Source organism: Enterococcus sp. FR204, assembly GCF_031143325.1.
Taxonomy (GTDB): domain Bacteria; phylum Bacillota; class Bacilli; order Lactobacillales; family Enterococcaceae; genus Enterococcus_B; species Enterococcus_B faecium.
The window spans coordinates 1-57,671 of record NZ_JAKZIW010000011.1; the positions used below are offsets into that span (position 1 = coordinate 1).

The window sequence follows — 57,671 nt, forward strand, 5'->3', positions numbered from 1 at the left end:
GGTAACTCTATTCTACAGAAGAGACTTCCTTTTTTCTATTTACACAAAATATTTTACACTCTCGTTTTTATGTTAAACAAAGGATAAAACACAATATAAAAACAGTTGTTTCTTTATTTAAGAATTAAAAAATACAGACTCCGTTCAAATAAATGAACCTAGCCTGCATTATGTGATTGACTCTACTTTTTAATTCATTGAGATGAATAACCCGTTTTTATAAATGCCCAAAAGTAATCGGTGCCGAAGCCATTCCTCGACCTAATTCTTTTTCAAATTTTCCTATTGTTGATATCTCCATATAAAACGGTGATACTGGTTTAGACAATTCTCCCCTGATTGCTAACGGACGTAAACTACGTTCCAAATTATTTATGACTTTAGGATAATACTGACCTTTTTCTAAGCATGTCTTTGCGTCTATCAAAAGTATACGTTCCTTTTCTTTGATCTCTGGATTTAAAACGAGATCATATAATTTTAGTACCATGTTTTCTATTTCTTCACTTTTAGACATCACAATTTCCTCCCAAAAATATATTTCTTCCCACTACATTCTATAAACAAAGTATACGCTACATCTAGATTTTTTTAAATCATTACTGATTTGTTAAAACCTTTCAATACACTGTTATGGCAACGATTTTTATTTTAAAAACATTCTAAATTAAATCAGTAAAAATTTTTATTCTAAGATTTTTATTAGAATTACGCCTAATTTGTGTCTCTCAGGGCAATTCTAAGAACGTTTCAAGAGATAGCGACACTATCGTTATCGAAAAAGGCGAAAACCTATCTCATTTTCTGCTAATGTAAGTTGGTTTAGCTTTTGTTAATATGAATTTATGAAAATGGAGGTAATTAAATATGATTTTTCCTAAAGTTAATGACGCAAGCGTGAATAAAGGATCCTTTTTCCATATCTATGAAAACGAAGATTTTGAACTGTATAATATCCTTTCACAAAAAGAGGTCATCGAAAACCAAATAATCTGCCATCCAATTATTTACAAATCTATTTTCAAGCATGCATTTTTTGCTTCCAATGATTTTCAAAGAATGGAGATTACCGACTGTATATTCGAAAACTGTGATTTTTCAGGCTGTATATTGACAAAAAGCATGTTGCATCGCGTGAAATTTGTCAATTGTAAATTAACAGGTACTAAATTGATGGAAAGTTATATTGGGAACACGTTATTCGAGAATTGTAAAATGGACTATGTAAATTTATCTGGTTCAAACATAAAAGAAAGTAACTTTGAGCACTCTGTCTTATCAAGCGCAGATTTTGTAGACTGTTCCCTCACTAAAACAATGTTTTATACTAATGATCTAGAAAATGCTAGCTTTTTTGATACTGATTTAAAAAATATTGATTTAAGTAACAACTCCTTTGAAATGATTGAAGTACGCCCGGAACATCTAAAAAATTGTACGCTTAATCAGTTGCAAGCACTTGGTTTTGCTAGAAAATTTTTACAAATAAAAGTAGTATAATCAAAATGAATATATAAAATAAATTTTTAGCAATACAAATATTCATAAAAAAACATTGCCTATTTTAACTCTTCATGTATACTGACTCTATCTTCAAAAACTGAATAGTAGGAGTTATTATCATGAATAACATTTTAGGAAAAAAAATAGAACTAAAAAAAGGGATATTGGGCACTATTGTCGTTGTACTCGGTTTGTTAAGGTTGCTATTTGCGCCATCCATCATTAGCATTTTTTCTTTAACTATCACTGGATTTATAGCATTTATACTTGTTTTTGGTAAAAAAGATACGAAAAATATGTTCTCGAAACCTGTCGCTCCTGTCAAAAATATAGCCAAATATTTTTTTATCAATGTAGTAATCTGTGCCGCAGTCTCGGTATTTTTGCAACAAATTTTGAAATGGGGTTTAACAGGCAATCCAATAAATGAGGCTTTCAGCCCGTTATTATTTATTATTTTGCCTATCATGATACTTGGAGAAGAATTGTTCTCAGTGTATTTTCTCGCTATTTTTTCTAGTAAGTTCAGCATTCCTGTCGCTAGTTTCTTGTCAGCAATCATCTTTGGATTTATCCATTACAGTACTTATGATAATGGAAATATTTTACACACTGTAGCACACATCCTTTTGATACAAGGGGTGGCAAGATTGTTATTCAACCAAGCTGCCATTAAAAGCAACTCGATCATTACAAGTTGGGCAGTTCATGTGATATTTGATTTCACAGCTATATTGCTAGTCGTTTTATTCTCCTAAATTTTTATAGAAATAATACATGCTCTATTGCTAAGAAAGCATACTTTATTTCCTTTAAACAAAAAGACAGATGTATCAATGGATTAAAAATCCTTGATACATCTGTCTTCTCTTTTAATGCCAGCTATAGGGATCGAACCTACGACCTACGCGTTACGAGTGCGTTGCTCTACCAACTGAGCTAAGCTGGCCTTATCCAAAAGAAATTATATACTCTATTTGGCTGATTGTAAAGAGTCCGATGGAAAATTAGTTTAATTTCATGATATTTTTCATAAAACGTGGTATAATTGATGTGAAAGGCAGGTTTTATGAAAATGGCAACTTTTGGAAAATTTGATACAACTATCGTACCATCGGAAATTGGTGAAAAATTCAAGATCAATACTCACGTAATGTTCACAATTCACGGCAAGTCGCAAACTGGAACGATTTCAAAGCAATTGAAAAATTCCGCTGTTGTTGAGATTGATGAAACTGCAGAAAATGCGAACTTGATGACGCAAAGTAAGGGTGTAGTAATCGTTAACTACAAAGAACTAAAAAAGATTTGAATTTGACCATCTCTGCATTTTTGGGATGGTTTTTTTATATGCAAACGAAAGCTGTGAAAAAGCTGTTCTGCATCAAACATTAAAAATGACCAAAAAAGGATGTGACAAAAGCTGTGTCACACCCTTTTTCGTATTTACTTATTTTGTACCAAACAAACGGTCACCCGCATCCCCTAGTCCAGGAACGATATAACCATGTTCATTCAATTTTTCATCTAGAGAAGCTGTATAGATGTCAATATCAGGATGCGCTTCTTGCAAAGCTTTTACTCCCTCAGGTGCTGCTACCAAACAAACAAATTTGATGTTCGACGCGCCACGTTCTTTCAATGCATCGATTGCCATGATTGCTGATCCGCCTGTTGCCAACATTGGATCTACTACAAACAACTGACGTGCATCAATGTCTTCTGGAAGTTTGACGAAATATTCATGTGGTTCCAATGTTTCTTCATCTCGATAAAGACCGATATGTCCCACTTTAGCAGCTGGAATCAATTCCAAGATACCGTCAACCATTCCAATACCTGCGCGCAAGATTGGAATAATCGCTACTTTTTTACCAGACAACGTTTTTTGTGTTGTTTCAGTGATCGGTGTTTCGATCACGATGTCTTCCAATGGCATATCCCGTGATACTTCATATGCCATCAACATAGCGATTTCATCGACTACTTCACGAAAAACCTTTGTTCCGCAGTTTTTGTCCCGAATAATAGTTAGTTTGTGTTGAATCAATGGATGATCGATCACTTGAAATTTGCCCATTTTTTAAGCTCTCCTTTGTTCTGTCGTTTCTTTTTAATTGTAAAACAAAATCAAGTGATTGACTAGTCAAACTCGCCATTTTTCCTAAGAAAATCCGTTTTTGAAAAGAAGTTTTCCTGCGGACAAGCAAAGCTTATTCTTTTTTCTTGATCCAAGAAGTAGATAATGCCATTGCTGCACGCGTTGCCTTTGTCTGATCCATAGCATTTACCATGACAAAATCATGGATGATTCCTTGGAAGCGTACTTGTGTAACAGGAACCCCTGCATCACGAAGTTTGCGCGCATAAGCCTCACCTTCATCTCTTAATACATCCGCTTCTCCCGTTAAAATCATTGCTGGAGGAAGATCATTTAGTTCATTTATATTTGCTCTCAAAGGCGAAGCTGTGATTTCAGCACGCTCTTCTTCATTCGTCGTATATTGGTCCCAAAACCACATCATTCCTTCTCTTGTCAAAAAATAGTTTTCTCCGAATTCATGATAGGAATCTGTATCAAAATCAGCGTTTGTGACTGGATAATACAGCAATTGCTTGGATATTGGGAGGCCCTTTCGTTCTTTTGTTAAGATCGTCATGACTGTAGCCATGTTACCACCTACTGAATCTCCTGCAACGATTAGATTCTCGAGATCCAGATTTTTTGACTTGGCTAATTTATTCAGCTGTTGCAACACAGCATAATTTTGTTCAATTGCTGTTGGATATTTTGCTTCTGGTGATCGACTATATTCTGGATAGACAACGACGGAATTCGTACGAACCGCAAGTTCTCTGATCAATTTATCATGGGTTTGAGCACTGCCAAAAACCCAGCCTGCTCCATGAATATAAAAAATAACTGGTAATTTATTCATATTCCCTTCTGGTCGTACGAGACGAATATTGAGTTTTCCCCATTCGCCAGTATCCACCATCAAGTCTTCAATATCGACGGAATATTTGTTCACAGGTGATTCTTGTACTTCTTCTAGTAAAGCTCTTCCTTCTTCCGGTGCTAGTTCATAGATACGCGGATGAGGCGCATTTGCATCACTGAATGCTACTGCTTCCTTTTCTAACGAGATACGATCAGTCATGACTTTTCCTCCCTGAGATTTAGTGTGAAGACTAAAATTACACCTCATATACTAGAGAGCATCACCGATATTGTCAAAGAATCCGTTTTCCCAAAAAATAAACAGAAAAAAACAGAAAAGCCCAACATTGAACTTTTCTGTTTACTAATGGAATTTAAATTTTTATTTTTTATGCAACGGAAATTTTTCAGTTAATTCGCGTACACCTGTTTTGACTTCGTCTAGTTGAGCGTTATCATCTTTTGCTTGTAATGCTTTGACAACTAGTTCAGCCACTTTTACAGCATCTTCTTCTTTGAACCCGCGAGTAGTGATTGCTGGCGTGCCGATTCGAATACCGCTTGTTTTGAATGGACTTAGTGTTTCAAAAGGAATCGAGTTTTTATTTACCGTGATATTCACACTGTCCAAAATGCTCTCTGCTTCTTTTCCATTTATACCTAACTCGCGAACATCGATCAACATCAGATGATTATCTGTCGCCCCTGAAATGACTCTGGTTCCAATTGCTTGATTGAACACTTTGACCATTGCTTTTGCATTGGCGATGATTTGTTCACTATATTCTTTAAATGCAGGATCTAATGCTTCTTTGAATGCTACTGCTTTACCTGCAATCACATGCTCTAGAGGGCCGCCTTGAATACCAGGAAATACCGCACTATTTATTTTTTTTGCTAATGCTTCATCGTTTGTCAAAATCATGCCGCCTCGAGGGCCACGCAATGTTTTATGAGTGGTAGTCGTTGTGATATCTGCATAAGGAACTGGATTAGGATGAAGTCCTGCTGCTACTAATCCTGCGATATGTGCCATATCTACCATCAGTTTTGCGCCTACTTCATCTGCGATTTCTCTGAATTTCGCAAAGTCGATCGTTCGTCCGTAAGCACTGGCACCTGCTACGATCAATTTTGGTTGATGTTTTCTAGCTAAAATACGTACCACATTATAATCAATAACTTCTGTTGTCGGATCAACACCGTAAGCAACAAAGTGATAGGTTTTGCCACTGAAGTTGACTGGTGATCCATGTGTTAGATGTCCGCCTGCGGAAAGATCCATTCCTAAGATCGTGTCCCCTGGTTCTACCAAAGCGAGATAAGCAGCCGTGTTGGCTTGAGAGCCGGAGTGAGGCTGGACGTTCGCAAATTTCGCTCCGAATAATTCTTTTGCACGGTCAATCGCTAAATTTTCAACGATATCGACAAATTCACACCCACCATAATAGCGATGCCCTGGATAACCTTCTGCGTATTTATTTGTCAAGATACTTCCTTGTGCAGCCATCACTGCTTCGGAGACAAAGTTTTCAGAGGCAATCAGCTCCAAATTATGTTCTTGTCTTTCTTCTTCTTTGGCGATCGCAGCCCAAAGAACAGGATCAAACGTTTTGTAATCTACCACAAACAACAGCTCCTTTTTATTTTCCTACAATTTTATTTTTCCCATCAAAAACAAATTGCCAAATATTCGTATCTCTTCTATTACGATTAGTTACGCTTAGTTTTTCGTTCACTGATAGAAGATTTACTTGATAGCATTGTATCATACTAAAAGAATGCGACAATAACCAATTGATCATTTTTCAAAATAATTTTGTCCTGCTGCTTTTTTCAAGCGATTCATATAAGCATTCCCCAATCCAGTTTCTGGATATACTTGTACAAAAATCAAATCTAATCCAAGTGTTGGTTCATCTAATCCTCTTAGACCTGCAAACAATCCTTTAGCCGCCGCTTCTACTGAGTTGTCGTTATACATATAAACAGCTGCAGTATCTGTCCGCACTTGATCCGCAAATTCGGGGCTTGCTATGACACCTGCACGGATCTTCTTATTTTTTGCCCATTGAACTGCAGTTGACCAATCGCCATCTCTGACCATCAGAACACGTGTATCGGGTGAGTAGTGTTTGTATTTCATCCCAGGCGCTTTTGGTGTTTCATTTTCTTTTACAAGATGCTGATCAATAGCAACAGGAGATTCGATGACTGCTTCGATTTGTTCTTTCGTTACTGCACCTGGTCGTAAAATCATAGGCATGGCTGTTGGATCACTTAAATCAAGAACAGTGGATTCTACACCAATTCGCGTAGCTCCATCATCAATAATCCCGGTAATTTTTCCTTGTAGATCATGATATACATGATCTGCAGTCGTTGGACTTGGTTTTCCCGACGTATTTGCACTTGGACCGACAAGCGGAACACCGGAAAGTTCGATTACTTCTAGTGTTTTTTTGTTATCCGGCATACGAAATGCAGCTGTGGATAATCCTCCCGTCACAACTGAGGGCAAAGTGTCTTTTTTGATCTTAAATATCAAAGTTAGTGGTCCAGGCCAGAAGTTCTTCACAATCTTCTCTGCTGCCGGATGAAAGTTGTCCACATACTCTTTTACTTGTTCAAAAGAGGCGACATGGACGATTAATGGATTATCTTGCGGTCTCCCTTTTACAGAAAACACTTTCTTGACAGCGTTTGGTAAAAGAGCGTTGGCGCCCAATCCGTATACTGTTTCGGTAGGAAAAGCAACAAGTTCTCCTTCTTTCAGTGCTTCGGCTGCCTCTTGCAATTCTGTTTCATCATATCGTTTCGTTTCCACAGTTTATCCACAACCCCTTTTTCATACATTCTTATTTTGTCTGAGTTTATCCTCAAGTTTTCCACTGTTTGTGGATAATCTATTTGTCAATAGTGGATAAACTTGTTGATAAACCAAAAAGTCGTTTACATCCTTGTCAAATAAGTGTTTTTTTATAATAAAAAAACAAATAAAAAATTTTTCATCCACAACTTCAACCATAAACTTGGATCATTCGTTCATTGCCAAAAAGATCCTTTTTTATCGCCACTTTTTTATCTGGAAATGCTTGCTGAAATATTTTTTTTACTGCTTCACCTTGGCGAAATCCGATTTCTAAAAAAATCTTTCCATTTGATTTTAGTACGCTTGGTGCTTCAACTGCTATTTTTTCATAAATAGCTAATCCATCGTTCTCAGCAAAAAGGGCTATTTTAGGTTCGAATGACCGGGCACTTTCATCCATCAGTTCCCATTCATTCCGACTGATGTACGGCGGATTAGAAATAATCACATCAAATTGCTGATCCATTACTGGTCCTAATGTATCTCCATGATAAAAACTGATTTTCGTTCCTTCTTTCTGAGCATTTTCTTTCGCTACTTCTAATGCTTCTTCTGAAAGATCCACAGCAGATACATGCCAATTTCTTCTTGCTGCTTTCAAACTAATAGCAATTGCTCCAGTCCCTGTCCCAATATCTATCACTTCTAACGGTACATCAGGCGTCTCGTCTAAACACCATTCGACTAACTCCTCTGTTTCTGGTCGAGGGATCAGTGTTGCTTCAGTTACCTTTAACCGATGATCATAAAAATCTGCATATCCTAGCAAATACTGAGGTGGATGATCTGCAAGCAGAAGTCGCAGATCGGTTTCGATCAACCGCTGTTCTTCTTCTGAAATCTCTTCGTTCATATGAAGGAGCCAATCAAGTTTTTTCCATTGTTTTCGTTCCAAAAATAAAAATTGGATACTATATGCTTCTTTCCCATGATCCTCTAAAAAAGAAGAAGCCCGTGACAGGACTTCTCGATAGGTCATTTTACCCATTTTGCATAGCTTCCAGTTTTGATGTTTGATCATACATGATCAATGCATCAACGATCTCATCTAATTTCCCTGCTAAAATCTGATCTAATTTTTGGATAGTTAATCCGATACGATGATCAGTCACACGATTTTGCGGGAAATTATACGTCCGGATCCGTTCTGAACGATCCCCAGTTCCGACTGCTGATTTTCGATTGGCATCATACTCGCTTTGTGCTTCTTGCTGGATCTTATCGTACACACGAGCACGCAAGATTTTCATTGCTTTTTCACGGTTCTTGATTTGAGAACGTTCATCTTGCATAGCAACAACGATCCCTGTTGGTAAGTGAGTCAAACGTACAGCAGATGCTGTTTTATTGACGTGCTGTCCGCCAGCACCTGAAGCATGATAGATATCTGTACGGATATCTTTGTCTTCAATATCGATCTCTACTTCTTCAGCTTCTGGCATCACGACAACTGTTGCGGTGGAAGTATGGATACGCCCTTGCGATTCAGTTGAAGGAACACGCTGGACGCGGTGCGCACCACTTTCATATTTTAATTTCGAATATACGTTGTCTCCGGTGATCATCATGATCACTTCTTTATATCCACCGATTCCGGTAACGTTAGCTTCCATCACTTCTGTTTTCCAGCCTTGTGCTTCAGCATACTTTTGGTACATATTGAAAAGATCGCCAGCGAATAATGCTGCTTCGTCTCCGCCTGCTGCTCCACGGATTTCCATGATGATATTTTTATCGTCATTTGGATCTTTTGGTAAAAGCAAGATCTTGATTTTTTCTTCTAAGACTTCTTTTTCTTTTTTTAATTCAGATAATTCTTCTTTTGCTAGTTCAGCCATTTCATCATCCAGTTTTTCACCAAGCAGTTCTTCTGTATCGGTGATTCCTTGTACTACTTCTTTATAACGACGATAAACTTCGACTGTTTCGCGCGTGTTTGCTTCTTCTTTTGAAAGCTGCATAAAACGCTTTGTATCAGAAATCACTTCTGGGTCACTTAAAAGTTCTCCAAGCTCTTCATAACGGTCTTCAATTGCTTGTAATTGATCGTACATGCTTATTCTCCTTCTGTAATCATTGATGGGTGAAAGTAATGTTTTCGACAAACGGGGTAATAAGCTTCATTTCCGCCAATTTGCACTTGATCGCCTTCATAAACAGGGTTTCCATCAATATAATGTAAATTCATGATTGCTTTTTTGTGGCAGAACCAACAGATTGTTTTCATTTCTTCGATTTTGTCTGCATAAAGCAATAAATATTTTGATCCTTCAAATAACTCGTTTCGAAAATCATTTTTCAAACCAAATGCCATAACCGGAATATCCAATTCGTCCACAATTCTCGTAAAAGCAATGACATGTTTCTTTTTTAAGAATTGCGCTTCATCGATCAGCACACAATAGGGTTTGCTTTCCATTTTCTGAATTACGTCAAATACGTCTGTTTCTTCAAATATCGGCATCGCATTACGTTTCAGTCCGATTCGGCTTGAAACAACGCCTAAACCATCTCTTGTATCAATACCGCTTGTCATTAAGACAACTGGCTTATTTTGTTCTTCATAATTATGTGCGACTTTTAGGATCTCGATCGTCTTGCCGCTATTCATTGCGCCATACTTAAAAAATAGTTGTGCCATGCTCTTTTTCACCTTCCAGTTTGTTCCTATGGTATTATACTTGATTTTCAGCATTTTTTACAGTGAGAATTTTCATCAAGCACAGATTAGTATTAAATCTATTGCTCACTTTTGTTCCAATTTTTTGACAAGAACTAAACATGGGTTCTATTCATCCCATAAATTTGGAAAAACTTCCAACCTTGAAAATCCTAATGATTCGTAGAAACAAATAGTTTGATCATATATAGAGTAGTGCCCCTCGTCTACAGTCTTCACTTGCAAATATTTGTAATGTTTTGCTGCGTAACCTTCTGCTTCTTTAAAAGGTTTTGTTCCTAATCCTTGGTGATGATAGTCTTTTTTTATTCCCATACAATAGATTTCGGCAGTATCTTCACTTGTCTGTGAAAGAGTGATAAAGCCTAAATATTCTTCTTTTCTTTTTTCACACCATAAAGGTAGTTTACTTGATTCCTCGATATATTTTTCCGTTGATTCAGGAAGCCCAAACCACTCAGGCAAGTCTAGTAATATTTCTCGGACACACTTTCCTTTTTCCTCTCTATCTTTTACAAACGATATCGGCATATTCTTTCTAGATTCTCCCTTTTTGAATTGAGTATAGCATGCTTTCTTTCTTTTCACGTGCTATAATAAGTTAAAATTTCAAAGTTTTACGTAAGGAGCTATTTGATGACAAAAAATATTTTTGATTCCATCGCTAACAATTATGATTCCCCTGACCGTCAAGCATTAGCCAAGATTATTCGCGAAGAACTAACTACCTATCTACCGCGCGACAGCCACCAAAAAGTCCTGCTGGATTACGGAGGCGGAACTGGGCTTGTTAGTTTACCGCTTGCGGAAAGATTCGAAGAACTGATCATTGCCGATGCTTCGGAAACTATGCTGAAAATGGCAGAAGAAAAGATCCAAGCAGCAGATCTGAAAAATGTCCGAACGATCCACGCTGATGCTTCTGTCGAATTTCCTGCTGTCCAAGCTAATCTCATCCTTCTATCACTTGTACTTTTACACATTCCTGATACGGAGAATATTCTTACAAAACTTTATGAAATTTTAGCTCCTGGCGGTCAATTGATCATCGTAGACTTTGACAAGAATGAACAAATTAGTCATCCGAAAGTCCATAATGGCTTTAGCCAAGAAGAATTGAATAATCGATTGGAAAAAACGGGCTTTGTCTCTGCTACTAGTCATACCTTCCATCGTGGGGAAAAGCTATTTATGAACAAAAACGCTTCGCTTTTCTTATCCATCAGCCAAAAAGCTTAAAATGAGATTGCAAAAAAAGTGAGCAACTCCAAGAAATAAGAAGGAATTTTCGGAAAAAGAAGCTGTGACAAAAAACATGTCACAGCTTCTTTTTATTTTTTTATCACATGATTTTGATTTCTGAAAGAGGCCAATAACGGAAAACAACTTTTCCTTGGATCATATCTTTGTCGACTAACCCAAACATTCGGCTGTCTTTTGAAATCAAGCGGTTATCGCCTAGAACAAGATACTTTCCTTTTGGCACAGTATATTCAAAGTCACTCGTAAAGGTGGATGAACTTTCTGCTTGTGCTTGGAATCCTGAGCTATAAGCATATTCTCCTTGTAACTTATCTTCTGAAAATTCTTTTTTGAACTCATCCAGATAAGGTTCATCATACTTTTTGCCATTAATGGTCAACTGGTCATTTTCCATCTTGACTGTATCTCCAGGCATACCGATGATCCGTTTAACAATCATCCGTTCTTCATCCCCCGGTTCCTTTGTAGTAATAATATCCATTCGTTCATAGTTTGAGATCTTAGATGAAATCAATCGTTGTCCATCACTTAATGTAGGGTCCATCGAATGCCCGTTTACAGTAACTGGTGTAAACACGTACACTCTAGCTAATAAAATAGCCGCTAATACAAGGATCAAAATCCCCCAATTTTTCAAAAATTCTTTCACAGCTTACCTCCTACTTGTATTTTCCTCGTTATTTATTACGTTTTTTCACAATACTTCGTTGTACTTTCTTTATTCTACAATGTTTATAAATGAAAGGAAAGAATAAGTGATGTGTTCGTCTTATCTTTCTCGTTATATAAAAAAGGAACGTGACAAAAGACGTGTCACATCCCCCTTATTCCGAATAAACGTTTTTATCGCAACCACTGATACACGGCGTTTCATCACATTATGAATGTCTTCTTCTTTGGCTACGACTATAAACCACTGGTTCTTCCTGCGACTGTGCCTTTTTTGCAATCAATTTCAGACGATAAGGCTCATGATAGCGTAACCCGTCTTTGACAAAATCACCGCCGACGATGAACAATCCTACAGGTTCCAATGTGTCTTCTGTTGAGTCAAGTCGAATGGTCCCTACTTTTTCCATGTCCGAGTAGCTTCGTCCAATATTTAGAACATACTCTTTCTCTCCTGTTTTCTTGACATAGTAATAAGGATACAATGTATTTCTGTCGACCAGAAATCCATCCATGCGACCGAGTTCATTTGTTTTGATCTCACCATTTCCAATCAAATACCGCATATTCTCGGCTAATTTCAATTGATAATCTTCGTCATAAGAAACCATGACCTCTTGTGTATTCACTTTATCGATCGAATTTCCATTATCTATCGATTCTTCTGTCTGGATGTTGAACGCTTCATCAGGTAAATACTTCACAAAAAGCTGAGTGACATCGGCTTTCGTGTTTTTATCTAAAAAGTAATAAAATACATTTAAAACAGTAAAATAAACAAGCACTAGAAATGCAAGTCCATATAAGAAAAATTGAAGATAGTTTTGGTTTTGCCAAAGTCCATAAACAATTCTCAATAAATAAAGCGTGGGAATCACACTTAAAATCGTATATCCACGGTTAAGATATTTAGGACTGATGTCTAAATAGCCAAGGAATTTATGCACCCCGTTGATAAGGTCTAGTAAAAATGTCATTGAGAATCACCTGCTTGCTGGTTATACGTTTGTGTATTTCCTGAATCTTGGTTTTGCTGTGCTGTACGTGCTGCATCATCATTTTGCGTGTTATCATCTACAGTCGTACTGCTTGGTATCGTTTCGGAGCTAGCACTTGTATCCGGACTTGTACTTGGATTGGTTGAATCCGATGGAGTGCCATCTGGTACCGTATTACTTGTTTCGCTTGAGCTGTCAGTTGTATATGTCTCATCATACGACGAACTAGTTGTTGTATCGTCCCATGTACTTGTCGTAGTGGTTTCATTCAAACTTTCCGTTGTTGTTGGTTCAGATGTCGAGACTGAAGTAGTTGGTGTTGTTTCTTCTACAGTACTAGAACTTGAACTTGGTGCACGGTAGCTGGAACTATTCACAATACCTGTAGTAGTCGCGACAATCGTCGAGATTGTTAATACAGCGATTGGCTTCAAAATAGGTGCTACTTTTCGCATCTTATCTCTTCCTTCATTGAAATTTATTCTTGTTTCCTTACTTTACTACGGACAAATTATACAGTCTACCTTATTTCTACCATAAATTCTTTATTTTTTTCTTACGTTTTTCCGAAAGATTTCTTTAATTTTCCTCAAAAACTACGGTTGATGTTTTTAAGTAAGCTTTTGCTTCCCGATTGATTTCTTTCAGATCGCATCCTTGCTGCTTGGCAGCGAACACGCAACCACAATAACATTGGCGATAAATATCATACTCTTTGCACATTTGCAAAGAGCGTTCATAGCCTTTGTTTTTCTTGAAATCACTTGGCAAGTATTGTGTCCCGTAAATCTTTTGGATATCCATTCCGATCTGATTGATCAAAGCTGCATTTTTCTTTGGCGAGATGGTCAGGGCACTTCCAAAGTAATCGTATCCTAGTTCTTGCGCTTTTTGCGCAACAAGATCTAATCGCATATTGAAGCATGCACTGCAGCGAGCACCACCTTCTTTTTCGTTTTCAAGATGGTTTGTTAAAACCATTTTGGTGAATTCATTTGGACGGTATTCATCAACGATTAGCGCAACATGATGGTCAGTTTTCTCATTAAATTGGTCTACAAATCGTTTTTGTTCATGTAATCTTCGCAAATACTCACTTTTAGGATGAATATTCGAATTTGAAAAAAATAACGTAATCTCTGCATATTGAGACATGAATTCCAATGTGTGCGTACTGCAAGGAGCACAGCATGTATGTATTAATATCTTAGGCTTTACTTCTTCTTTCTCCCATTGCATGATCATTTTTTTCAGAACTGTATCATAATTTATTTTTTGATTTTTCATTTTCTCTACGATTTGTTGAGCATTAATCAATTTGTTATTCCTCCTCCTTCTTTTTTCTAGGATTTGCCTTATTATAAGCCATTTCTATTTTAATCGAAAGCTGTATTGTTATCTGTTTAATAATTTCTTTGAGTATTCCTAATTCCCCTTGTATACTGGTAGAAACGACTATTGTCAGGAGGATAGTACTGTGCATGTTGATTTATTCTTTCGAAGGCTGCAGCGGCGAGGACAGAAGTTTGCTGCCAATCATTTCTCATCGATCCAAATCATCGTTTTTTATTATATATTGATGACGGTCTTATCACTCGTTCTATTTTATATGCCGATTTTTCGCGAACCAGATAGCCATGTTTCTTTTGTGGACATGCTGTTCATGGCAATCAGTACAGTGAGTGTGACTGGACTATCGACTTTTGATATCAATTCTGTGTTCAATGATAACGGTATTATACTGCTGGAAATATTATTTCAAGTTGGTGGTTTGGGGATCATGATGATTTCTACTGCTTTTGTCATTTTTTCTAAACGACGAATCACACTGAAACAGCGACAGCTGATCATGACGGATATGAATCAACCGCGTTTGTCTGGTATCGTCCGACTGATTCGGATCACTTTTGCTATTTTAATCTGGTTTCAATTACTTTTTGGGACATTCTTTTCTATTTATTTTTATTACAGAGGCTATTTTGATCGTTGGCGTGATGCCGTTTTTTACGGTTTTTATCAGGCGATATCGGCTGTCACGAACTCTGGGTTTGACGTCACTGGGGATTCCATCAAGCCCTTTGCACATGACTATTTTTTCTTGATCCTGATCATGTTTTTGATTTTTGTCGGAGGAATTGGTTTTCCTGTATTGATGGAGTGCCGGGAATGGCTATTATACAAACGTTCCAATGCGAAGCTTCCGTTTCGTTTTTCCTTGTTTACCAAATTAGCTGTGTTAGCTTTTGTTATCTTGTTTGTTTGGGGAACTGTCTTGATTTATCTATTGGAAAAGGACCATTTATTCCAAGATTCCAATATGAGTGTCAAATGGATCAATTCGATGTTTTATTCGATTACGACTCGTAATGCTGGTCTGCAGATTCACGATTTGGGTGATTTTCAAATCACAACACTGATCATTTTTTCTTTACTGATGTTTATCGGATGCAGTCCTAGTTCTGTAGGTGGCGGGATTCGAACAACTACTGTAGCAATCATCGGTTTGTATCTATATTCCTTCCTCAAAAGTGAAGATAACATCAATATTTTTGGACGGAGAATCGATCAAGATGATGTGCGAAAATCAGTCGTTGTCTTTATGCTTTCTCTTGGTATGTGTTTCTTTTGTATCGTTTTTTTATCTGCTACAGAGGAACAAACGCTAATCTCGATCATCATCGAAGTAACTTCTGCTTTTGGAACAACTGGTTTATCTTTAGGGATTACCGGAGACTTGTCTGTTGTGGGCAAAATCACGATTGCTGCACTGATGTTTATTGGGCGGATCGGAATGCTATATACATTGATGTTATTCGTACCAAAAGAAACACGAGATCTAGGCTATGAATATCCAAGCGAGAAAATTATTATCGGTTAAAATGGGAATATAGGTAAGAGGGAATAATAAAATCACAGCAGCTTGAAACAATCATTTTGTTTCAAGCTGCTTTTTTGTTAAATCATGCGATTTTGTCCGATTTCATGCACTTTCAGCCGTAACCTTTTCTTAAGAATAAGAAAAGCAATTTAACCTTTTTTTCAACATATGGTATGATTAGTTGAATTTATTCGTCAGCAAATCGTTTTTGGAGGTTACATAATGGGAATACGCAGTCATTTTGCGATTGCAGTTGGAAAAACGTCGCAATGGGCATTAAAAACTTTTTTTAAAGGCGGATCAAGTTTACCAGGTAAACTAGCGCTGAAAGTCGATCCACATATACTAGATAGTTTGGCAAAAGACTACCAAGTCGTCGTTGTCACCGGAACAAATGGTAAAACATTGACTACCGCTTTAACAGTCAATATTTTGCGCCAGCAATTCGATGAAGTTCTAACCAACCCTACTGGTGCGAATATGGTACAGGGAATTGTATCGACTTTCTTGCAGGCAAAACCAAAAAAAGGACAGAAAAAGTTTGCTGTCCTAGAAATAGATGAAGCAAGTTTGAGCAAAGTCACAGAATATATGAAACCAAAACTGTTCTTATTTACAAATATTTTCCGTGATCAAATGGATCGGTATGGAGAAATCTATACGACCTATAAAATGATTGTAGACGGTGCCGCAAAGTCACCAAATGCAACGATTATCAGTAACGGTGATTCACCAATCTTCAATTCTATCGAAACAGTCAATCCTAGAAAATATTATGGCTTTGACCATGAAGAAGATCGTGAACAAATGGCTCATTACAATACAGACGGTGTCTTATGTCCAAATTGTCATCACATCTTGCATTATAAAATGATCACTTATGCAAACTTAGGGAAATATTACTGTCCAAATTGTGACTTCAAACGTCCTGAATTGGATTATCGATTAACTGATATGGTACGGATGGACAATGTGTCAGCAGATTTCGTGATCGATGGTCATGAATACGGAATCGAAGTTGGCGGTATGTATAATGTCTACAATGCTTTAGCAGCTACTGCAGTGGCAGAGTACTTCAATGTCGATCCTGATAAAATCAAACAAGGTTTAGGATATGACGAGAAAGTGTTCGGCCGACAAGAAGTCATCAATATCAATGGGAAAAAATGTACATTAGTACTTGTCAAAAATCCTGTAGGTATCAATCAAGTAATCGATATGATTGGTCTAGCTCCTTATCCATTTTCTTTAGTGGCTTTATTAAATGCCAATTACGCAGACGGAATCGATGTCAGCTGGATTTGGGATGGTAATTTTGAAAACTTTGCTGATATGGATATCCCAGCTGTTATTTCTGGAGGAGACCGTCATACAGATATGACTTTACGTCTAAAAGTTGCCGGGATTCCAGAAAATAAATTGACAGAAACAAAAGAATTACCAGAAGTAATCGAAAAAATCAAAGAATTGCCAACTGAGCATGTCTATATTTTAGCTACTTACACTGCTGTATTGCAGCTTCGTAAAGAACTAGCTGCTCAAGGATTTATCAAAGGAGGAATGAACCGTGGCTAATTATGAACTCAATATCGCCCACCTTTATGGAAATTTGATGAACACATATGGTGATAACGGAAACCTTTTGATGTTGAAATATATAGCAGAAAAAATGGGGGTTTCTTGCCATACGGAGATCGTTAGTATACATGAACCTTTTGATGCTGATAAATATGACTTGGTTTTCTTTGGCGGTGGTCAAGACTTTGAGCAATTAATCATTTCAAAAGACATCCAGAAAAAGAAAGATTCTTTGATCAACTATATCGAAAATGATGGCGTCATGTTAGCCATTTGTGGTGGCTACCAATTGCTAGGTCACTACTACATGGGAGCTAATGGAGAAAAGATCCAAGGAATCAGTGCACTGGATCACTACACGTTAAGTCAGGAAAATAACCGGTTTATCGGTGATATCGTTATCCATAACGAAGAATTCAATGAAACTTATTATGGATTTGAAAACCACAATGGTCGGACTTTCTTAGGTGAAGGTGAACGACCTTTGGGGAAAGTGGTACAAGGTCAAGGAAATAATGGTGAAGACCAATCTGAAGGTGTCATTTACCGAAATGTCTTCGGTTCTTATTTCCATGGACCTATCCTTGCAAGAAATGAGAACCTGGCAGCTCGCTTGATCCGCCTAGCTTTAGAACAACGTTACGGTAAAGAGTTGGACCTGCCCTATCTTGAAGGACAAACAGCCTAGTTATTCGAAAAAGGGGAATGTGACAAAATTTGCGTCACATTCCCCTTTTTCGTATCCTATTTTAAGCGACTTGCTTGGCATAACGGTTCACGTTTTGCTTGATATTCCCGATTGTTTTCGGATCATTGATTCCTGTGACTTCTTGGATCAATTGTTCTAAGTTTTCATGGATTTTCATTTCATGCAGTTGACGGCTTTGTTCATCTTCAGGATCATAGTAATTAAAAATAATACCCATTGTTGCCGTTAAATGTGGACAAGTCAAGTTATGTTCTTGTAGTTCTCTCACTGGCCGTGTAAACCGTTCTTGATAACCTAACTTACGTAATGGTGTCCGAGCGACACGTGTGATCGCATCAGAGATATTTTTGTTTTGGAAGCGATGAATGATTTTTTCAATATACGCATGATGCTGCTCTGCATCAAACCCCCATTTGGCAATCAGCAAACTTCCTGTTTCCTGCAGAACTGATTTTAATTGTGCCACAACTAACGCATCTTGCATTGCTTCATCAATGGTCTGATAACCTAATAAGGCACCTGTATAAGCGACAGTCGCATGACCAGTATTGACACTAAATAGTTTGCGTTCGATATATGGTTCTAGATCATCTACATATAAAACCCCTTTTAATTGGATTTCTTTATTTTTTCTTTGGCTATCGTCAATGACCCATTCCTTGAAAGGTTCTACTTGGACGAATAAAGGATCTTCATGGTGTTGTAATGGGACGATTCGATCGACTGCTGCATTTGGAAAGCCGATATATTTGTCAGTAAATGATGTTTCTGGAAGATATTTATACACTTCTTTTTCTAGAAATGCTGAACCGCCAATCATGTTTTCACAGGCAATGACATCTAAAGGTGTTGTGTTTCCTTCCATTTCTCTTTCTTGGATACCTTTTGCAATCAACTCGGCAATAAAAGGTAAGATATTCGGGCCAATGGCGGTAGTGACTAAATCTGCTTCAGCGATTTCTTGGATTACTTTTTCTGGATTTGTTTGATTGTTGATTCCTTTGACATTTTTTACAGTGATTCTTTCTTTTGATTCATCTGCTAATTCGATTTCGTATTCTTTTCTTTCATTTAAAGCATCAATGATCGTGTGATTCACATCTACGAAAGTAATCTCAAATCCATTAGCTGCCAAAATTTCTCCAATAAATCCTCGACCGATATTTCCTGCACCAAAATGTACTGCTCTCATTTTTCTCTCTCCTTAAGCAATTGCTAGATTTTCCGTTACTTCTTCTTTGCTGAGCGCGTCTGCTAGTTGGACAACATTGTCCATATCACTGCAATAAAGTGCGATTTGCTGTACAAGTTGCAGATGCTCATCGCCGACTCCTGCTATACCGAACAAAACAGTCGCAATCTTTTCTTCTTCTTCCGTACCAAAATTGACACCGTCTGGCACCTGTACGACACAAATGCCGGATTTTTTCACATATTTTTTTGCTTCATCTGTTCCATGAGGAATCGCGATAAAATTCCCCATGTAAACAGATAACATGTTGTCTCTTTCTACCATGGCATCGATATATTCCTCATCAACGCATCCTGCTTCTACAAGCTTTTGACCGCAATAGCGGATCGCTTCTTCTTTGGTTTTAAATGATCGATTGAGCTCGATCATGTCGAATGGCAAACTTTGCATGCTGTTTTCCTCCCTTAAGCTGTCTGTTTCAAATATTGTGCAATCGATTCGTATTTTTGCGGATTGACCATGCTGTTGACTGATAAATGAATGGATTGAGGCGCAGCCATCTGTACTTTTTCCGCTAAACTTTCTTTGGCTACGATCAGTGAATCAGGCTCCCCTTTTAACTCCTGGATGTTGACTTTTCGTAACGGGATAGTTAAATGGTTCTTGTCTAATATATCTTTGAGCACGGTCATCCCCATTGTTGCTGATCCCGAACGATCATCGTGGACAAGTAGAATCTCTTTAATTTGTTTGATGTTTGCTGAAAGAAACTCTTCTGTTGGCTCGTTCTTGATTTCAGAAACTGATGGTTCCTGTTTGCTGCTCAATTCTTGAATGATTTCATCATATCGAGGTGAATTCAAAAAGTTTTCTACTGAGACAAAACGCGCGTTCGGTGCTTTTTGTTTTGCTCTTTCTTGTAGTTCGACTTGAGTAACGATCAATGTATTCGAGTCATCTGTCAGTTGGCTGATTGCTTGGTTAGTCACCGTTTGAGGCAAGTCTGCTTCCTGTACTTTTTTTCTCAAGATCGAAGCGCCCATCGCACTTGATCCCATCCCTGCATCACAAGCAAAAATGATTTTTTGTACGCCAGATAGCGCAGTTCCTTGAGGAATACCTTGGGCACCTTTAGATGCTTGTTTAGCTGCTTTTGTCTCTTGCACAGACTTTTCAAAGTCTTCATTTGTATCTTTCGCATCCGCTTTCAAAATTACTGCAGAAATACCAAACGAAACAGCTGCGGCAACAATCACGCCCAAAATAACAGGAAGGTAAGAATTGAACGGTGTCATCGCTAGAATCGCAATGATCGACCCTGGAGAAGCTGGCGCTCTTAGTCCAGCATCCATCAATTGGAAAATGAAACTTCCTGACATTCCTCCGCCTATAACTGATAAGAATAATAACGGTTTCATCATAACGTAAGGAAAATAGATTTCATGGATCCCGCCTAAAAAGTGAATGATCATGGCTCCTGGTGCTGAAGATTTTGCTGCTCCTTTGCCAAACAAAGTAAAAGCAAGTAATACGCCAAGTCCTGGACCAGGATTTGCTTCAAGCAAGAATAGAATAGATTTTCCAGCCTCTGCTACTTGTTCAGTTCCCAATGGTGTTAAAATCCCATGGTTGATTGCATTATTCAAAAATAAGATTTTTGCTGGTTCAATAAAAATACTTGTCAATGGAATCAAATGGGCAGATAAAATGATCTCTACACCTTTTGCCATTGCTTGAGTCAATGCATCGACAACTGGACCAATCGCAGAAAAACCTAATAACGCTAATCCAAAACCGATAAGACCAGCTGAAAAATTATTGACCAACATTTCAAAACCGGATTTGATCCGTTTTTGGAACAGCTGATCAAACTTCTTGATGGCATATCCACCAAGAGGTCCCATGATCATTGCGCCTAGCATCATTGGAATATCTGTTCCGACAATCACACCCATCGTTGCAATTGCCCCAACAACTGATCCGCGGTCACCAGCAATTACTTTTCCGCCAGTATAACCGATCAATAAAGGAATCAGATAAGTTAGCATTGGGCTTACCATGGTAGCGAAAGCCTCATTTGGTAAATAACCATCTGGGATAAATAGAGCCGTTAATACACCCCAGGCAATCAGTGCTCCAATATTTGGCATGACCATGCTTGATAAAGTACTGCCTAATTTTTGTACCCTCGCTTTTAGCGAAATGTTGTTTTTGGGAATCGTCCGTTCCATTTTGTCTCTCCCTCTCTCCTTTTGATACTCTAATTGTATCCGCTTACTAAAAAGAGAAATAGTCGTACTTTGGCACGAAACTTTGTGCCAAAGGTTTGAGTATGTCAGCAAAATAAAAAGATTTCGGTATCAGAAAACTTCAATTTTAAATAAAACTGTTATTTTAATTTTTTTATAATATGTAAACAATAACTTTTGTTAGCATTTCATTTAGATGTTTTTCATTCTATTATGTTATTAAATTTTATATTGGAGGCCTATCTATGACATTACTGATCAAAAACATGAACATGAAACGTGGTAAAAAACGTGTGATTCGACAATTGAATCTTTTAGTAGAATCAGGAGAAGTAGCTGCTTTGATTGCCCCGAACGGATTTGGCAAAACAACTTTGCTGAATGGCATTGCCCAACTGCTACCAACAACTTATGATCAATTGTCCCTTCACAACATCTCTCCTACTGCTTATACAGATTATCGCCGGTCTTTCTTTTTTCTAGAATCAACGAATCAGTTATCCGACTATCTATCGGCTGTTGATTATTTGACTTTGATCAAATACTATTGGCAGAGCAAAGTAGAATGCCAAACTGTTTTCCAACGATTGAAGATGACTGAGTACCTTACTTTGCCGATTGGAAAAATGTCTCTAGGAATGAAACAACATGTCTTGCTTGCTGCTTACTTGATCAGTGATTCATCTGTCATGTTATTCGATGAACCGTTGAACGGATTAGACCCAGGAAGTATTGATATCTTGAATAGCCTCATCAGACAATGGCAGAAAGAGGGGAAGACGATTCTTCTTTCTTCCCACGCTATCGCGAATATCCAATCGATTTGTTCTAAAGCATGTTTTCTAAAAAATGGAGAAATCGTCACAGAATCCTCAAATATGGAAGAGATTTTAGCTATTTATCGTAAATTATATGAGGTGTAACTATGTCTTTACTTACATTTGAACGCAATCTCTTACTAAAAAACAAAGTAAACTTTTTATTTCCTCTATTGTTGGTCGTGCTCTTTGCATTCCCACTTTTTTTTGATCATAAACTTGCTTATACAGAATTCGATGAACTGAATCATAACTATGAAGAGATGCAACGTTTGATTGAAACGTTGAAAGAAGATGAGAATGAGAAAGAATTTGTGGAAAGTTTAGAGAAAAGCAACAAACTGATCGAAGCAATCTTACATGCAAAAAACACAGGGAATGTCCAGCAAATGGTCGAAGCAACTTATCATTATGAAAAAGATATATTGGATCGACTGATTTCTGGTCAAAGACAAGGAATTCCAATCATTGAACAACAAAAACGTGTCGAGTTGCTCCGTTATATGAAAGAACATCAGATCCAAAGATATTCTATTTTTGACTTGCCAGCGCATCTCCCTTTAGCGAATTACTATGAAAATATTTTTTCAGGAATGATTTCTAGTTTTTTGATTTTATGTATAACCCCCTTATTTCTTTCTTCCATCATCTCTTATGAAAAAAGAAAGCAGGTAATCTCTCTAGTCAATCTATTATCGGATAGTATGGTAAAGAAACATAGCATCCGTTTTACCGTTTATTATGGTGCAGCTATGCTAAGTCTCGTGATGCCATTTTTGATCGTCTCTATACTAGTAATAATCAAAAATGGTTTGGGAGACTTCCGTTATCCTGTAGGAACGATCATTGGTCAGGAGATACGAATCCTTCCGATGTATGCGTATCTTTTCCAGAGCTTTCTGTTCCTGTTGTTGTGGGTGCTCTTTTTAAGTACAATCAGTTTTCTTCTATCTGCTTTATTTGAACATTCTCTAGTCAATCTTTTAGGTACACTTCTTTGTCTTTTCTTAGCAGAGTATCGCTTGTTTTCTTCGATTGGATGGATAGAATCAATCAGTCATTACTTGCCAACTTCTTATGTTGATTTTCAAAATGTGATCATAGGAGGAGATATTTTCTCGCCACTAGCTTCAGAACAGGTTACTTTCATGAATGGTATCTTGACACTTGGTATATGGAGTATCGTTTTATTATTCATAGGTATGGGCACTATCTATATAAAAAAGAGCTATTAAAACACAAAAATAATAGGGGCGGTGACAAAAACCTTGTCACCGTCCCCTATTTCAAATAAACGGTTTTCTAGAATAAATAGTTTTCAAAAGCTTGCATCCGCAGTAATAAGAACCTCCCAACAAAAATAGCTCCTCTTATTTTTATCTTGGTTGAAGTTATTACTTGATGCAAGGCAGCTTTTTTTACTGTGAACATTGGTTATATATGTCCATGTTCAAAAATCATTTGGACTTCTTCAATGGTTTCCGCATCACTGAGCGCCATTACTTGGTCGATGTCTGAACAGAAAAAGGCTAAATCTTGGAGCACCGCTAACTGATGTTCTTTTTTTAAAGCCACTACAAATAAGAGTGTCGCGATTTTTGGTTCCTCTTTTGTTCCAAAGTCCACACCATCAGGCACTTGGACTAAATAGATTCCTTCTTCTACTACTTCTTCATCTTTGTCAGTCCCATGTGGCAAGGCTACGAAATTCCCGATATAGACACTCGCTTTTTCTTGTCTTTCGATCATTGATTGGATATATGCCGGTTTGATTCCCCCTTGTTGGGTCATCCACTGGCCGATCTCGGTCAACGCTTCTTTCCAATTTTGATAGGATTGATCGAGCAATATTTTTTCTGCTGGTAGCTGGATCATCTTTTCACCTTCATTTCTTTATTTCTTCAATCAGGATTTTCGCTAGCAACTGATAAACGATTTCTTTATTTCCTGAGCGGAAGATCTCGGTGTTCAAGTCATTCATGATGATTGCTCCACTGATCTTTCCTAAAAGAATCCCGTCTTTTTCTTGGATTGGCGAAGGCGCCAGCATAACTAACATACGGGACAAATCGACTGGCTGTCTATCCATCCCTTCAATGGTCAACGGATGTTTCAAATTGAAAATACAAAAGATCGGTTTAGAAATCAATGAGCTGGATGTATGGAATAACCCCATATCTGTATGAGGAATACCGATAGGTGCTTGTTCATATCGCTTAAGCAATCGGCGATGAACCACCTCTTCATCCGTTACTAGTCCTTCAGGAAAATAAGGAAATAAGCTGCGAATCGTTTCGGAAATCGTCTCAGGATTATCCAGTTCTTGGATAAAAAAACGACCGAGTAATTGATTGATTTGATCCATGAAATGCATTGTTTCCTCATAAGTATCTTCTATCATCCACTCGTTATTGCTGTTATACGTAATTTTTTGCCTTTTTTTCTTCTCAATATGCGAAAAAGCTTCTTTTAGCTGCTTGACTTCATCTTCTAGCAGTAGCGGGGAGACTAAAATATATTTTCCACCGTATCCTGGTAAAATAGATGTAGAAATAACAACATCATATTCTTCTTGTAAATCGATTTTTTTTAAATCAGCAATCCGATAGAAATGAATTTGTTGGATGAAGGGAAAATACCTTTTCAATCGTAGTTCCAACATGCTAGTAGAAGCTAATCCACTTGGCGAAAATCCTGCAATACTGATATTGCTTTCTTTCGGACTTTTTTCCAATGAATTTGCAAAATGAAGGACCATATATGCGATCTCTTCTTCGGATAATTTTTTTTCTTGAAAAATCCGCTCTACTGCTTTACGGATTGCATTCGCAACTTCCTCGTATTGAACCATGATTTTTTCTAAAATCGGATTGGTCAGTGTCTCTTCTTGTAAAACGGCTCTTGAAAACACACCAGATAAATGAGTCAACAGCATTTTGTACAAAGTTTCATCTTCATAAAAATGGACATTCGTCTCTTCACTTACTTCTTGAATCAGTTGTTTTACTAAATAAGCAAGCTGTGTATCGAACGTCTCTTCAAAGAAATTCTGATCAAATGAGTTCGTGAAGTCATTTAATAATCCTGCAAAAAAGACGATCTCATTTACTGGATAAAGTTGTTTTGTCTCAGAAGCGATCCGTGAAAACAATCGTTTAGCTGTCTGTAGTAATTCTTTGTTTGCCAGACCATTATATGTCTCATTTGTCAGTAAATGATTTTTCGTCACACGCTCCATCGTCAATGTCAGCATCAAAACCAAATGTTCAAGCTTTCTATCACTTAGATTGGTCTTTTTTTGGATCAATTCTTCCCCGATTACTTTGCGTGCAAGAGATAGATGTTGCGGATCAACGAATCGAAAAAAATAATTCAGTGATACATCGAAAGAAATACTATGAAAAAGTTCATATTCATTGATTTCTAATTCTAATACATTCGCTGTCAGAAGCCGGCGGTATTTTTCCGGTCCTTCGATCTCGTATCCCTGGTTCCGAATGATTTCCAAAGGCAGTTGGCGAATACTTTCTTCCAACTGTTTGATATCTGCATAAAAAGTGGTATTACTGATGCGATATGATTCCATGAAATGAGCAAGACTCAACGGCTCTGTCGTCAGTAACAACTCGGCTAAAATCGCGTGTTGTCGTTTAGCAGTGGATAAGTCATTACTTTTCCCATCTGTATTTTCTTTTAATTGCTCTAATACTTCTTCTGATGCCTCAATGACAAATGAGCCTCTAGCTGCTTTTTTCAAAGAAGCATTTACCGATTTCAATGAGACTTCAAGATTATCTAATTCGCGGTAAATAGTCCGTTTACTGACCTTCAATAAATTCATCATTTTTTGGATAGATACAGGTGACGGGCTACTGAGAAATTCTGCTAATAATTGTTTTTCTCTGGGCGATAAATACATCTTATATTTCTCCCTTCACGAGTTTTTCGTATTCATTCGTAGCTACCCAATGTTCAACTAGAACTAGCCGAGGGATCTTTTCTTCTAGCTGTTCAGTTACAGCTAGTTCTCTTTGTGCGATATAAATCGTTTCTTCTTGGATTTTGATTTTTTCTATTGATTCTTTTGAGATAACAAACTGTTTTTTCGCTTTTTTTGCTAATTGACTTAAAATCGTCATGCCCATAGTTTGTGAGCCGCGTCTGTTGTTTTTATACAAAAATACAATATTAGCAGGCGACGTTTTTTGTTCTGTGATATCTGCTATCTCTTTTTTTTCTTCCCGCTTTGGAAATTGGATCGCTTCTTTTATTCGTGACAGCAAGATATCTGTTTCCAAAAAGTGATCCAGTACATAGATTTGACTTTGAGGTACTTTTTCTCTTGCAAGACCCGCTAGTCCATGTTGCACGATAACCAGCTGATTTACTTGGTTATTCAATTCATAGATAGAGCTGTATCCGACAGAAAGATCGATTTTTTCTGCTGCTAATTTCTTTTTCAGCAGGGCGGCTCCCATAGCACTTGATCCCATACCTGAGTCGCAAGCAAAAATGACGGAATGAATGATAGATGGTTCCAAGATTTCTCCCCTTTCTTTGACCGTTTTGTTCTCTTTTTCTTTATTTGGTAATTTCAATAGTATCGCTGCACAAATGAAGGTCACAAATGTACTGATTGCTATCCCTATACTTACCCCAGCTAGTTGTGGATAAGGCGCATTGGCAAAAATCACGAGTAGTGACCCAGGCGATACAGGTGCAGCTAATCCCGTATCTAACCATTGAAATATCAACGTGCCGCTTGCCCCACCAGCCATTACCGCTAAAAATAGATACGGTCGCAGCAAGACAAATGGAAAATAGATTTCGTGAATCCCGCCAATCGCATGGATCATCAATGCTCCACTCGCATTTACTTTTTCCTGTTTTTCTGCAAAACAAAGGATAGAAAGTAAGATCCCTAAACCAGGTCCAGGATTTGCCTCCATCAAAAATAAGGAAGAGTACCCGACTGTTTGTGAGAATTCGATTCCTAAAGGTGTCAATACACCATGATTGATTGCATTATTGAAAAATAGTACTTTTAGAGGTTCTAAGATCAGACTGACAAGTGGTAACAGATTCATTGTGACTAGCCAAGACACAACGGAGGCGAGCAACAAGTGAACACTATTTAAAACTGGTTCAATAAAAACGATTCCAATTATACAAATAACGCTACCAGTCAGTCCTACTAGTAGGTTGCTGACAAGCATTTCATATCCAGCCTTGAATTTCACATGGAATCTAGAAACAAATTGTTCATATACGATGCCGGCAAGCGGCCCGATAATCATCGCTCCTACGATTTGTGGAGCATTGGAACGAGCGATCAACCCTAAAGAAGCAATTGCACCGGCGACTGCCCCTTTTTGTCCCCCTACCGATTTCCCGCCTGAATAACTGATCAAGATGGGTAAAAGCAGCTGGATCATCCAATGGCATACCTCTTCTAATGTGGTGTGCAAATCGCCAGACACACCTTTTGTTGCTAATGACAAGATTCCCCAAGCGATAAACAGACTTAGATTTGGCATGATCATTTCATTTAAGTGATGTCCAGCTTTTCTCAGTTGTTTCATAGACACGCGACTGCTGTTGTTTGCTTTCCATTTGTATTCCATCTTTTTCACCATACTTCTATTTATTGATGGACGGATTTTATGTAGAAAAAGCAGCAAACGAAAAACCGTCTGCTGCTTTCAGCTATCTGGGAACTATTTGCCTGGTTCAGACGCAATGATTGCTAGTTCACCTTGGACCGCCCACTCAGAAACGCCATTTGGAATAATACAGCTTGTTCCTTTTTCTAATGGATATGTTTTTCCGTCAACGACAAGGTCTCCTGCTCCTTCGATTACCGTCATCAATGTATAAGGGGCTTGTTTTTTGAAAGATGTGATTCCTTTAATATCCCACTCATATACATTGAAAAACTCAGTTTCTAAATAAGTGACGATCGATGAATTCCCTTTTCGGACTTCTTTGATTTGTAATTCTGGTGTTTTCGCAGGGACAGTTGTTACATCGATCGATTGTTGGATATGCAGCTCTCTTGTTTGTCCTTGCGCATCTTTTCTGTCGTAGTCATACACGCGGTAAGTCGTGTCAGAACTTTGCTGTGTTTCTAAAATCATGATTCCTTTACCAATAGCATGGATCGTTCCGCTTGGTACATAAAAGAAATCACCTTTTTTAACTGGTACTTTTTTCAAAAGGTCATCCCAGCGCCCATCTTTGATCATCTCAGCTAGTTCTTCTCTTGTCTTCGCATGATGACCATAGATGATTTCTGCACCAGGTTCAGCATCGATGATATACCAGCATTCAGTTTTTCCTAATTCACCTTCATGTTTCATCCCATAGGCATCATCTGGATGTACTTGTACAGATAGATCATCTTCTGCGTCTAAGATCTTGATCAATAATGGAAACACTGGTTCTGAAGGATGGCCAAACAATTCCTTGTGTTCTGACCATAGTTCATCTAATCTTTTCCCTTTGAATTCGCCATTTTCTACTACACTGACACCATGAGGATGCGCACTGATCGCCCAATCTTCTCCGATTTTATCGTTAGGGATATCAAAACCGAAGACTGAACGTAAACGGCTTCCTCCCCAAATTTTCTCTTGAAAAACTGGTTTTAAAAACATAGGTTCCTGCATAATTCAAACTCCTCTCATTTTTCATAGCTATTATAGCATTATTTCGATAATACCGCTTTCTCTTTCAAAAAGTTTTCAACAATTTCATCTCGGCACGTTAGGTACTCCGCACGATGATCGACAGGATGTACGCGATTTGACAAAAATATCAACGCTTCTTGTGTTTTTATATCAATCAAGAAAAACGTACCTGTATAACCAGTATGAAAAAGAATCGCATGACCGTCTTCTACATCTTTTTTTAAATCCCACCCTAGAGAACGATAGCCATTTTTTTTCGGTGTTTGATCTTGCAGTAAAGAATCAATCGTTTCTTCTTCTAAAAACCGACCATTACGGATTTTTCCCTTGTTCAAATACATTTGGACAAAAGTAATGCTGTCGTTCAAATCGATAAAGAGCCCAGCATTCCCTGCATGTTCAGCTAAAACTCTTGCTTTCGGATCATGAGTTTGTCCACGCAAAACCTCACCCGAAGGCAGTTGTTCTGTGGGAACGATTTTTTTGGAAGGAAAAGGAAGAAATAAGCTGTTCATCATTCCTAATGGTTCCAATACTTGTTCTTGAAAGATTTCCACTGCAGTTTCTTGGTAAATTTTTTCCAGCATCAATCCAAGAAGAATCGTTCCGGCATCTGTATATTTTACTTCTTTTCCTAGTTGCTCACCTGGTTCTAGCTTCAAATAAGCGGCGATCAATTCTTCCTGAGATAGCTTATCTCTGTTTGGTATCCATGTTTTGATATCAGAAGTATGTGTCAGTAAATGACGCAAAGTGATTGTCTGATTTTCAAATTCAGGAAGATATTTATGAAGCGGTTGATCGAGTTCTATCTTTCCATCTTCTAATAGACGTAAAACTAATGAAGTGGTTGCAACGACTTTCGTCAGTGAGGCTGCATCAAACAACAGATCTTCTGTCATCAGCTGCTTTTCAGGAACGACTTGGGCAAAGCCGGCTGTAAATGTTTCTACTTGATTTTCTTTTATGAAGGCGACTGCTACACCTGGATAAAATCCTTCTTCCATCTTTTTCAAAATAAGCTGTTTCGTGTGTGGATACATCTTTTTCTCCTGCTTTTCTATCAGATTCTTACAGTCCAAGCTTAAAGCTTAATCTATGAGGAATCAACCTTTTTTACACAAAAAAACTGCGCGAAAAACCGCGCAGTTTCCTCCGGTATACTATTTTCTCTTTCTATCTCTAGAATAAGCGATAGTATGACCGTTCATAAAATGACGAGACATGCGACAATCGTTAAGAAAGAAAAAGTTAAGCGTCGCATCGAATGTCAGTTTTATTCTTTTCTTTTGGCTCACTGACGAACCACCATTCGATTCCTATAGCATCATAGATTGTGAGTACTGTGTGCTTTTTGTCTAAGAAGAAATCAACTGATAGTTGCTGCAAGTGAGCAATCAGTCCTTCCATGCTTTCAGTATCGATCATGAATTTCAGAAAATCAAGTCCAATCAATTCATCTGTAGGCAAATCAATTGCGCCTCCGCTAGCTTCTGTCAAACCAACATGGAAATCTCCTTCATTCAATACATGGATGCCCTCTTCTTCATTATGTACCTTCAAACCAAGTACATGATTAAGAAATTGGCGTTCTTTTGTTAAGTTAGTAACATTTAAATGGATTTTTTCAAAATAAGAACCTGTTGATAGTTTACTGAATTTTTCTTCAGATTTTCTTAATAATGCTTCTTGATCCATTGTTTCCGGAATTTCTCTTTGGTCGTTCTTATTCTCTTCATGGTAAATTTCCAATTCATTCTCTTCTGGGTCTACGAGCAAAATCCCCATACGTCCATGATCTTCTAAAGCTTCTTTGATTGGATAATTCATTTTACGGATACGACAAAGGATATCTGCCATTTCTTCTGTGCTAGGGATAATCAATGAAAAACGGTTCAGCTTTTTGATCTCCCCCATGTGATCATTCTCTCTAGGACTTTCTTCCAGCAGCAACATTTCACTTCCAGCTTCTTCTGTTCCTAAAATGGCTAATTCGTTTTCTTCTCTTTTCAAATCAAAGCCAACAACGTTCTTGTAAAAATCAATCATTTTATCTCGGTCTTTCACCCGAATGGCTACACTTTTTAAATAGGTGGCAGCCCCCAATTGAAAATCTTTCATATTTCTTGCTCCCCTCTACGTCAAGCTTTATTTTAACGATGGATTCTTCTTCTTTCAAGCAATAACTTTGATTTTGTTAAAAAAATGTGAGAAAATTCGCATTTTGCTTGTTTTTTGTAAATTAATGAGTAAAAACTCTTATAAAAAGAGGTTGTGAAAAAGCTGTTCTGCATCAAGTAATAAGAACAGCCAAACAAAAATAGCTCCTCATATTTTGCCGTTTTTTGAGCTAATACCGAGGGACAGCTGATTGAACACCGTTTATTCGGAAAAAGGGACTGTGACACGACTTTTGTCACAGCCCCTAAAAAAAATAATAAATTTGTACTATTCTATGAAGCTTCTTCTTCAGAAAACTGACTGTTATAAAGATCTGCATAGAATCCGTCTTTTTCCATCAATGTATCGTGGTTTCCTGTTTCTACGATCGAACCATGATTCATCACAATAATGTTGTCTGCATCGCGTATTGTAGACAAGCGGTGAGCAACAACGAAACTTGTCCGGTTTTCCAATAGGCGGTTCATCGCTTTTTGAATCAGTATTTCTGTTCGTGTATCTACACTAGATGTTGCTTCATCAAGGATCAGGACATCTGGATTTGCTAAGAATGCCCGCGCAATTGTGATTAGCTGACGCTGCCCTTGCGAAATATTGCTTGCATCCTCGTTTAATACAGTGTTATATCCTTCTGGCAATTTACGAACAAAATCGTCTACGTGAGCAGCTTTAGCAGCCTCAATGATTTGTTCGTCTGTTGCATCGTCGTTCCCATATTTGATATTGTCATAGATACTTCCTGTAAACAGCCAAGTATCTTGCAGTACCATTGAAAACTGTGCGCGCAATTCATCACGTGAAAGATCACGGGTATCTACACCATCGTAACGAATACTACCTCCAGAAACATCGTAGAACCGTTCAAGAAGGTTGATCAGTGTCGTCTTCCCTGCACCAGTCGGACCTACAATAGCGACCATCTCACCAGGTTTGACATCCAAGTTAAAATCAGTCATTAGCAAGTTATCTGGTGTGTAGCCGAATTGAACATTTTCAAAACGAACTTTGTATGGTGTATCTTTTTCTTCTGGAAGGCCAGATTTTTCATTGGACATCTCTTCTTCATCCAACACTTCAAATACCCGTTCGGCTGAAGCAACTGTTGATTGGATAGTGTTCATCAAACTTGCAAGTTGAGTGATTGGTTGAGAGAACTGTGTTGTATATTGCAAGAACGCTTGAACATCCCCTAATGTCATGTTCCCATTTGCAACTTTTACTCCGCCTAGTACAGCGACGAACACATAGCCTAGATTTTTAACGAAATTCATCAACGGCATGATGATTGCCGAAATAAATTGAGCTTTCCAACCAGCGGCATACAGATTCTGATTTTCTTTTTCAAATACTTCCTGGTCTTTTTCAGTATGATTGAATGTTTTAACAATGGTATGACCACCATATGTTTCTTCTACTTGGTTATTCAATAAACCTAAACTTTTTTGCTGATCTGCGAAAAACACTTGTGATTTCGGCGCTACGATCATCACGATGATCAAGCTTAAAGGGATCATCAATAACGCGACTAACGTCAATTGCCAGCTGATTGAAAGCATCATCACGATGACCCCAATCAATGTGACTGCACTAGTTACAAATTGAGTCAAATTTTGCTGCAGCGTGCTTGCGATGTTATCCATATCATTGATTGCTCGAGACATGATATCCCCATTTGTATGTGTATCATAATAGGAAATCGGTACACGATTCATTTTGGCTTCCAAATCATGACGTAATTCATAAACTGTTCGTTGGGAAACACGTGTCATAATAAATTGCTGTAAAAAGTTGAATACAGCAGAAATCAAATACATCACGATTACTGTCGCAATGATCTGCGCGATTTTATCAAAGTCTATCGGAAATTTTGTTACTTGTTGGCCTTGTTGCATCTGTTGAGCGCCAGCCATTACACCTTTGAATATTTCTGTGGTTGCTTTCCCCAAGACCTTTGGTGTTTGGATTTGGAAGATCACGGCTGCTATTGCTAGTACAAATACAGCGATGATCGCAACCATACGTTTAGACATATAGCCAAACAATCGGCGTACCGTTCCCCAGAAATTTTTAGGCTTTTCACCTTTTACACCGAGATTTCTGCCAGGTCCACCATGTCCTGGACCGCCTGCTGGTCCATGAGAGGGACGTGTGTTTGTTTTACTCATGCTAAGTCCTCCTCTCTTAGTTGTGAATGAACGATTTCTTGATAAGTTTCGTTTGTTGCTAATAGTTCTTCATGTGTTCCTTTGCCAACCAGTTTTCCTTCATCTAGCACAAGGATCATATCTGCATCCATTACTGTACTTACTCGTTGAGCAACTAAAACGGTGATACTTTCTTTCATATTCGTTTTCAATGCTTGGCGAAGATTGGCATCCGTTTTGAAATCCAACGCTGAGAAGGAATCATCAAACACATAGATATCTGCTGTTTTGACTAATGCCCGTGCAATTGCCAGACGCTGTCTTTGTCCACCAGAGAAGTTTCCTCCTCCTTGTTCCACATGGATATCTAAGCCATCTTCCATCTCTGAAACAAAATCTTTAGCTTGTGCGATTTCTAATGCTTTCCAAATCATTTCATCTGTTGCATCCGGCTTACCATACTGCATATTGTCTCGGATCGTTCCAGAGAACAGAACTGCTTTTTGAGGAACAAAGCCCATTAATTCTCGCAAATTATATTGAGTCATGTCACTAATGTCCGTTCCATTTATTTGGATCGAACCAGATTCGATGTCATATAATCGAGGGATCAAATTGACTAAGGTCGTTTTACCTGAACCAGTCCCCCCTATGATTGCGACGATCTCGCCCGACTTGGCTTGGAAATCAATATCTTCCAATGCAAGTTTTTCTGCTCCATGATATCGATAATTGACATGATTGAAGGCCAATGTTGCGTTTTTTCCAGCAAAAGAAACTGTTTTAGGATTTTCAGGGTCATGGATACCGATTTTTTCATCCAACACTTCATTAATACGGTCAGCTGAAGCTTGTGCACGAGGCACCATGATAAAAATAGCGGAAAGCATCATAAAGCTGATCAAGATCTGCATCGCATAAGTCATAAATGCAATCAGATTACCGACTTCCAAAGTCATATCTGCTATGTAGTGTCCACCAAACCAAGTGATTGCTACGTTTGTACCGCTCATGATCAATGTCATCATCGGCATCATCAATGCGACGATCGTATTAACTTTGATTGCCGTATTTGTATAATCTTTATTCGCTAAATCAAAACGATTTTCTTCAAAGCGTGTCTTATCGAATGCTCGAATCACTCTGACCCCTGTCAATCCTTCTCGAAATACCAGGTTTAAACGGTCAGTTTTCTTTTGCATACTTTTGAATAATGGAACAGCAAAGTACATGATTCCGCCGATCAAAATAATCATTACTGGGATGACGACTAAGAAGATTTTTGTCAACTGATGATCTTTTTGATAAGCAAGTATGCTCGCGCCAATCAACGTGATTGGTGCATTGATCATCATACGTAAAAACATTTGTGTAACCATTTGGATTTGAGTCACATCATTGGTCGTTCTTGTGATCAAAGAGGCCGTTCCATATTTATCAAACGCATCTTTTGTCAGACTCTCTGATTTTTTATAGACATCCGTACGCAATTGCTTACCCAGTTTCTGTGATTCACGAGTAGCAAAAAATGTATTTGCGATAGCAGCTAAGATACTGATCAAAGAAAAGCCGATCATCACAAAACCTGTATGCCAAATATAATCGACATCTCCTTGCGCTACCCCTTTATCAATAATATTGGAGGTAAGTGTCGGCAAATATAAATCTGCCAGTACTTGGATCACCATGAAAACTGCAGCTGCAATTGCTGAAGTCAAGGAGATCCGTTTTACGATTTTTAGCATCTAGTTCCCTTCTTTCTATTTATATACTCCGTTTTTCAGCCAAGAAAGTTTCAAATTGAATTCACTGATTGCTTGCTCTACTGAGTAATCTTCAGATGTTGAAAATAAGCGATACGAATGCGCAATTGTTGTAAATACAGTATTCATCACTAATTGGATCAGTAATTCCAATTCATGATCATTTTTTACTTTCAGCTTCGTCCGATCAATCAATTCAAGCAACTCTTTTGCATCTTGTTTGTGTTCTTTATGTGGATCGTGAGGCGTTTTTTGGCGACTCGTATGAGGAGCGACTTTTCTTGAGGCACGGTAATCCATGTTCATAAACAAATTACGATAAAAAGAAGCATTCTCGCCTTCCAAAATCTCATAAATCATTTTAGAAAAATAGGATTCGAATCCTTTGAATAGATCACCATCGGATTCTTTCATTAGTTGTAACATATCTTTAGAGCTGTCACGTCTCATTGTCTCAAAGTAATAAAAATAAAGATCCTCTTTATCTTCAAAATACTGATAGAAACTGCCTCTAGGGATATCCGCTAATTTGACGATATTAGCAATCGAAGCTTCTTTTAAGGGTACTCTAGAAAACTCGATTCTCGCAGCCTCGATTAGTCTTTTTTGTTTTTCTTTAGGCAAATGGAAAAATGTCTGTGTCGGCATATGGATCCTCCTTTCTTTCAAGATGACACATTGTCATATGACGCGATGTCATTATAACACCTCCTACCTGTTTTGCAAGACATTTGCATAGTTTTTTTCATTATCATCCGATACATTAAAAAAGTGATAAGAGGAATCCTTCCATTTGAATTAATGAGAGTTGCCCATTAAAATAGCCACATACTAAACAAAGGATGAGATAAATGGCCCAATCAATTAGTGTCCAAGACTTCAATAAATTGCCTCTCGATGCTGACAGCATCGTTTTAGATACAAGAAATACCTTAGATTACACAAAAAACCACTTAAGCCACTCGCTTTCTACCCCCGCTGCTATCTTGCCAAGACAATTAAAAAATCTAGATCCAAAGAAACTTTATTATATTCTAAGCTATACAGGCAGGCGATCAGAAGCATTAGCCGATCAACTTACTGCTAATGGTTTTCGTGCTGTTTATATCATTGGTGGGATGGAAGCTCTTCAGTCGAGTGTTGCTTGAATATTGCTTGTTAGATTCAAAAGAGGCTGTGACAAAAAATCGTGTCACAGCCTCTTTTATATCCTGTCTTTTTTTAGTTATTTATTCTTCAACCTTATCAATATGACTTGATAGCCTTTTCTTTTTCGAGTAAACTGATTTTGTTAGTCATAGTTATAACAATCATAGCAATAAAAGGAGAAGGTAAGCATATGGCATCTGTTTTAGTAGTCAAAGGTCATCCCCTAACTGCAGAAGAATCGCGCACAGTTAAGGCATTGACGTCTTTTTTAACAAGTTATAAAGAAAATCATCCAGATGATGAAGTGACTGTTTTGGAACTTTATCGCGATGATATTCCGGAAATCGATGAAGAATTATTATCAGGTTGGGAAGCATTACGTGCTGGTGCAGAATTCACTTCCTTATCAGAAAGTCAACAACAAAAAATTGCTCGTTTCAATGAATTGACTGATCAGTTCCTTGCTGCTGATAAAATCGTTATCGCAAACGCCTTATGGAATCTAAATATCCCAACAAAATTAAAAGCTTGGTTCGATACCGTCAATGTAGCTGGAAAAACGTTCCGCTATACAGAAAACGGGCCAGAAGGATTAGTGACAGGTAAAAAAGCACTGCACATCCAATCTAATGGCGGTGTATACAACGGACAAGACTTTGCCTCTCAATATGTAAAAGGTATTTTAAACTTTGTAGGCATCGATCAAGTAGATCAGCTATTCATCGAAGGAATCGATTATGACCCTGACCGTGCAGATGAGTTGATGCAAAATGCATTAGATAAAGCTGCTGCTTTAGGTAAATCATTTTAAAAATTGAGATAAATGCATACAAAAGAGACAGAGGAAAAAATCTTCAAAGCAGCATTTGTGCCTTGGATATTTTCCCATCTGTCTCTTTTTGTTATTCTTTCTGCTTTTTCAACGGATTTTCTTCATAAAGAGAAGAGATTGTTGTGTACCATTCAAAAACATGAGTAATCACTACTTTAGCTGCTGCATAAACAGGAATCCCCAAGATCACACCGATGATTCCGAACAATTTCCCAGAAGTCAGCAGAACTAATAAAATCGTTACTGGATGGATTGCTAACTGATTCCCTAGTACTAATGGAGAGATCAAGCGTCCTTCTATTGTCTGCTCTACTGCAAAAACGATCAGTACTTTGATGATCATGAATGGACCTGCTACAATGGCTAAAAAGATAGCCGGAATCATCGCTAAAAATGATCCTAAGTAAGGGATCAGGTTCAAAAAACCCGCAATAATCCCCAACGTGACAGCATACTCTAAACCAATGACCGCAAAACCAATCATAAACATGATTGCCACAGCAAAAGCCACAGTTAGTTGTCCTCTTATATAAGAAGAAACTTGACTATTCATTTCACTCAGCACATTCAACGTCGGTTTTTGCATGCGTGTCGGTAAAAATTTGACAAAATAAGGTGCTAATTGTTTACCGTCTTTCAATAGATAAAATAAGATAAACGGCATCGTCAGCAGAGCCACTAAAATAGTCGCTACCGCGCCGACAAAACTTCCAAGACTCTGAACTGTACTCTTAGATATATCTTGGATCATATCGCCTGCCGAATTCATGAACTTATCACCTGCTGTTTCCAACTGTTCGCGAAATTGGTTGAACAGCGGGTCCCGCAAAATCTCGGTTAATTTATTATCAATCGTATCTACATATTGAGGGAAGTTACTGATGAAGCTCACTGTTTGTTCCTGAATCTTAGGGATGATCACTACGCTCCCCCATGCGATTAGTGCAACAACCAAAACAAACAGCCCAATGATACTGTAAAGCCTTGGTACTTTTCGCTTTTCAAAGTAATCAACTACCGGATTCATCAAGTAATACAAGATTCCTGCTAAAATGATAGGCAGACCTACGATTGCTAAAAATTGCCAGATTGGTGCAAACAAATATGAAACTTTTGTAAATAAAAAGACGATCAGCAATATTAACAATACAACAAGTAAGGCTGTGACTACTTGATTATTTAAAAACCAGCGCCAAAACCACGACACCGGTCTGTTCTTCTTATTTTTTCCTTCCATAATTCCTCCTGTTAGTTATAAAAAATTTGGCTTCCCAAACCAATAGCAGGCAGTCTATGCGGATGAAGATAGATTCCATTTGCAATTTGTCCTTCTTCTGGACAAGCATCAAAAATCAATGATACGTGAGCTACTGTCTCTAAATTCCCATTGGCCATCGGACCGACATAATCGATCGTATATACCTGATCATCAAAAGCAATTGTTCCGCCTGCTTTCAAAGAAAAAGGTTCGTCTTTTGATACTTCTTGAATCACCGAATATTTTCGTAAGGCAGCTGTTGCTGTTTTATCGAACAAAATCAGCATGGGTTCTTCCTTGTTTATTGCTTCTGTCCCAATTTCTGTAATCTTTGCCTGAATCATTGCACTCTCTCCTTTAATTGCTTTCAAAAACAGTATAACACATTCTCATTCTTTAGCCGTGTGGAATAATTATGTGATAGAATAAAAACGAAAACTATTTCATTACAATTAGGAGGAATCAGCTCATATGATCGAAAAGATAATTTTAGGAACCTATACGCGTCGCGAAAGTAAAGGAATCTATACGATCGACCTTGATACAGAAAAAGAAGAATTAGCCAACCTTTCATTAGCTGTTGAAGAAAATAGCCCTACCTATGTAGCAAAAAGTAAAGCTGGCAATCTTTACACAGTTACTAGTGTGGATGGATTAGGTGGTGCCGGTGCGTACGATAAAGATTTTCATTTTTTGAATGCGGTAACAGAGTCTGGCGCTCCTTTGTGTTATGTAGCGGTTGATGAAGCACGTCAATTACTATACGGGGCGAACTATCATAAAGGTGAAGTAAATGTCTACCATATATTAGGAGATGGCGAACTGAAAGCAGCAGATTCAATATTCCATCAAGAAACGACAGGTCCTCATAAAAACCAAGATCATGCGCATGTCCATTATACGGATCTGACTCCTGACCAACGATTAGTCGTATGTGATCTTGGTACAGATCGTGTGTATACTTATGATGTGTCCGAAAACGGCAAATTGAATCTTGTAACTACCTTCACTGCAGAGCCAGGAACAGGCCCTCGCCATCTTGTCTTTCATCCAAATGGACAATTCGCTTATTTATTTGGTGAATTAGACAGCACAGTCCGCGTGCTTTCTTATAATAAAGAAACAGGTGCTTTTGAAGAATTACAGAAAATATCGACCTTGCCAGAAGAATTCGACGGTGAAAATGGAGGGGCAGCTATCCGCATTTCAAATGATGGCAAGTTCCTTTATGCTTCTAACCGAGGACATAACTCGATTGCTGTATTCGCAGTTTTTGAAGATGGTTCCCACATTCAAAACAAGCAAATTATCTCAACAGAAGGGGATTTTCCCCGCGATTTCGCACTAGATCCAAGCAATAATTTTGTCGTGTGTGCCAATCAGAATACCGATAATCTGACATTATATCGCCGTCATCCTGAAACAGGATTACTGGAATTACTGAAAAAAGATGTCTATGCACCAGAATGTGTCTGTGTTTATTTTGATCGTTAGTAAGAAAAGGAGAATGAAATGAATCAGCAAGACGTATTAGACAGACTACGGGAAGAACTAAATATTCCTTTCTTTGATGGGAAAATCGAAGATAAAGAGTATAGCGAAGAGGAATATCAGAAACTCAAAGCCGATTTACAGAACTACTTTGAACAATATGTACAGAATGTAGAAAACTAATCAGCTTTCCATACTATCTGAAAAGAACATCAGGACAAGACTTTTCCGTCTATCCTGATGTTCTTTTCTACAAATAAAAAACCGCCGAGATGGTTAGACTCGACGGAAAAGGAGTATTTACTCGATTTTGAGTAAGTACAAGGTTGTTGTTGGTTATAGGTATGTCATTATCATAAAGGATTTTGATCACTCTATCATAAAGGTAATATTACATTTATATTAGATAACTCTAGTTTTTATTGTTATCAAAGATTTCTTTTATTTTTTCAACAACAAATTAGTCATTTTTTGGATGGCAGCTGTCAATTGGTCTGTCGCTTGGTCTTGTTTTGCTTCAGATGTATTGAATAGATCTTCATCTACCCCTGATTCAAGATCGATACTTTGGATCATTTCTTCACAGCCTGCTACATATGAAAGATAAGCTTTTTCAAAATTTTTATGAATGCCCATTGCTTTTGCTGGTGGACGCAAAGTACTGACTTTCTTAAGCATTGCCCGATATTTTTTTGTTCCTTCTTCAAATAACAGGATGATCTCTTCAAGAGTCGATTTGTCCAGGTCACTTGTTTTTCCTTCATCGATTGCGTTTCTGATCACTTCATATTTCGGATGCATTCCTTCTCCGATTGCTTCTGTTTCCTTGACGATTTGATCGATGGACTGCACATAATAGCCAATATTCGGTAACATGTTCGTTTTCCTACTTTCTCCATTGTTGTTATTATTTATTCTACTTGTTTTTATCCTCAAATGACAAGTACTTGAAAAAATTTAATGGTTTCTATACAGCTCGCCATTCTTATTCGTGCTCAAAGAAACCATCTGCTAAACTATATTGTTTCCCTGCGACAATGTCATATTGGATCAATTGATATTCGTCGTAAATCTCTTGTTGCGAGCGATTGAATTGCGCTTCTTTATACCACTGTCCGTTTTGATAGTACAGTTCTCGTTCAAACGCCGGAAGTTCCTGTTCTAATGATAAAAGCAGCTGATAAAAGCCATTTGTTGTCTGATTCGTCTGTTCCATTAGATTCGCTGCAAAATAAAACGGACTGGTGATTGCATCTTGAGTCGTTTGCTTTTCTAATTTCCCTTTGCTGTCAAACATCAAGAATTGTGTTTCATGCAATGTTTGTTTATCATTTTTGGCTTGGATGGTATCTGAATAAATCCCTGGCAGATGATCCCCCCAAAAAACAACTAAAGTCCTTCTAGAAAGATTCTTCAATTCTTCCGTGAACTGCTTCAGTGCCGTGCTGCTATAGGAAATATCTTGCAGATAATTCTCTAAGTCAAGCGTCCTACTTCCATCTGAAATTTCTGCAGAATAGCCCAGTCTATCATACTTTCCATTGTAAGGCATATGTGTCTGCATCGTGACTAAATGAATGAACTGAGGTGTTTTTTCTTCCTTGAGAAGTGTCATTACTTCTTTGTAAGCTGACTCATCAGAAATATATGGATTATTCTCTATCGTATCCGTATAGGTCATCGTACGCTCGCTGATGAACTGGTCAAATCCTAATGTCTGATAAACATCCTCTCTTTTATACATCGAAGTATTGTATGGATGGATCGCTGTCGTCTGGTATGATTGTGCGTTTAACGCTGAAACGATAGAAGGAAGCTGATCCATTTTTGGTACAAGCATCGTGTAAGGGGTGGTGAGTTGCGCATTAAATAACGCCATAGAAAAACCAGTCAATGCTTCAAATTCGATATTTGCTGTTCCACCGCCATAGTTTTGAGAAAGCATATTGCCACTATATGTTTGATCAGCTACTTCATAATAATCTGCCAATGGCTCACCAGATACTTCTACGCCGTTTAATCGACTAGGATCTGAGAAACTTTCACTCATCACGAACACGATGTTCGGCGACTCTTCCTCTACAGTTTTATTTTTTTCATCGGCTAGCTTCTGGTATTTTTCAGTGATTTCTTTGATCTTTTCTTTCGAATATCCTTCAGGTTCATCCATTGGTTCTACCTTCAGATTGTACAAAAACCCACCGATAAAACCAGTGTTATAGTAGTTCATTTTCTGGCTGTAAGGTATCCATAGTGCCGTTTTATTATATGCTTTTCGCAACAAATTATCGGGATTGTTGAAATTACTGATATACCCTAGCAGTCCAATTGCCACAAGCAGTGTCGTTAATCGGATCAATTGGAATCGCCTTCCTTTTTTCAGGCTTCGAAACATGTACCAGCAAAACAATCCTAGCACGGTTCCTGCGGCAGCTAAGATCACTGTAAACAGCATAGTGCCGGTCATATCTTTCAGCAATCCGATTTCAGTGATCATCTTCAAATCGTCTGGATAAATCGGTTCTTGCCGATAACTCATTTTCATATAATTTGCAAAACCTAATACACCGATGGCTACGACATACGTAAGGGAACCTAAAGGGACAGATCCTGCTAGTGCAATCAGAAAAATAAGAATGATCAGCAAGACGAGACAGGCTAAGAAGAATTTTTCCGTATGCCAAGAAAAAGCAAATTTCAACGCAAGGTCTACGGATAGATCATTTTGACACCACTGCAAAAATAAATTACTAAAAACAACAAGAAAAAAGATACTGATGATCGCTGCTGTTCCTTTTAAAATCTTTTTCTGTTTGGTCGAAAGTCTGCTTATATATCTTTTCAAATGCTTGCTCCTTCATTTCTATCAATAAAAGAATGTTGCTTCTCTTATTTTAGTTGTACGAAATTCGAAAGTAAAGAACGGAAAGAAGAATTAATGAAATCCAAATATTCTCTTTCTTTATGGCCTTTCTGGTTTCTTTAATAAGCGGACCTTTCGTACTCCAGAAATTTTTTCTAGCTGTTGTTTCACTTGATTGAGCTGTTCAAAAGCAGTACTGTCTATGTCAATCAATATGTAGACATGCTCATTCTTATGGTTACGCGATATATCTGCGACCGCTAGCTCGTTCTCATTCAGCAGAGAAAATATCTCTGCTAATATATTGGTTTTCTTTTGATAAAATATAGTGAATCGAAACGGCGCTTGGAAAAACATTCGTGCGGATGGATAATTGACCGCTTCTCTAACCGTACCGAACAAAAGATAATCTTTTAAGGCTTCAACTGCCAAACGTCCGCTGTCTGCCAAAGCTTCCTGAGTCGATCCCCCTAGATGAGGCAACATAAGTATACGGTCATTTTCTAAGAACTCTTCTTCTGGGAAATCAGTCACGTATTTGGCCAGATGTTGTTTTTCCAATGCTTGCATAACAGCATATTTATCAACAATTTCACTTCTTCCTACATTGATAAGTACAGCATCTTTTTTCATTTTTTCTATATTCGCCTGATCGATCAATCCTTTTGTATCTTCTGTCAACGGCAGCATGACTACGATGTAATCCGAGGTAGAAAGAACTGTTTCTAAATCTGCTTGCCGAACATAATCCAACTGGGCATCGCGGATAGAATAACCCAAGACATCCATCCCTAAGCTATAGCAACTTAGCGCTACTTTTGTGCCTATCGCTCCAAGACCAAGAAGACCGATGGTTTTGCCTTGCAATTCTCGTCCCACATAAGCACTTCTTTTGTTTTCTGCCTGTTCTAAAATATTAGGACCTGTTAGTGTTTGTACCATACGACTTGCTTCGATTATCGGACGGGAAGATAAGAGCAAACAGCACAAAACAAGCTCTTTTACTGCATTAGCATTTACACCTGGTGTATTCATGACGATCGTCCCGTTTTCAGAAGCTTTTTCAACGTTGATCGTGTTCACCCCAACACCAGCTCTTGAAATTGCTAGCAAATCTGGTGTAAGCCATTCATCTTTCACTTTCGTACTACGAATAACTATTCCTTCGGCTGGCAAATCATCTATTATTTTGAAATATTCCCCTTGTAACTTTTCTATCTCTTGTTCTGGAATAGCATCAATCAAATGAACGTGATACATAAAACCCCCTCCTTACTAACAAGTATCTCGAAATTTCTGCAATTAGACAACTGTTTACCATTTGACTTCCTAGAAGCAAAAAGAGCAGTTAGAGCAGAGTAGGATTAGTGATAAAAATAAGGCTATGACAAGTTACTGCCATAAGCCTTATTTTCGAGAGCAAAATATTGAGGGTGAGATATCTTGATAAATGGTGTTCCGTTAGCTGACATTGATAATAAGACTAAATTTCAAAAAAGTTGAAAAGCAAATTTCGTCAATCTCTTCTTAATTCTTAAAACTAAGCGGCTTTTTCACAACCTCTTTTTATCTAATAACCACTGTTTCCAACTCAACTAATTTTGCCCACGTTTCAATTTGATCTGTTGTTAGATTTAGCGAGACAACGGTATGATGACCGCCACCTGCCTGAATCCATGAATGGACACCTTCATGGAAATTCGGTTTAGTTTTCCATAACACACGTGCAACAGGTAAATTAGGTGCTTCAGTCGTTGGTTCAAAGGCTTCTACTTCATTGATCAGCAGTTTATAATGCGTACCGAAATCTGCCATCGATACGACTACCCCTTCTCCTGCTTTCCCATCAAACACAAGACGCACCGGATCTTCTCTATCTCCCATTGATAAAGGAGAAACAACGATTCTTGGTTTCGTCGCAGCAAGCGTCGGATCTACTTCCATCATATGGGATTCCAAGATTGCTTCTTGGCCACTAGCTAGCTCGTAAGTATAATCTTCCATGAATCCTGTATCTTTCCCTCGAGCCATGATTTTCAGCAACCGATCAATCGCTGCAGTTTTCCAGTCGCCTTCCCCAGCAAAACCGTATCCTTCTGCCATCAAACGTTGTACAGCTAGTCCAGGTAGTTGTTTCATTCCATACAGGTCTTCAAAATTAGTCGTAAAAGCGTTATAGCCTCCTTCTTCTAAGAAACGGCGAATACCGATTTCCTGCTGAGCTTGTACTTTTACATGTTCCTCCCATGTCTTTTCTTCATAATCACCATAGTCGAAGGTATACAATTCCTTGTACTCTTCAAATAATTGATCGACTTCTTCGTCTGATACGCGATCGATTACTTGTACAAGATCTCCGATACCAAAATAATCAACAGTCCAACCAAATTGAATCTGTGCTTCCACTTTGTCTCCTTCTGTGACACCCACGTTTCTCATGTTGTCACCAAAACGAGCCACTTTTATTCCAAAACTTTCATTATAGGCTACTGCAACATCCATCCAATCAGCAATCTCTTTTTGGATCTCAGGTCGTTTCCAGTAGCCAACGACGATTTTATTTTGTTTATTTAATCGAGCATTGATGAACCCATATTCGCGGTCACCATGAGCGGATTGATTTAAATTCATGAAATCCATATCGATCGTTTTCCAAGGAATGCTTTCGTTATACTGAGTAGCTAAATGAAGCAATGGTTTTTGTAGAAGCTTTGTCCCGCGGATCCACATTTTTGCTGGTGAGAAAGTATGCATCCAAGTGATCACACCTGCTACTTCTTCTCGATAATTGACCTCTTTCATGATTTTTGTGATCGTATCAGCAGTAACTGCTAATTCTTGAAGGCGGATTGGATAAGGCAATTGGCCATTTTCATTCAGTTCATCGACCATTTCTTGTGCATGTTTCTTTACTTCTCGCAGTGCTTCTTCCCCATATAAATGCTGTGATCCTACAACAAACCAAAATTCTTTTTCTCCAATATTCAACATAACTAGCCACTCCTTTTATTTGTTTTGTCCGTAATACGCATTTTTTCCGTGTTTTCGTAAATAATGTTTATCTAAAATCCGTTGAGGCAGCTCTTCTGAAAATGAATTGAGCTGTCTGGTAAATAAATTCATCTTGCATACTTCATCTAGTACGACTGCGTTCATTACCGCACTTTGCGCATCTTTCCCCCAAGTAAATGGACCGTGTCCGTGTAAAAGTACCCCTGGAATTGCTAAGGGATCAATTTTGCGTTCTTTGAATGTTTCTATGATAACTTTTCCTGTTTCATATTCGTACCCGCTGTCGATTTCCTGTTGTGTCAAAAATCGAGCACAAGGTACCGATCCATAAAAAGTATCTGCATGCGTCGTCCCCATCGCAGGAACATCCAATCCTGCTTGTGCCCAGATCGTCGCCCATGTCGAGTGAGTATGGACGATTCCTCCGATTTGAGGAAATGAACGATATAAAACAGCATGAGTAGGCGTATCCGAAGAGGGATTGAGTTTACCTTCAATGATATGATTGTCCAAGTCCACAACGACCATGTCGTCTGCTGTCATCTCTTCATAACTGACTCCGCTAGGTTTGATAACGAAATATCGTGTTTCAGGATCAAAAGCGCTCACATTTCCCCATGTATATTTGACGAGTCCGTGTTTAGGCAAGTCAAGATTTGCTTGGTATACTTCTTCTTTCAGTTGTTCCAGCATTTTCTATCACTCCTTTTTCTTGCAATTGATGAATCGCTGTTTTTTCAATGTCGATCCCCTCACGGTAACGTCTCATAAATATCTGATAGCCTGCTATTTCTTCTGCTGAAGGTGTGATGGTGATTCCTTGGTCTTGTCCAAACACGTCTTCTGCCAAGAAGTTTTCTAAAGACTTCCCATGTCGATCCATCATATAGGCTGCTAATAACGCGATTCCCCACGCTCCACCTTCTCCGGCTGTGTCCATCACTGTAACTGGTGCCTCCATAGCAGATGCTAGAATCCGCTGTCCAACTTCTGGTGTTTTAAAAATCCCCCCATGTCCCACTAAACGATCAATTTGGACATTCTCAGATTTCAATATATCCATTCCGATTCTCATTGCACCAAAAGCACTGGCTAAATGGATCCGCATGAAATTCGCTAAATCAAAACGGCTACCTGGTGTACGTACAAATAATGGCCTTCCTTCATTTACTCCTGTAATGTTTTCACCGGAAAAATAACCATAAGAAAGTAATCCCCCGCAATCCGTATCGCCTTCTAGCGCTTTGTTGAATAATACCGTGAATAATTTATCTCTGCTTATCTCCATACCCAAAGAATTGGTAAATTCTTCAAAAATACTGACCCAAGCATTGATATCCGAAGAGCAGTTATTCGTATGAACCATGCCTACTAGTTCTCCTGAAGGTGTAGTGACCATGTCGATTTCCGGATGGACATTTTCTAGTTCTTTTTCTAATACGATCATAGCGAAGGCGGAAGTACCAGCCGAAATGTTCCCTGTCCGTTTGGCTACACTGTTCGTAGCGACTATACCGGTTCCTGCATCCCCTTCTGGCGGACAAACCGGGATTCCTGGTCTCAAATTTCCCGTAGGGTCGATCAGATAAGCCCCTGATTCGCTTAACTTGCCAGCTTCTTCTCCTGCTACTAGAACTTTAGGCAAAATGTGATCCAAGTCAATCGCTACGTGCGCTTTTTCGATTAACTGACCAAAAATATTTTTCATTTCTTGATGGTAGGTTTTCGTTGAAGGATCGATAGGAAACATGCCTGATGCATCTCCTACGCCTAGTACTTTCTCACCAGTAAGCTGCCAATGGACATAGCCTGCAAGCGTTGTCAAAAAATTAATTTCTTTCACATGTTCTTCTTTATTCAAAATAGATTGATACAAATGAGCGATACTCCATCTCTGCGGAATATTGTATTGAAATTTTTCCGCTAATATTCGTTCTGCTTCTTCAGTGATTGTATTTCGCCAAGTACGAAATGGTACTAGTAACTGTTCCTTGCTATCAAATGCTAGATAACCGTGCATCATTGCACTGAACCCAATCGACCCGATTGTCGTAAGATTCTCGCCATAGATTTCGAATACTTCTGCTGCCATTTTTCGGTAACTGACGCGCAGTCCTTTCCAAATATCTTCTAATGAATAGGTCCAGATACCATTTTCTAGTTTGTTTTCCCACTCATAACTACCAGCGGCAATAGGAGTAAAAGATGAATCAATCAATACAGCTTTGATCCTAGTTGATCCAAACTCAATCCCTAAAGATGTACGACCATCTATGACATCTAACATACTTTGCGCATTTACTTCCTTCATAATGATTTAACTCCCTCCTTCTCGTCAAACCTGATCAAACCGTCTTTTTAGTAGCGCTTACAATGATTATTGTATACTTTTGTACGTACATGTCAAGCGGTTATTTACAAGAATACAATAAAAAACACTTGTTTTGTACGTACATAAGTTATAAAATGAAATTGCTTACAAAATCTGATCAACCACCTTCTCGAAATTCTAGAAGGAGAGAATACTTATGAAAAAAGAAAAAAAAGTTTCCTCATCGTTTATTTATTTTTTTGGCGCATTTGGCGGCATTCTATTTGGATATGATATTGGTGTTATGACCGGCGCCTTACCTTTTTTACAGCATGATTGGGGTTTGGCAGGTAAAGCTTCTTTGATAGGATGGATCACGTCTTCGGTCATGTTAGGTGCGATCCTTGGCGGCTCTTTATCTGGTCTTCTTTCTGATAAGCTTGGACGACGAAAAATGATTCTTCTTTCTGCACTTATTTTTATGGCTGGTTCTGTCCTTTCTGCATCTGCCCCTCACAATGGTTCTTATTTTCTGATTGCAGCAAGGATTCTTCTAGGTTTAGCTGTTGGCGCTGCATCTGCCCTAGTTCCTGCTTATATGTCTGAAATGGCTCCTGCTAGACTAAGGGGAAGATTGTCAGGGATCAATCAAGTGATGATTGCTTCTGGCATGCTCCTTTCCTATGTTGCAGATTATTTGCTAAAAGGGTTGCCTGAAACGATGGCTTGGCGCGTGATGTTAGGACTCGCTGCTGTCCCCGCGCTGATTTTATTTTTCGGTGTTTTAGCTCTACCAGAGTCACCGCGTTTTCTTATGCAATCTGGCCGCTTGGAAGAGGCAAAAAGAGTATTGAACTATATTCGGACACCAAAAGAAGCTGAACAGGAATTCGAACAAATCCAGCTGAATGTCAAACAAGAAAAGACAACCGGAACTTCTTGGCATACTTTGTTTTTAGAAAAATATCGTTCCTTAGTCATTGCCGGTATTGGTGTAGCAGTATTCCAGCAATTTCAAGGAGCTAATGCTATTTTTTACTATATTCCGCTGATCGTAGAAAAAGCGACTGGGCACGCGGCGAGCGATGCATTGATGTGGCCGATCATCCAAGGAATCATTTTAGTTGCTGGTTCTTTGCTCTTTTTGGTTATTGCAGACAAGTTCAATCGGCGAACTTTATTGAAAATAGGCGGTAGCGTGATGGGACTTTCTTTCATCCTACCAGCTGTTTTAGGAACTGTACTGGATGTTCATACAAATTCGTTGTTGATTCTCTTGTTTTTATGTATTTATGTCGCATTTTATTCTTGCACATGGGCGCTCCACTGACATGGGTAATCGTAGGCGAAATATTCCCACTAGCTGTCCGCGGGCGAGCATCTGGCCTAGCCTCTTCTTTTAATTGGATTGGTTCTTTCCTAGTTGGCTTGCTTTTTCCTGTGATGACTGCTTCTATGTCTCAAGAAATCGTTTTCGGCATTTTTGGGATCATCTGCTTTTTAGGGGTTTTATTTATTCAAGAGATCGTACCAGAAACTCGTGGGAAATCTTTAGAGGAAATCGAACAAAGTGCATCTAAAAAAACTTATCCTAAACGTATTTCTATCCATCATTCTTAAAGAGGTTGTGACAGAAGTGGTCAGCTTCAAGAAATAAGAAGGAATTTACGAAAATTGCTTCTTAAATTTTTGTGGAATTTCAGCTTATTTTCGAAGAAGCTACTTCTGGAACACCGTGAATCAGAGGTTGTGAAAAAGCTGTCCTGCATCAAATAATAAGAACATCCAAACAAAAATAGCTTCTCCTATTTTTCGTTTGGTTAGGCTTATTACCGCAGATGCAAGCTTTTGAACACCGTTTAAGGAAGAGGTTGTGAGCCTGCCGTTCAGCTCCAGTCACAAGGAACAATTTCAAAAAACAGCTTCTCATGTTTGATGAATATTGTGACTTGTGACCAGTTGGTAGGAGAACACCGTTTAGTGGAGAGGTGGTGAAAGAAACGTTCAGCCTTGAGCGATGACAAAAGCTCTCACAAACATTGCGACGAGTAACCGTAGGAGCAATAAGAGGCGGTAAAAACCCGTCTCTTATTTTTCGTTTTCTTTCACTGTTTCCCGTTCAACTAGTACAGGTTCATAAAGAATATTCGGCTGTGCCTGTCCTTTTTCAATCGTTGTGACGATCCACCGTGCGGCATCTTGTCCCAACTTTTCTTTTGGATGTGTCAATGTTGTCAATTTTTTATTTCCTAAATGGCTTAAAGAAGAATCGTCTGTTCCTACGATGGATAGATCATCTGGAATTTGATAGCCATTTTCTGTCAGCTTATCTAGCAATAAACTAGCTATTTGGTCGTTATAGCAAATGATGCCATCTAAAGCTTGTTCTTCTTTCAACCGTTGTACTGTTTTTTCAGCGATTGTTTCTCGTGTTTCCGTGGTGAAAGTAATGATATCTTCCATCAAAAAACGCACATTATACTGTTCACACGCGCTGATAAAACCTTTCATCCTGTATTTTCCTTGAAGATCGTCGATTTTTGTGATGAACAACAGACGCTGATGTCCTTTTTTTATCAAATATTCTGCTGCCATAAAACCGACTTTCACATCATCTAAACAAATATAAGAGGCATTTAACTCTTCATAAGCAGCATTGATCATCACCATCGGAATGCCTTGTTCTCTCAAAGCAACATAAAGTGCTAAGTTTGGGTTATACTGATTACTTTTCGTAGGCTCAACGATCAAACCATCTACCCCATAAGCAATCATTTTCTTCAAACACTCTTTTTCCAATTCGTGATCGTTATTCGTACTGGCTAAAAGCAATGAATACCCAGACTCTCGTAATTCATTTTCGATTCCTCGGATAATCGACGGAAAAATATAATCAGAGAGATATGTGGTGATGACACCGATCGTTTTTGTTCTGTTCAATGGTGTTTTTTCTATCTTATAGCTGTCATCTACATATGTGCCCGATCCTTTTTCTTTACGCAGATAGCCCTCATTTACCAACACAGCGATTGCTTGCCGAATCGTATGTCTGCTGACGTCATATATTTCTTGCAGCTTGAATTCTGAGGGAATGGTTGTATTTACTTCGTATTCCTCACGAAGGATCTTTTGTTTTATCTCATCTGCAATGTCTTGATATTTTGCCATTTGCCTTGCCCCTTTTTATTTGTACGTACATATATCATAACGAATCTGCAAGGTTTATTCAAGCAAAAATCAAGGTTTCTTGTGCTCATAAGGCATACGGAACAGGTTCACCAAATTCTGGAAATCCTTGCTCATTCCACGTAAAACATTGCGCGTTCGCGTGCCGATTGGGATTGTCTAACGGATCCCCTTTTTGGTTCTTCTCTGGTCGAGCATGATAGATCAAAATATCAAAGCACCCATCTTCTGAAACCGTAAACGAGTTGTGACCAGGACCAAATTGCTTATTTTTTTCAGAAGAAACGAATACTGGCTCCGATAATTTATGCCATGATTCTTTTAATAAAAGATTCTTGTGCTCATCAGCCCACAGCAGGCCCATGGCATAGTTTTCATCTGTTGCACTACCAGAATACGTAATGAATATTTTCCCATTGCGAGTAAGGACTGCTGGACCTTCATTTACTGAAAAACCCCGTTTTTCCCATTCATACTCAGGTATAGAAAGGAGGATCTGCTTCCCCTTTAACGTCCAAGGATTATCCATTTCGGATAGATAAAGATTAGAATTCCCAGTAATTTCAGGATCTTGTTGGGCCCACACATAATATAGCTTTCCTTGAGAAGAGAAAGTTGTTCCGTCTAAACTGAAAGTTTCCCTTTTCGTTTTTATTTGTCCCTTTTCTATCCAATCTGTATTCATTGGATCTATATGCTGATTTTCAAGTACGAACATGCGGTGATGATGAGATTCATCACGTATAGTTTTATGATTGCTTGCAGCAAAGTAAATATACCATTTTCCATTGATATAATGGACTTCAGGTGCCCAGATCAATTCACTCATCGGTCCTTCTTCATGAGCCTGCCATACAATCAGGCTTTCAGCATGTTCTAATTCATTCAGTGACTTTGCCCTTCTTAATTCAATCACTTGGTAGCCTGGAACCGATCCTGTAAAATAATAATAACCATCTGTATGTTTATATACCCAAGGATCTGCCCGTTGCCGAACGATAGGATTATTATAAAGTGTCTTCATCATAACAAATTTCCTCACATTTTCTTTATTCTAATTACATTCCAAGAGTATTTTTCTATCCCTACATTTAATTCGTCATGTTTTTCTATTGAAAAATAGTTTATTTCAGGTTTTATTTTTTCTGGTTCTTCACGTGTATTTTTGTCCAACAGATCGCTACTGGTTAATGTGTAGTGCTCTCCTTGATCTAGCAAATTGAAATCATGTTCAATCGTTATCTTTTGTTGTTCATTTGTGCGATTGATCAAGAAAATAGTCAGCTGATTGCCGTTATCTACGATCACACTGTCCACATAAGGAACATTTTTTATCTTTTCACAATCATAAACAGGGCAAATGATTTGTTGTTCCAATACTTGACCTTTAGCATATTTCGATAAGTGTTGCATCACATAATAAGTTGGATTCCTCCATGCTTGTCCTTTAGCATCTGTCAGTATTAAAGGTATTGTGTTTACTAACAATGATTGACAACTAATCTTTACGCGATCTGCGTGTCGTAAAATAGCCAGCCCTAATGAACCAAATAATAATGTATCTTCCATAGTAAAGTAACACCAATCGATGGGACTACCGACTTCAAAATCCCTATGTTTTTTTTCCGGTTGGGCATGTACATTCCATTCATCAAACGCTAGATACATTGTTTTCTCACTTCTCAAATATCCTTTTACATAATCACAAGTAGCAACGATTTCTTCAATTTGACGATCGAATCGATAAGCTTTTGCAAGGTATGTCGCTGTATCATCACGCTCATTTTTAGGAGGTTTAGTCAAGTCTTCTTCATCATACTTATCAATATAGTTATGCAAAGCTAAATAATCTACATTCTCATAAGCTTCTTCTAATGCGATACGATCCCATTCAGGGTACGATGGTAAACATAGCGTAGAGCTTCCAACTAAGATTGTTTCAATTGAATCATCCACTAACTTCATGACTTTTGAGGCTTCATTTGCTAACCTACCATATTCATAAGCACTCTTAGCCCCCACTTGCCATGGCCCGTCTAGCTCATTCCCTAAACACCATAATTTAACGCCAAAAGGCTTTTTTTGCCCATTTTTTATTCTTAAATCACTCCAGAAGGTTCCTTTTGGAAAATTACAATATTCTACTAAATTTTTTGCTTCATCAATTCCTTTTGTTCCTAAATTCACCGTGAATATCGGTTTCGCTTGTACATGACTGATCCATTTAAAAAATTCGTGGAGTCCAAAATAATTTGGTTCTATACCTCGCCATGCTAAATCAATTTTTTTTGGTCGTTGTTCTTTCCTACCTACAGTATCCACCCAATCATAACCAGATGTAAAGTTTCCTCCAGGATAGCGAATGACACCTAATTCTAATTCCTTTACATAAGAGAGGACATCTTGTCTAAACCCGTCACCATCAGCTGTTTCATGGCCCGGTTCATAAATCCCTGTATAGACGACACTTCCCATATGCTCAACAAATGAGCCAAACAGCCGAGAACTGATCTCTCCTACCGTAAAATCCTCTCTGATTTTTACTTTCACTTCTTCGTCCAACAGCTTTCCCTACCTTTCATTTCCTATAGTCAAGATAATAGATACAAGTTTCCATACGCCACCAGCAAAGATAAAAATAAAAGGAGGGAAAAGAAATATGAGCAGTACAAATCCTAATAACAATACGCAACAAAGAATATTTCTCAAAAAATCAAAAAATACTTTCCATGCACTTTGTTCAAAAATTTGTAAAAATGTGATATCTTTGTTTTCAGAAATCACATATATCCAGGATAAAAGAAACATGGAATAAATAAGTGAAACTACATATCCACTAATTGAAAGTACGATTGTCTGTTCTTCTAATAATTGATTAACAAGAAAATAAATAATGATCGTTAACAGACTAAGGAACAAGTTCTTACCAAAATGTTGCTTTATTCCTTGTAAGAAAAAATAAATGATATTTCCTGATCCCTCACCTTTCCATTGCGCCATTACATAAAAAACAGCACATGTAGCAGGCACGATAGTAATAACAGGCAAACACACGATTACCCAGAGAATACCTAATAAGATGTAATCAGAAACCACAATCAACTGTCCATAAAATTTAGTCTCAACTATTTTCATCTTCCTCACTCTTTCATTCCAGACATAGCTGTTCCTTGAACAAAATATTTCTGTGCAAAAATATAAACCACTAGTAATGGCAGCATTGAAATAACCGTTCCAGCCATTACAGGTCCATAAAAAGAAATGTTCTGCCCCGTAAATAAAGCTAACCCTGCTGGTAAAGTTCTCATTTTTGAACTACTTGTCAATATCAATGGATAAAGCAAGTCATTCCAACTATTCATCAGCGTGAAAATCCCTAATGATAAAAGAGTAGGTTTGCTCAATGGCAACATGATTTTCAAAAAAATATTAAACTCACTTAATCCATCAATGCGTGCTGCCTCTTCCAAAGAATCTGGTAAAGTAATAAAAAGGAACGCATCATGAAGATACCAAATGCAGTTGTCATACGAGGAATGATCAAACCTGCATAAGTATCAAGCATGCCAAGCAAATTGACTTCAATAAATAGAGGAATCATGAAGACTTGGAATGAGATCATCATTGTCAGCAAAACGAAATAGAACAAAACTGATTTTCCTTTGAAACGCATACGAGCAAATGCCATACCCCGCAAGAGAATCAAAGAATACAGAAGTGATCACTGTCCCTCCAGCAAAAATCACTGTATTTTTGATGTAATCTAATAAAGGGATCGTTGTCCAAACCTTAATATAGTTATCTAGGGTATAGCTATCTGCAAATATTCTAGGCGGAAATGAGATAATGTCTTTTTCGTGTTTAAAAGAAGAAATAATCAGCCACAAAAAAGGAAACGCAATAACCAACAATATAACTAGCATACTAATCGTTCGAATGATTTTTTTACCACTAACTGCTTTTCGACTATTCACAGTAACTGTAATCGAGCTTTCTGGTGCCATACAGGTTTCCCTCCTATTTCATTTGTTTTTCTTTCCGTGACATGTACACATTAGTGGAGATAGCTATAGTTGCAACAATGATAAACAAAACCGAAGACAGTGCTGATGCATAGCCCAATTCATAAGGTGCTGTAAATCCTCGACTGTAAATATATTGAACAGCTGTTTCTGTCTTAAATTGTGGGCCACCAGCGGTTGCAACATATACTTGGTCAAACACTTGCATCGAACCAATCAGATTCGTTAAAATACAAAAACCTAAGGAGGGAACGATCTGAGGTAGCGTAATGTTAAAAAACTGCTGTCGATTTGTTGCACCATCCATTTGAGCAGATTCATACAAAGAGGGAGAGATTCCCTGAATAGCAGTCAAGAGAATCGTCATAGTAACACCAAAATTCTTCCAAACAGTCATGATGGCTACCGTCGGCATAGCAAGGGTTGGATCGCGAAAAAATTGAGGGATCGGCAAGCCGACTTGTGAAAACAAGTAAGGAATCGCCCCTACATTCGGATCAAGCAACATAGAAAAAATAATCGCAATTGACGTCAATGAACAAATAACTGGAATGTAAAATGTCGAACGACAAAAACGATTGAATCTGGTATTTTTAGATAATGCTACTGCTGCTAATAAACCAACGATAATTTGTGTTGGCGTTTCGAGTACGGTGAAATATAAAGAATGAATCAACGAATTAACTGCTCGTTCATCACTAAATATACGTGTGAAATTTTCAAAACTTACAAAATTTCTTGATGTAAAGAAAATATTCAAATCTGTAAAACTAATAGCAAATGTTCCTAAAAGCGGTATGACAGTAAATAATAATAAAACTAAAAAAGATGGAGTTAAAAACAAATACGCAGCACGATCAGGACGATTCCAATATTTGGTGAATCCGTTCATATAGTCCACCTCATCTTTCATTTTGATAAAATATACAATCTTGGTTTAAACGAATCTGAATAAGATATCCGAACAATCGCTGTGATTTTTGCAATAACACCTATATACTAGGTCGATCATTCAGATATCTGTATCTTGCCAACAGTCTATCCTGTATAAAGTTCTGTACTATTTTTGCAGTAATTGATTGATGGCATCATCTGCATCGTTCATGAGTGTCTCAGGATCTTCTCCTGCTAATAATTTTTCAATCAGTGGATTGATGATATCGTTATTGATCGCAGAGATTTGGGTAAAACCTGGTAAATATGGCTCTGCATAGTCCATTTGTTTCGATAATTCAGATACAATAGGATCATTTTTTACTTCTTCATCTTTTGCTACTGAATCCAAGTAGGCAGGAAAACCATTTTCGATACTCCATTTTTTACCAATTTCAGTTGTATTCCAATATTTCAAAAACTCATAGACAGCTTCTTTTTTATTATTATCTGTACTTGCCGGAATGGCATATCCTACGCCATCTAAAATAGCTGTTTTTTTGTCTGAATCACTCCCTTGTGGTAAGGTAGTCACATTATAATCAATCTCGTTTGCTTTCAATCCGTTATTTAACCATGGCCCATTGATTTCAATGGCTAGTTGACCAGCATTCATTAAATTGTCCATTTCGGCGCCAGAAATCGATTCTGGACCAGTCTTGTCTACATGGATCATTTTTTGGATCGCTTTTAACGTTTTAAGGTTCTCAGGAGACGCAAATTCAGACTTAGTATAATCATTGTTCACTAATTTACCGCCATTTGCTAACATCCAGTTATATAACGGTGCAGTTCCATCCTTATTGAAGACAAAACCTGATACATTTTTACTACTATCAGTTAATTTTGGTGCCATTTCTGTCAATTCTTCCCAAGTAGTAGGTGGTTGTTCAGTATCTAATCCAGCTTGTTTAAACAAATCATTATTCCAATACATATACATTCCTTGTACCTGCATGGGGACAAAATACTGTTTACCTTCTACTTCACCTAATTCAATAGCCGTTTCTTTAAAATCAGATTTATCTACTCCATCATATTCCCAGAAATCGTCTAATGGTCGTACCGCTCCGTTTTCTACATACTGTGCAAAATCTGGATAATTTAATGCAATAAAGTCAGGTGCTTTTTTAGAAGAAATCGCTGTAGGAAGTTTTTCATTCAAATTGGCCCAAGTCATGATATCCATTTCAATTTTGATGTTTTTATCATTTGTTTTATTAAATTCATTAACGATTTCTTGCAATATTTCACCATCAGATGCAGTAAACCCATTCCAAAAAGTCAAAGTCACTTCTTTATCAGAATCAGATTCTGCTGAACTTCCGCCACCGCAAGCTCCTAAAATACCTGTTGCAGCTACCAACAAAGAGCCAATTAACCATTTTTTACCTTTCATTTTTTGTTCCTCCTTCATCTGATAAACGACATCTGACCACATTCCAAGATAGCGGTTTCAATAAACAATTGATTTTCCCATCTTCAGC

At 38.0% G+C, this 57,671-nt stretch carries 55 protein-coding genes, 1 tRNA gene and 2 pseudogenes (1 of these 58 running past the window's edge); 15 read left to right on the plus strand and 43 right to left on the minus strand.

The genetic code is table 11. The features are described from left to right. Positions 1-217: 217 nt before the first annotated feature. A complete protein-coding gene (locus RG571_RS04395; RefSeq protein ID WP_002318667.1) occupies positions 218-517 on the minus strand; it encodes a bacteriocin immunity protein in 300 nt (99 codons plus the stop codon). A gap of 350 nt (positions 518-867) precedes the next feature. Between RG571_RS04395 and RG571_RS04400 the strand changes: the two genes are divergently transcribed. Further along, on the plus strand, positions 868-1,500 hold the full coding sequence (locus tag RG571_RS04400) for a pentapeptide repeat-containing protein (RefSeq protein ID WP_010723712.1): 633 nt from the start codon (positions 868-870) through the stop codon (positions 1,498-1,500). 122 nt (positions 1,501-1,622) lie between these two features. After that, a complete protein-coding gene (locus RG571_RS04405; RefSeq protein ID WP_131774278.1) occupies positions 1,623-2,261 on the plus strand; it encodes a type II CAAX prenyl endopeptidase Rce1 family protein in 639 nt (212 codons plus the stop codon). A gap of 118 nt (positions 2,262-2,379) precedes the next feature. On the opposite strand, the gene RG571_RS04410 is transcribed toward RG571_RS04405, so the two are convergent. Then, positions 2,380-2,452 (minus strand) — tRNA-Thr (locus RG571_RS04410). Between the two features lie 120 nt (positions 2,453-2,572). On the opposite strand from RG571_RS04410, the gene RG571_RS04415 reads away from it, so the two are divergent. After that, on the plus strand, positions 2,573-2,815 hold the full coding sequence (locus RG571_RS04415; RefSeq protein WP_002294094.1) for a hypothetical protein: 243 nt from the start codon (positions 2,573-2,575) through the stop codon (positions 2,813-2,815). Positions 2,816-2,953: 138 nt separating this feature from the next. On the opposite strand, the gene upp is transcribed toward RG571_RS04415, so the two are convergent. From upp to RG571_RS04460, 9 genes are all read right to left on the minus strand, one after another. After that, positions 2,954-3,583, minus strand: a complete 630-nt coding sequence (upp, locus tag RG571_RS04420) for a uracil phosphoribosyltransferase (protein WP_002294095.1) — start codon at positions 3,581-3,583, stop codon at positions 2,954-2,956. Positions 3,584-3,716: 133 nt separating this feature from the next. After that, positions 3,717-4,664: an alpha/beta hydrolase gene (locus tag RG571_RS04425; RefSeq protein ID WP_002318665.1), complete on the minus strand. Its 948-nt coding sequence runs from the start codon at positions 4,662-4,664 to the stop codon at positions 3,717-3,719. 162 nt (positions 4,665-4,826) lie between these two features. Then, on the minus strand, positions 4,827-6,071 hold the full coding sequence (glyA, locus tag RG571_RS04430) for a serine hydroxymethyltransferase (protein ID WP_308947778.1): 1,245 nt from the start codon (positions 6,069-6,071) through the stop codon (positions 4,827-4,829). Between the two features lie 174 nt (positions 6,072-6,245). Further along, a complete protein-coding gene (locus tag RG571_RS04435; protein WP_131774276.1) occupies positions 6,246-7,271 on the minus strand; it encodes an L-threonylcarbamoyladenylate synthase in 1,026 nt (341 codons plus the stop codon). A gap of 21 nt (positions 7,272-7,292) precedes the next feature. After that, positions 7,293-7,472, minus strand: a complete 180-nt coding sequence (locus RG571_RS04440) for a hypothetical protein (protein WP_002300130.1) — start codon at positions 7,470-7,472, stop codon at positions 7,293-7,295. Further along, on the minus strand, positions 7,465-8,304 hold the full coding sequence (gene prmC / locus RG571_RS04445) for a peptide chain release factor N(5)-glutamine methyltransferase (RefSeq protein WP_131774275.1): 840 nt from the start codon (positions 8,302-8,304) through the stop codon (positions 7,465-7,467). The genes RG571_RS04440 and prmC overlap by 8 nt, the downstream gene beginning before the upstream one ends. Continuing rightward, entirely contained in the window at positions 8,297-9,370 is a 1,074-nt protein-coding gene (prfA, locus tag RG571_RS04450) for a peptide chain release factor 1 (protein WP_002289676.1), read from the minus strand. The genes prmC and prfA overlap by 8 nt, the downstream gene beginning before the upstream one ends. A gap of 2 nt (positions 9,371-9,372) precedes the next feature. After that, entirely contained in the window at positions 9,373-9,957 is a 585-nt protein-coding gene (locus RG571_RS04455) for a thymidine kinase (protein WP_002289675.1), read from the minus strand. A gap of 147 nt (positions 9,958-10,104) precedes the next feature. Then, positions 10,105-10,527: a GNAT family N-acetyltransferase gene (locus RG571_RS04460; RefSeq protein ID WP_002339735.1), complete on the minus strand. Its 423-nt coding sequence runs from the start codon at positions 10,525-10,527 to the stop codon at positions 10,105-10,107. 105 nt (positions 10,528-10,632) lie between these two features. Between RG571_RS04460 and RG571_RS04465 the strand changes: the two genes are divergently transcribed. Then, the gene (locus tag RG571_RS04465; RefSeq protein ID WP_002318661.1) at positions 10,633-11,235 is read left to right on the plus strand and encodes a class I SAM-dependent methyltransferase; all 603 of its coding nucleotides are present in this window, start codon (positions 10,633-10,635) and stop codon (positions 11,233-11,235) included. Between the two features lie 103 nt (positions 11,236-11,338). Here RG571_RS04465 and lepB read toward each other — a convergent pair whose 3' ends face one another. The 4 genes from lepB to RG571_RS04485 form a co-directional block, all read right to left on the minus strand. Beyond that, complete coding sequence (gene lepB / locus RG571_RS04470) at positions 11,339-11,908, minus strand: signal peptidase I (RefSeq protein ID WP_002294105.1); 570 nt, start codon at positions 11,906-11,908, stop codon at positions 11,339-11,341. A 229-nt stretch (positions 11,909-12,137) separates the two neighbouring features. Then, positions 12,138-12,905 carry a DUF6681 family protein gene (locus tag RG571_RS04475; protein WP_002302142.1) on the minus strand — a complete coding sequence of 256 codons (768 nt, stop codon included), beginning with the start codon at positions 12,903-12,905 and terminating at the stop codon, positions 12,138-12,140. Next, complete coding sequence (locus tag RG571_RS04480) at positions 12,902-13,381, minus strand: hypothetical protein (RefSeq protein WP_002294107.1); 480 nt, start codon at positions 13,379-13,381, stop codon at positions 12,902-12,904. The genes RG571_RS04475 and RG571_RS04480 overlap by 4 nt, the downstream gene beginning before the upstream one ends. Before the next feature lie 124 nt (positions 13,382-13,505). Next, the gene (locus tag RG571_RS04485; protein ID WP_002287242.1) at positions 13,506-14,243 is read right to left on the minus strand and encodes an epoxyqueuosine reductase QueH; all 738 of its coding nucleotides are present in this window, start codon (positions 14,241-14,243) and stop codon (positions 13,506-13,508) included. 160 nt (positions 14,244-14,403) lie between these two features. On the opposite strand from RG571_RS04485, the gene RG571_RS04490 reads away from it, so the two are divergent. The 3 genes from RG571_RS04490 (at position 14,404) to RG571_RS04500 (ending at position 18,070) form a co-directional block, all read left to right on the plus strand. Beyond that, positions 14,404-15,804, plus strand: coding sequence for a TrkH family potassium uptake protein (locus RG571_RS04490; RefSeq protein WP_002318660.1), 1,401 nt, complete (start codon positions 14,404-14,406; stop codon positions 15,802-15,804). Between the two features lie 222 nt (positions 15,805-16,026). Further along, on the plus strand, positions 16,027-17,379 hold the full coding sequence (locus RG571_RS04495; RefSeq protein WP_002318659.1) for a Mur ligase family protein: 1,353 nt from the start codon (positions 16,027-16,029) through the stop codon (positions 17,377-17,379). After that, positions 17,372-18,070: a type 1 glutamine amidotransferase gene (locus RG571_RS04500; protein WP_002287245.1), complete on the plus strand. Its 699-nt coding sequence runs from the start codon at positions 17,372-17,374 to the stop codon at positions 18,068-18,070. Before RG571_RS04495 ends, RG571_RS04500 begins: the two co-directional genes overlap by 8 nt. Before the next feature lie 61 nt (positions 18,071-18,131). On the opposite strand, the gene RG571_RS04505 is transcribed toward RG571_RS04500, so the two are convergent. Genes RG571_RS04505 through RG571_RS04515 form a run of 3 tightly spaced genes read right to left on the minus strand, consistent with a single transcriptional unit; the run spans position 18,132 to position 21,514 of the window. Then, positions 18,132-19,283 carry a mannitol-1-phosphate 5-dehydrogenase gene (locus RG571_RS04505; protein WP_002318658.1) on the minus strand — a complete coding sequence of 384 codons (1,152 nt, stop codon included), beginning with the start codon at positions 19,281-19,283 and terminating at the stop codon, positions 18,132-18,134. Positions 19,284-19,295: 12 nt separating this feature from the next. Further along, on the minus strand, positions 19,296-19,733 hold the full coding sequence (locus RG571_RS04510; protein WP_002291499.1) for a PTS sugar transporter subunit IIA: 438 nt from the start codon (positions 19,731-19,733) through the stop codon (positions 19,296-19,298). 14 nt (positions 19,734-19,747) lie between these two features. Next, positions 19,748-21,514 carry a PTS mannitol-specific transporter subunit IIBC gene (locus RG571_RS04515; RefSeq protein WP_002339734.1) on the minus strand — a complete coding sequence of 589 codons (1,767 nt, stop codon included), beginning with the start codon at positions 21,512-21,514 and terminating at the stop codon, positions 19,748-19,750. Positions 21,515-21,777: 263 nt separating this feature from the next. Between RG571_RS04515 and RG571_RS04520 the strand changes: the two genes are divergently transcribed. Then, complete coding sequence (locus tag RG571_RS04520) at positions 21,778-22,455, plus strand: ABC transporter ATP-binding protein (RefSeq protein ID WP_002287251.1); 678 nt, start codon at positions 21,778-21,780, stop codon at positions 22,453-22,455. A gap of 2 nt (positions 22,456-22,457) precedes the next feature. Beyond that, complete coding sequence (locus RG571_RS04525) at positions 22,458-23,585, plus strand: hypothetical protein (protein WP_002339733.1); 1,128 nt, start codon at positions 22,458-22,460, stop codon at positions 23,583-23,585. Between the two features lie 199 nt (positions 23,586-23,784). Here RG571_RS04525 and RG571_RS04530 read toward each other — a convergent pair whose 3' ends face one another. The 9 genes from RG571_RS04530 to RG571_RS04570 form a co-directional block, all read right to left on the minus strand. Further along, entirely contained in the window at positions 23,785-24,225 is a 441-nt protein-coding gene (locus tag RG571_RS04530; RefSeq protein WP_002287254.1) for a PTS sugar transporter subunit IIA, read from the minus strand. 10 nt (positions 24,226-24,235) lie between these two features. Next, the gene (locus tag RG571_RS04535; protein WP_002318654.1) at positions 24,236-26,269 is read right to left on the minus strand and encodes a BglG family transcription antiterminator; all 2,034 of its coding nucleotides are present in this window, start codon (positions 26,267-26,269) and stop codon (positions 24,236-24,238) included. Between the two features lies 1 nt (position 26,270). Further along, a complete protein-coding gene (locus tag RG571_RS04540) occupies positions 26,271-27,974 on the minus strand; it encodes a PTS transporter subunit EIIC (RefSeq protein ID WP_002339732.1) in 1,704 nt (567 codons plus the stop codon). A 93-nt stretch (positions 27,975-28,067) separates the two neighbouring features. After that, positions 28,068-29,018, minus strand: coding sequence for a mannose-6-phosphate isomerase, class I (manA, locus tag RG571_RS04545; protein ID WP_002287262.1), 951 nt, complete (start codon positions 29,016-29,018; stop codon positions 28,068-28,070). A 38-nt stretch (positions 29,019-29,056) separates the two neighbouring features. Further along, on the minus strand, positions 29,057-30,082 hold the full coding sequence (locus RG571_RS04550; RefSeq protein ID WP_002339731.1) for a serine hydrolase: 1,026 nt from the start codon (positions 30,080-30,082) through the stop codon (positions 29,057-29,059). Between the two features lie 208 nt (positions 30,083-30,290). Then, entirely contained in the window at positions 30,291-31,160 is an 870-nt protein-coding gene (locus RG571_RS04555; RefSeq protein WP_258430274.1) for a VOC family protein, read from the minus strand. A gap of 332 nt (positions 31,161-31,492) precedes the next feature. Next, positions 31,493-33,385, minus strand: coding sequence for an ABC transporter ATP-binding protein (locus RG571_RS04560; protein WP_002287265.1), 1,893 nt, complete (start codon positions 33,383-33,385; stop codon positions 31,493-31,495). Then, entirely contained in the window at positions 33,382-35,109 is a 1,728-nt protein-coding gene (locus RG571_RS04565) for an ABC transporter ATP-binding protein (RefSeq protein ID WP_308947779.1), read from the minus strand. Before RG571_RS04565 ends, RG571_RS04560 begins: the two co-directional genes overlap by 4 nt. A 15-nt stretch (positions 35,110-35,124) precedes the next feature. Continuing rightward, positions 35,125-35,775 (minus strand): TetR/AcrR family transcriptional regulator, encoded by a 651-nt coding sequence (locus RG571_RS04570; RefSeq protein WP_002287269.1) that lies wholly within the window; start codon positions 35,773-35,775, stop codon positions 35,125-35,127. 203 nt (positions 35,776-35,978) lie between these two features. On the opposite strand from RG571_RS04570, the gene RG571_RS04575 reads away from it, so the two are divergent. Beyond that, a complete protein-coding gene (locus RG571_RS04575; protein ID WP_002339730.1) occupies positions 35,979-36,275 on the plus strand; it encodes a rhodanese-like domain-containing protein in 297 nt (98 codons plus the stop codon). Between the two features lie 191 nt (positions 36,276-36,466). Continuing rightward, positions 36,467-37,087, plus strand: a complete 621-nt coding sequence (locus RG571_RS04580; protein ID WP_002287272.1) for an NAD(P)H-dependent oxidoreductase — start codon at positions 36,467-36,469, stop codon at positions 37,085-37,087. A 91-nt stretch (positions 37,088-37,178) separates the two neighbouring features. On the opposite strand, the gene RG571_RS04585 is transcribed toward RG571_RS04580, so the two are convergent. Together RG571_RS04585 and RG571_RS04590 are read right to left on the minus strand one after the other, a co-directional pair. After that, a complete protein-coding gene (locus tag RG571_RS04585) occupies positions 37,179-38,345 on the minus strand; it encodes an AI-2E family transporter (RefSeq protein ID WP_002287273.1) in 1,167 nt (388 codons plus the stop codon). 11 nt (positions 38,346-38,356) lie between these two features. Beyond that, on the minus strand, positions 38,357-38,710 hold the full coding sequence (locus tag RG571_RS04590) for a PTS glucitol/sorbitol transporter subunit IIA (protein WP_002294113.1): 354 nt from the start codon (positions 38,708-38,710) through the stop codon (positions 38,357-38,359). A 127-nt stretch (positions 38,711-38,837) separates the two neighbouring features. Here RG571_RS04590 and RG571_RS04595 point away from each other — a divergent pair, with 127 nt between their 5' ends. Together RG571_RS04595 and RG571_RS04600 are read left to right on the plus strand one after the other, a co-directional pair. Beyond that, the gene (locus RG571_RS04595; RefSeq protein ID WP_002318648.1) at positions 38,838-39,860 is read left to right on the plus strand and encodes a lactonase family protein; all 1,023 of its coding nucleotides are present in this window, start codon (positions 38,838-38,840) and stop codon (positions 39,858-39,860) included. Between the two features lie 18 nt (positions 39,861-39,878). Continuing rightward, complete coding sequence (locus RG571_RS04600; RefSeq protein WP_002287277.1) at positions 39,879-40,040, plus strand: hypothetical protein; 162 nt, start codon at positions 39,879-39,881, stop codon at positions 40,038-40,040. 258 nt (positions 40,041-40,298) lie between these two features. Here the strand turns inward: RG571_RS04600 and RG571_RS04605 are convergent, their stop codons facing one another. Beyond that, a complete protein-coding gene (locus tag RG571_RS04605) occupies positions 40,299-40,733 on the minus strand; it encodes a hypothetical protein (protein WP_002297703.1) in 435 nt (144 codons plus the stop codon). A 109-nt stretch (positions 40,734-40,842) separates the two neighbouring features. Continuing rightward, positions 40,843-42,702 (minus strand): LTA synthase family protein, encoded by a 1,860-nt coding sequence (locus RG571_RS04610; RefSeq protein ID WP_002318647.1) that lies wholly within the window; start codon positions 42,700-42,702, stop codon positions 40,843-40,845. Between RG571_RS04610 and RG571_RS04615 the strand changes: the two genes are divergently transcribed. After that, positions 42,703-42,843: a hypothetical protein gene (locus tag RG571_RS04615; protein WP_002321042.1), complete on the plus strand. Its 141-nt coding sequence runs from the start codon at positions 42,703-42,705 to the stop codon at positions 42,841-42,843. Here RG571_RS04615 and RG571_RS04620 read toward each other — a convergent pair. The 4 genes from RG571_RS04620 to RG571_RS04635 form a co-directional block, all read right to left on the minus strand. Continuing rightward, positions 42,820-43,980 (minus strand): NAD(P)-dependent oxidoreductase, encoded by a 1,161-nt coding sequence (locus tag RG571_RS04620; protein ID WP_258430275.1) that lies wholly within the window; start codon positions 43,978-43,980, stop codon positions 42,820-42,822. The genes RG571_RS04615 and RG571_RS04620 overlap by 24 nt on opposite strands. 306 nt (positions 43,981-44,286) lie before the next feature. Further along, positions 44,287-45,711: an L-arabinose isomerase gene (gene araA, locus RG571_RS04625; RefSeq protein ID WP_258430276.1), complete on the minus strand. Its 1,425-nt coding sequence runs from the start codon at positions 45,709-45,711 to the stop codon at positions 44,287-44,289. Positions 45,712-45,726: 15 nt separating this feature from the next. Next, the gene (locus tag RG571_RS04630) at positions 45,727-46,425 is read right to left on the minus strand and encodes an L-ribulose-5-phosphate 4-epimerase (protein WP_002287284.1); all 699 of its coding nucleotides are present in this window, start codon (positions 46,423-46,425) and stop codon (positions 45,727-45,729) included. Continuing rightward, positions 46,382-48,043: a xylulokinase gene (locus RG571_RS04635; RefSeq protein WP_258430277.1), complete on the minus strand. Its 1,662-nt coding sequence runs from the start codon at positions 48,041-48,043 to the stop codon at positions 46,382-46,384. The genes RG571_RS04630 and RG571_RS04635 overlap by 44 nt, the downstream gene beginning before the upstream one ends. A gap of 217 nt (positions 48,044-48,260) precedes the next feature. Between RG571_RS04635 and RG571_RS04640 the strand changes: the two are divergent. Continuing rightward, a pseudogene (locus tag RG571_RS04640) lies at positions 48,261-49,663 on the plus strand (sugar porter family MFS transporter). A gap of 468 nt (positions 49,664-50,131) precedes the next feature. On the opposite strand, the gene RG571_RS04645 reads toward RG571_RS04640, so the two are convergent. From RG571_RS04645 to RG571_RS04680, 8 genes and pseudogenes are all read right to left on the minus strand, one after another. Then, the gene (locus RG571_RS04645; RefSeq protein ID WP_002318642.1) at positions 50,132-51,211 is read right to left on the minus strand and encodes a GntR family transcriptional regulator; all 1,080 of its coding nucleotides are present in this window, start codon (positions 51,209-51,211) and stop codon (positions 50,132-50,134) included. A gap of 85 nt (positions 51,212-51,296) precedes the next feature. After that, positions 51,297-52,256 carry a family 43 glycosylhydrolase gene (locus RG571_RS04650; RefSeq protein ID WP_002297693.1) on the minus strand — a complete coding sequence of 320 codons (960 nt, stop codon included), beginning with the start codon at positions 52,254-52,256 and terminating at the stop codon, positions 51,297-51,299. Between the two features lie 11 nt (positions 52,257-52,267). After that, positions 52,268-53,779 (minus strand): alpha-N-arabinofuranosidase, encoded by a 1,512-nt coding sequence (locus tag RG571_RS04655; RefSeq protein WP_185938755.1) that lies wholly within the window; start codon positions 53,777-53,779, stop codon positions 52,268-52,270. 21 nt (positions 53,780-53,800) lie between these two features. Continuing rightward, the gene (locus RG571_RS04660) at positions 53,801-54,364 is read right to left on the minus strand and encodes a YesL family protein (protein WP_002318639.1); all 564 of its coding nucleotides are present in this window, start codon (positions 54,362-54,364) and stop codon (positions 53,801-53,803) included. Positions 54,365-54,369: 5 nt separating this feature from the next. After that, positions 54,370-55,233: pseudogene (locus tag RG571_RS04665) on the minus strand (carbohydrate ABC transporter permease). Positions 55,234-55,246: 13 nt separating this feature from the next. Then, the gene (locus RG571_RS04670) at positions 55,247-56,143 is read right to left on the minus strand and encodes a carbohydrate ABC transporter permease (RefSeq protein WP_002287294.1); all 897 of its coding nucleotides are present in this window, start codon (positions 56,141-56,143) and stop codon (positions 55,247-55,249) included. A gap of 168 nt (positions 56,144-56,311) precedes the next feature. Further along, positions 56,312-57,601: an ABC transporter substrate-binding protein gene (locus tag RG571_RS04675; protein ID WP_258430278.1), complete on the minus strand. Its 1,290-nt coding sequence runs from the start codon at positions 57,599-57,601 to the stop codon at positions 56,312-56,314. After that, on the minus strand, positions 57,573-57,671 hold the final stretch of the coding sequence (locus RG571_RS04680) for an alpha-N-arabinofuranosidase (protein ID WP_002339721.1). 1,419 nt of this gene lie beyond the right edge of the window; only the last 99 of its 1,518 coding nucleotides appear in the window; the start codon falls outside the window, past its right edge — the gene reads right to left on this strand; it ends in the stop codon at positions 57,573-57,575. The genes RG571_RS04675 and RG571_RS04680 overlap by 29 nt, the downstream gene beginning before the upstream one ends.

What these genes read in the sequence shown, in the direction of transcription:
- RG571_RS04395 (WP_002318667.1), bottom strand. Translation starts at nt 517, where the DNA reads ATGTCTAAAAGTGAAGAAATAGAAAACATGGTACTAAAATTATATGAT.
- RG571_RS04400 (WP_010723712.1), top strand. Translation starts at nt 868, where the DNA reads ATGATTTTTCCTAAAGTTAATGACGCAAGCGTGAATAAAGGATCCTTT.
- RG571_RS04405 (WP_131774278.1), top strand. Translation starts at nt 1,623, where the DNA reads ATGAATAACATTTTAGGAAAAAAAATAGAACTAAAAAAAGGGATATTG.
- RG571_RS04415 (WP_002294094.1), top strand. Translation starts at nt 2,573, where the DNA reads ATGAAAATGGCAACTTTTGGAAAATTTGATACAACTATCGTACCATCG.
- upp (WP_002294095.1), bottom strand. Translation starts at nt 3,583, where the DNA reads ATGGGCAAATTTCAAGTGATCGATCATCCATTGATTCAACACAAACTA.
- RG571_RS04425 (WP_002318665.1), bottom strand. Translation starts at nt 4,664, where the DNA reads ATGACTGATCGTATCTCGTTAGAAAAGGAAGCAGTAGCATTCAGTGAT.
- RG571_RS04440 (WP_002300130.1), bottom strand. Translation starts at nt 7,472, where the DNA reads ATGGTTGAAGTTGTGGATGAAAAATTTTTTATTTGTTTTTTTATTATA.
- prmC (WP_131774275.1), bottom strand. Translation starts at nt 8,304, where the DNA reads ATGGGTAAAATGACCTATCGAGAAGTCCTGTCACGGGCTTCTTCTTTT.
- prfA (WP_002289676.1), bottom strand. Translation starts at nt 9,370, where the DNA reads ATGTACGATCAATTACAAGCAATTGAAGACCGTTATGAAGAGCTTGGA.
- RG571_RS04455 (WP_002289675.1), bottom strand. Translation starts at nt 9,957, where the DNA reads ATGGCACAACTATTTTTTAAGTATGGCGCAATGAATAGCGGCAAGACG.
- RG571_RS04460 (WP_002339735.1), bottom strand. Translation starts at nt 10,527, where the DNA reads ATGCCGATATCGTTTGTAAAAGATAGAGAGGAAAAAGGAAAGTGTGTC.
- RG571_RS04465 (WP_002318661.1), top strand. Translation starts at nt 10,633, where the DNA reads ATGACAAAAAATATTTTTGATTCCATCGCTAACAATTATGATTCCCCT.
- RG571_RS04475 (WP_002302142.1), bottom strand. Translation starts at nt 12,905, where the DNA reads ATGACATTTTTACTAGACCTTATCAACGGGGTGCATAAATTCCTTGGC.
- RG571_RS04480 (WP_002294107.1), bottom strand. Translation starts at nt 13,381, where the DNA reads ATGCGAAAAGTAGCACCTATTTTGAAGCCAATCGCTGTATTAACAATC.
- RG571_RS04495 (WP_002318659.1), top strand. Translation starts at nt 16,027, where the DNA reads ATGGGAATACGCAGTCATTTTGCGATTGCAGTTGGAAAAACGTCGCAA.
- RG571_RS04505 (WP_002318658.1), bottom strand. Translation starts at nt 19,283, where the DNA reads ATGAGAGCAGTACATTTTGGTGCAGGAAATATCGGTCGAGGATTTATT.
- RG571_RS04510 (WP_002291499.1), bottom strand. Translation starts at nt 19,733, where the DNA reads ATGCAAAGTTTGCCATTCGACATGATCGAGCTCAATCGATCATTTAAA.
- RG571_RS04515 (WP_002339734.1), bottom strand. Translation starts at nt 21,514, where the DNA reads ATGGAACGGACGATTCCCAAAAACAACATTTCGCTAAAAGCGAGGGTA.
- RG571_RS04520 (WP_002287251.1), top strand. Translation starts at nt 21,778, where the DNA reads ATGACATTACTGATCAAAAACATGAACATGAAACGTGGTAAAAAACGT.
- RG571_RS04525 (WP_002339733.1), top strand. Translation starts at nt 22,458, where the DNA reads ATGTCTTTACTTACATTTGAACGCAATCTCTTACTAAAAAACAAAGTA.
- RG571_RS04530 (WP_002287254.1), bottom strand. Translation starts at nt 24,225, where the DNA reads ATGATCCAGCTACCAGCAGAAAAAATATTGCTCGATCAATCCTATCAA.
- RG571_RS04535 (WP_002318654.1), bottom strand. Translation starts at nt 26,269, where the DNA reads ATGTATTTATCGCCCAGAGAAAAACAATTATTAGCAGAATTTCTCAGT.
- RG571_RS04540 (WP_002339732.1), bottom strand. Translation starts at nt 27,974, where the DNA reads ATGGAATACAAATGGAAAGCAAACAACAGCAGTCGCGTGTCTATGAAA.
- manA (WP_002287262.1), bottom strand. Translation starts at nt 29,018, where the DNA reads ATGCAGGAACCTATGTTTTTAAAACCAGTTTTTCAAGAGAAAATTTGG.
- RG571_RS04550 (WP_002339731.1), bottom strand. Translation starts at nt 30,082, where the DNA reads ATGTATCCACACACGAAACAGCTTATTTTGAAAAAGATGGAAGAAGGA.
- RG571_RS04555 (WP_258430274.1), bottom strand. Translation starts at nt 31,160, where the DNA reads ATGAAAGATTTTCAATTGGGGGCTGCCACCTATTTAAAAAGTGTAGCC.
- RG571_RS04560 (WP_002287265.1), bottom strand. Translation starts at nt 33,385, where the DNA reads ATGAGTAAAACAAACACACGTCCCTCTCATGGACCAGCAGGCGGTCCA.
- RG571_RS04565 (WP_308947779.1), bottom strand. Translation starts at nt 35,109, where the DNA reads ATGCTAAAAATCGTAAAACGGATCTCCTTGACTTCAGCAATTGCAGCT.
- RG571_RS04570 (WP_002287269.1), bottom strand. Translation starts at nt 35,775, where the DNA reads ATGCCGACACAGACATTTTTCCATTTGCCTAAAGAAAAACAAAAAAGA.
- RG571_RS04575 (WP_002339730.1), top strand. Translation starts at nt 35,979, where the DNA reads ATGGCCCAATCAATTAGTGTCCAAGACTTCAATAAATTGCCTCTCGAT.
- RG571_RS04580 (WP_002287272.1), top strand. Translation starts at nt 36,467, where the DNA reads ATGGCATCTGTTTTAGTAGTCAAAGGTCATCCCCTAACTGCAGAAGAA.
- RG571_RS04585 (WP_002287273.1), bottom strand. Translation starts at nt 38,345, where the DNA reads ATGGAAGGAAAAAATAAGAAGAACAGACCGGTGTCGTGGTTTTGGCGC.
- RG571_RS04590 (WP_002294113.1), bottom strand. Translation starts at nt 38,710, where the DNA reads ATGATTCAGGCAAAGATTACAGAAATTGGGACAGAAGCAATAAACAAG.
- RG571_RS04595 (WP_002318648.1), top strand. Translation starts at nt 38,838, where the DNA reads ATGATCGAAAAGATAATTTTAGGAACCTATACGCGTCGCGAAAGTAAA.
- RG571_RS04600 (WP_002287277.1), top strand. Translation starts at nt 39,879, where the DNA reads ATGAATCAGCAAGACGTATTAGACAGACTACGGGAAGAACTAAATATT.
- RG571_RS04605 (WP_002297703.1), bottom strand. Translation starts at nt 40,733, where the DNA reads ATGTTACCGAATATTGGCTATTATGTGCAGTCCATCGATCAAATCGTC.
- RG571_RS04615 (WP_002321042.1), top strand. Translation starts at nt 42,703, where the DNA reads ATGCTTGCTCCTTCATTTCTATCAATAAAAGAATGTTGCTTCTCTTAT.
- RG571_RS04620 (WP_258430275.1), bottom strand. Translation starts at nt 43,980, where the DNA reads ATGTATCACGTTCATTTGATTGATGCTATTCCAGAACAAGAGATAGAA.
- araA (WP_258430276.1), bottom strand. Translation starts at nt 45,711, where the DNA reads ATGTTGAATATTGGAGAAAAAGAATTTTGGTTTGTTGTAGGATCACAG.
- RG571_RS04630 (WP_002287284.1), bottom strand. Translation starts at nt 46,425, where the DNA reads ATGCTGGAACAACTGAAAGAAGAAGTATACCAAGCAAATCTTGACTTG.
- RG571_RS04635 (WP_258430277.1), bottom strand. Translation starts at nt 48,043, where the DNA reads ATGAAGGAAGTAAATGCGCAAAGTATGTTAGATGTCATAGATGGTCGT.
- RG571_RS04645 (WP_002318642.1), bottom strand. Translation starts at nt 51,211, where the DNA reads ATGGCAAAATATCAAGACATTGCAGATGAGATAAAACAAAAGATCCTT.
- RG571_RS04650 (WP_002297693.1), bottom strand. Translation starts at nt 52,256, where the DNA reads ATGATGAAGACACTTTATAATAATCCTATCGTTCGGCAACGGGCAGAT.
- RG571_RS04660 (WP_002318639.1), bottom strand. Translation starts at nt 54,364, where the DNA reads ATGAAAATAGTTGAGACTAAATTTTATGGACAGTTGATTGTGGTTTCT.
- RG571_RS04670 (WP_002287294.1), bottom strand. Translation starts at nt 56,143, where the DNA reads ATGAACGGATTCACCAAATATTGGAATCGTCCTGATCGTGCTGCGTAT.
- RG571_RS04675 (WP_258430278.1), bottom strand. Translation starts at nt 57,601, where the DNA reads ATGAAGGAGGAACAAAAAATGAAAGGTAAAAAATGGTTAATTGGCTCT.